49 protein-coding genes and 1 tRNA gene (1 of these 50 running past the window's edge) are annotated in these 57671 nt (G+C 66.0%); 29 read left to right on the top strand and 21 right to left on the bottom strand.

The window, feature by feature from the left end:
* The 3 genes in view from GGC64_RS34230 to GGC64_RS34220 are tightly spaced (each overlapping or abutting the next) and all read right to left on the bottom strand, a layout consistent with a single transcriptional unit that may run on beyond the window.
* Positions 1–996: the 5' portion of an acyl-CoA carboxylase subunit beta gene (locus GGC64_RS34230; RefSeq protein WP_192727075.1), read on the bottom strand. It extends 600 nt beyond the left edge of the window; the window shows 996 of its 1596 coding nt (coding positions 1–996); it begins with the start codon at positions 994–996; its stop codon lies beyond the left edge, outside the window.
* Positions 993–2159, bottom strand: coding sequence for an acyl-CoA dehydrogenase family protein (locus tag GGC64_RS34225; protein WP_192727074.1), 1167 nt, complete (start codon positions 2157–2159; stop codon positions 993–995). Before GGC64_RS34225 ends, GGC64_RS34230 begins: the two co-directional genes overlap by 4 nt.
* Entirely contained in the window at positions 2156–3841 is a 1686-nt protein-coding gene (locus tag GGC64_RS34220; protein WP_192727128.1) for an acyclic terpene utilization AtuA family protein, read from the bottom strand. The genes GGC64_RS34225 and GGC64_RS34220 overlap by 4 nt, the downstream gene beginning before the upstream one ends.
* A gap of 208 nt (positions 3842–4049) precedes the next feature.
* Here GGC64_RS34220 and rpmF point away from each other — a divergent pair, with 208 nt between their 5' ends.
* The 7 genes from rpmF (at position 4050) to GGC64_RS34185 (ending at position 10664) form a co-directional block, all read left to right on the top strand.
* Entirely contained in the window at positions 4050–4223 is a 174-nt protein-coding gene (gene rpmF / locus GGC64_RS34215; protein ID WP_192727073.1) for a 50S ribosomal protein L32, read from the top strand.
* A 61-nt stretch (positions 4224–4284) separates the two neighbouring features.
* Positions 4285–4971 (top strand): response regulator transcription factor, encoded by a 687-nt coding sequence (locus tag GGC64_RS34210; protein WP_192727072.1) that lies wholly within the window; start codon positions 4285–4287, stop codon positions 4969–4971.
* Positions 4971–6446, top strand: coding sequence for a HAMP domain-containing sensor histidine kinase (locus GGC64_RS34205; RefSeq protein WP_192727071.1), 1476 nt, complete (start codon positions 4971–4973; stop codon positions 6444–6446). The genes GGC64_RS34210 and GGC64_RS34205 overlap by 1 nt, the downstream gene beginning before the upstream one ends.
* Positions 6447–6590: 144 nt before the next feature.
* Positions 6591–7937, top strand: coding sequence for a S1C family serine protease (locus GGC64_RS34200; RefSeq protein WP_192727070.1), 1347 nt, complete (start codon positions 6591–6593; stop codon positions 7935–7937).
* A 32-nt stretch (positions 7938–7969) separates the two neighbouring features.
* The gene (locus tag GGC64_RS34195; protein ID WP_192727127.1) at positions 7970–8512 is read left to right on the top strand and encodes a molybdenum cofactor biosynthesis protein B; all 543 of its coding nucleotides are present in this window, start codon (positions 7970–7972) and stop codon (positions 8510–8512) included.
* A 709-nt stretch (positions 8513–9221) separates the two neighbouring features.
* Complete coding sequence (locus GGC64_RS34190; RefSeq protein ID WP_192727069.1) at positions 9222–9860, top strand: MspA family porin; 639 nt, start codon at positions 9222–9224, stop codon at positions 9858–9860.
* Positions 9861–10025: 165 nt separating this feature from the next.
* On the top strand, positions 10026–10664 hold the full coding sequence (locus GGC64_RS34185) for an MspA family porin (protein ID WP_192727069.1): 639 nt from the start codon (positions 10026–10028) through the stop codon (positions 10662–10664).
* Here GGC64_RS34185 and mscL read toward each other — a convergent pair whose 3' ends face one another.
* Positions 10665–11123, bottom strand: a complete 459-nt coding sequence (gene mscL, locus GGC64_RS34180; protein ID WP_192727068.1) for a large-conductance mechanosensitive channel protein MscL — start codon at positions 11121–11123, stop codon at positions 10665–10667.
* Between the two features lie 135 nt (positions 11124–11258).
* On the opposite strand from mscL, the gene GGC64_RS34175 reads away from it, so the two are divergent.
* Positions 11259–11468, top strand: coding sequence for a hypothetical protein (locus GGC64_RS34175; protein WP_192727067.1), 210 nt, complete (start codon positions 11259–11261; stop codon positions 11466–11468).
* Between the two features lie 5 nt (positions 11469–11473).
* On the opposite strand, the gene GGC64_RS34170 is transcribed toward GGC64_RS34175, so the two are convergent.
* The 3 genes from GGC64_RS34170 to GGC64_RS34160 all read right to left on the bottom strand — a co-directional run bounded on the left by GGC64_RS34170 (position 11474) and on the right by GGC64_RS34160 (position 13213).
* Positions 11474–12127, bottom strand: coding sequence for an SAF domain-containing protein (locus GGC64_RS34170; protein ID WP_192727066.1), 654 nt, complete (start codon positions 12125–12127; stop codon positions 11474–11476).
* Between the two features lie 73 nt (positions 12128–12200).
* Positions 12201–12548: an FmdB family zinc ribbon protein gene (locus tag GGC64_RS34165; protein ID WP_192727065.1), complete on the bottom strand. Its 348-nt coding sequence runs from the start codon at positions 12546–12548 to the stop codon at positions 12201–12203.
* Positions 12549–12607: 59 nt separating this feature from the next.
* The gene (locus GGC64_RS34160) at positions 12608–13213 is read right to left on the bottom strand and encodes a 5-formyltetrahydrofolate cyclo-ligase (RefSeq protein ID WP_192727064.1); all 606 of its coding nucleotides are present in this window, start codon (positions 13211–13213) and stop codon (positions 12608–12610) included.
* Between the two features lie 96 nt (positions 13214–13309).
* Here GGC64_RS34160 and GGC64_RS34155 point away from each other — a divergent pair, with 96 nt between their 5' ends.
* The 11 genes from GGC64_RS34155 (at position 13310) to GGC64_RS34105 (ending at position 34871) form a co-directional block, all read left to right on the top strand.
* Positions 13310–14221 carry a UTP--glucose-1-phosphate uridylyltransferase gene (locus tag GGC64_RS34155; protein WP_192727063.1) on the top strand — a complete coding sequence of 304 codons (912 nt, stop codon included), beginning with the start codon at positions 13310–13312 and terminating at the stop codon, positions 14219–14221.
* Between the two features lie 41 nt (positions 14222–14262).
* The gene (gene glp / locus GGC64_RS34150; RefSeq protein ID WP_192727062.1) at positions 14263–15528 is read left to right on the top strand and encodes a gephyrin-like molybdotransferase Glp; all 1266 of its coding nucleotides are present in this window, start codon (positions 14263–14265) and stop codon (positions 15526–15528) included.
* A gap of 19 nt (positions 15529–15547) precedes the next feature.
* A complete protein-coding gene (locus GGC64_RS34145) occupies positions 15548–16201 on the top strand; it encodes a GNAT family N-acetyltransferase (RefSeq protein ID WP_192727061.1) in 654 nt (217 codons plus the stop codon).
* Between the two features lie 156 nt (positions 16202–16357).
* Positions 16358–17395, top strand: a complete 1038-nt coding sequence (gene glpR / locus GGC64_RS34140; protein WP_192727060.1) for a gephyrin-like molybdotransferase receptor GlpR — start codon at positions 16358–16360, stop codon at positions 17393–17395.
* Between the two features lie 54 nt (positions 17396–17449).
* Positions 17450–17522 (top strand) — tRNA-Ala (locus GGC64_RS34135).
* Positions 17523–18482: 960 nt separating this feature from the next.
* Positions 18483–24764, top strand: a complete 6282-nt coding sequence (gene pks2, locus GGC64_RS34130; protein ID WP_192727059.1) for a type I polyketide synthase — start codon at positions 18483–18485, stop codon at positions 24762–24764.
* 47 nt (positions 24765–24811) lie between these two features.
* The gene (locus GGC64_RS34125; protein WP_192727058.1) at positions 24812–26257 is read left to right on the top strand and encodes a condensation domain-containing protein; all 1446 of its coding nucleotides are present in this window, start codon (positions 24812–24814) and stop codon (positions 26255–26257) included.
* Between the two features lie 31 nt (positions 26258–26288).
* Complete coding sequence (locus GGC64_RS34120; protein WP_192727057.1) at positions 26289–29408, top strand: RND family transporter; 3120 nt, start codon at positions 26289–26291, stop codon at positions 29406–29408.
* A complete protein-coding gene (locus tag GGC64_RS34115; RefSeq protein ID WP_192727056.1) occupies positions 29405–30676 on the top strand; it encodes a glycosyltransferase in 1272 nt (423 codons plus the stop codon). The genes GGC64_RS34120 and GGC64_RS34115 overlap by 4 nt, the downstream gene beginning before the upstream one ends.
* A 9-nt stretch (positions 30677–30685) precedes the next feature.
* Positions 30686–31420, top strand: a complete 735-nt coding sequence (locus GGC64_RS34110; protein WP_192727055.1) for a GAP family protein — start codon at positions 30686–30688, stop codon at positions 31418–31420.
* A 127-nt stretch (positions 31421–31547) separates the two neighbouring features.
* Positions 31548–34871, top strand: a complete 3324-nt coding sequence (locus GGC64_RS34105) for a PQQ-dependent sugar dehydrogenase (protein ID WP_192727054.1) — start codon at positions 31548–31550, stop codon at positions 34869–34871.
* Here GGC64_RS34105 and GGC64_RS34100 read toward each other — a convergent pair.
* Together GGC64_RS34100 and GGC64_RS34095 are read right to left on the bottom strand one after the other, a co-directional pair.
* Positions 34855–36099, bottom strand: coding sequence for a glycosyltransferase (locus GGC64_RS34100; protein WP_192727053.1), 1245 nt, complete (start codon positions 36097–36099; stop codon positions 34855–34857). The genes GGC64_RS34105 and GGC64_RS34100 overlap by 17 nt on opposite strands.
* Positions 36100–36118: 19 nt before the next feature.
* Entirely contained in the window at positions 36119–37858 is a 1740-nt protein-coding gene (locus GGC64_RS34095; RefSeq protein WP_192727052.1) for an AMP-binding protein, read from the bottom strand.
* A 160-nt stretch (positions 37859–38018) separates the two neighbouring features.
* Here GGC64_RS34095 and GGC64_RS34090 point away from each other — a divergent pair, with 160 nt between their 5' ends.
* The 3 genes from GGC64_RS34090 to GGC64_RS34080 are packed head-to-tail and all read left to right on the top strand — an operon-like array spanning position 38019 to position 40386.
* A complete protein-coding gene (locus GGC64_RS34090; RefSeq protein WP_192727051.1) occupies positions 38019–38528 on the top strand; it encodes a hypothetical protein in 510 nt (169 codons plus the stop codon).
* 41 nt (positions 38529–38569) lie between these two features.
* Complete coding sequence (locus GGC64_RS34085) at positions 38570–39568, top strand: GNAT family N-acetyltransferase (protein ID WP_192727050.1); 999 nt, start codon at positions 38570–38572, stop codon at positions 39566–39568.
* Positions 39568–40386 carry a shikimate 5-dehydrogenase gene (locus GGC64_RS34080; RefSeq protein ID WP_192727049.1) on the top strand — a complete coding sequence of 273 codons (819 nt, stop codon included), beginning with the start codon at positions 39568–39570 and terminating at the stop codon, positions 40384–40386. The genes GGC64_RS34085 and GGC64_RS34080 overlap by 1 nt, the downstream gene beginning before the upstream one ends.
* Here the strand turns inward: GGC64_RS34080 and GGC64_RS34075 are convergent, their stop codons facing one another.
* The 5 genes from GGC64_RS34075 to GGC64_RS34055 all read right to left on the bottom strand — a co-directional run bounded on the left by GGC64_RS34075 (position 40387) and on the right by GGC64_RS34055 (position 43347).
* Positions 40387–41292: a hypothetical protein gene (locus tag GGC64_RS34075; protein ID WP_192727048.1), complete on the bottom strand. Its 906-nt coding sequence runs from the start codon at positions 41290–41292 to the stop codon at positions 40387–40389.
* Positions 41293–41300: 8 nt separating this feature from the next.
* Positions 41301–41672 carry a hypothetical protein gene (locus tag GGC64_RS34070; RefSeq protein WP_192727047.1) on the bottom strand — a complete coding sequence of 124 codons (372 nt, stop codon included), beginning with the start codon at positions 41670–41672 and terminating at the stop codon, positions 41301–41303.
* Positions 41669–42367, bottom strand: a complete 699-nt coding sequence (locus tag GGC64_RS34065; protein WP_192727046.1) for an LpqN/LpqT family lipoprotein — start codon at positions 42365–42367, stop codon at positions 41669–41671. The genes GGC64_RS34070 and GGC64_RS34065 overlap by 4 nt, the downstream gene beginning before the upstream one ends.
* 241 nt (positions 42368–42608) lie before the next feature.
* Positions 42609–42920 carry a hypothetical protein gene (locus GGC64_RS34060; protein ID WP_192727045.1) on the bottom strand — a complete coding sequence of 104 codons (312 nt, stop codon included), beginning with the start codon at positions 42918–42920 and terminating at the stop codon, positions 42609–42611.
* 115 nt (positions 42921–43035) lie between these two features.
* Positions 43036–43347 (bottom strand): hypothetical protein, encoded by a 312-nt coding sequence (locus GGC64_RS34055; RefSeq protein ID WP_192727044.1) that lies wholly within the window; start codon positions 43345–43347, stop codon positions 43036–43038.
* 100 nt (positions 43348–43447) lie between these two features.
* Between GGC64_RS34055 and GGC64_RS34050 the strand changes: the two genes are divergently transcribed.
* Positions 43448–44101 (top strand): DUF5642 family protein, encoded by a 654-nt coding sequence (locus GGC64_RS34050; RefSeq protein ID WP_192727043.1) that lies wholly within the window; start codon positions 43448–43450, stop codon positions 44099–44101.
* 28 nt (positions 44102–44129) lie between these two features.
* Entirely contained in the window at positions 44130–44798 is a 669-nt protein-coding gene (locus tag GGC64_RS34045; protein WP_192727042.1) for a DUF5642 family protein, read from the top strand.
* Here GGC64_RS34045 and GGC64_RS34040 read toward each other — a convergent pair.
* Positions 44795–45391, bottom strand: a complete 597-nt coding sequence (locus GGC64_RS34040; protein WP_192727041.1) for an alpha-ketoglutarate-dependent dioxygenase AlkB — start codon at positions 45389–45391, stop codon at positions 44795–44797. The two genes, GGC64_RS34045 and GGC64_RS34040, sit on opposite strands and share 4 nt — an antisense overlap.
* Positions 45392–45423: 32 nt before the next feature.
* The gene (gene soxR, locus GGC64_RS34035) at positions 45424–45858 is read right to left on the bottom strand and encodes a redox-sensitive transcriptional activator SoxR (RefSeq protein ID WP_192727040.1); all 435 of its coding nucleotides are present in this window, start codon (positions 45856–45858) and stop codon (positions 45424–45426) included.
* Between soxR and arcA the strand changes: the two genes are divergently transcribed.
* A complete protein-coding gene (arcA, locus tag GGC64_RS34030) occupies positions 45857–47089 on the top strand; it encodes an arginine deiminase (RefSeq protein WP_192727039.1) in 1233 nt (410 codons plus the stop codon). The genes soxR and arcA overlap by 2 nt on opposite strands.
* On the opposite strand, the gene GGC64_RS34025 is transcribed toward arcA, so the two are convergent.
* Complete coding sequence (locus GGC64_RS34025) at positions 47086–47913, bottom strand: hypothetical protein (protein ID WP_192727038.1); 828 nt, start codon at positions 47911–47913, stop codon at positions 47086–47088. The two genes, arcA and GGC64_RS34025, sit on opposite strands and share 4 nt — an antisense overlap.
* 281 nt (positions 47914–48194) lie before the next feature.
* Positions 48195–49745: a phospholipid carrier-dependent glycosyltransferase gene (locus GGC64_RS34020; protein ID WP_192727037.1), complete on the bottom strand. Its 1551-nt coding sequence runs from the start codon at positions 49743–49745 to the stop codon at positions 48195–48197.
* A 24-nt stretch (positions 49746–49769) separates the two neighbouring features.
* Between GGC64_RS34020 and rsmI the strand changes: the two genes are divergently transcribed.
* On the top strand, positions 49770–50606 hold the full coding sequence (gene rsmI, locus GGC64_RS34015) for a 16S rRNA (cytidine(1402)-2'-O)-methyltransferase (RefSeq protein WP_192727036.1): 837 nt from the start codon (positions 49770–49772) through the stop codon (positions 50604–50606).
* Between the two features lie 15 nt (positions 50607–50621).
* The gene (locus GGC64_RS34010) at positions 50622–51059 is read left to right on the top strand and encodes a hypothetical protein (protein WP_370582489.1); all 438 of its coding nucleotides are present in this window, start codon (positions 50622–50624) and stop codon (positions 51057–51059) included.
* Here GGC64_RS34010 and GGC64_RS34005 read toward each other — a convergent pair.
* Genes GGC64_RS34005 through GGC64_RS33995 form a run of 3 tightly spaced genes read right to left on the bottom strand, consistent with a single transcriptional unit; the run spans position 51011 to position 54350 of the window.
* Positions 51011–52255, bottom strand: a complete 1245-nt coding sequence (locus tag GGC64_RS34005) for an aminodeoxychorismate synthase component I (RefSeq protein ID WP_192727035.1) — start codon at positions 52253–52255, stop codon at positions 51011–51013. The genes GGC64_RS34010 and GGC64_RS34005 overlap by 49 nt on opposite strands.
* Positions 52256–52275: 20 nt before the next feature.
* The gene (gene sigJ / locus GGC64_RS34000; protein WP_192727034.1) at positions 52276–53172 is read right to left on the bottom strand and encodes an RNA polymerase sigma factor SigJ; all 897 of its coding nucleotides are present in this window, start codon (positions 53170–53172) and stop codon (positions 52276–52278) included.
* Entirely contained in the window at positions 53169–54350 is a 1182-nt protein-coding gene (locus tag GGC64_RS33995; RefSeq protein ID WP_192727033.1) for an NAD(P)/FAD-dependent oxidoreductase, read from the bottom strand. The genes sigJ and GGC64_RS33995 overlap by 4 nt, the downstream gene beginning before the upstream one ends.
* 128 nt (positions 54351–54478) lie before the next feature.
* Between GGC64_RS33995 and GGC64_RS33990 the strand changes: the two genes are divergently transcribed.
* Together GGC64_RS33990 and GGC64_RS33985 are read left to right on the top strand one after the other, a co-directional pair.
* Positions 54479–55792, top strand: coding sequence for an NtaA/DmoA family FMN-dependent monooxygenase (locus tag GGC64_RS33990; RefSeq protein WP_192727032.1), 1314 nt, complete (start codon positions 54479–54481; stop codon positions 55790–55792).
* A gap of 139 nt (positions 55793–55931) precedes the next feature.
* Positions 55932–57557, top strand: coding sequence for an ABC transporter substrate-binding protein (locus GGC64_RS33985; protein ID WP_192727031.1), 1626 nt, complete (start codon positions 55932–55934; stop codon positions 57555–57557).
* The last annotated feature ends 114 nt before the right edge of the window (positions 57558–57671 follow it).

Here is a 57671-nt window from a genome sequence, read left to right as displayed (position 1 = left end):
CGGATAGCCGTAGAGCGTCGCCCACCCCGTCACCAGCGACGACCCGTACAGCGGCTTGAACTCGTCGAATCCCGAGCCGTCCACCACGCGGGCGATGACGTCGCGAGGATCGAACGGGATGCGCAGATCGGAGGGAACGATGCCGAGCAGTTCCTCGGCGTCGAACAGCGGCTCGGTCACCGGGCCGGGAGCGGGGCCCTGCTTACGCCAGTTGAGCCGGGCGACGATGCGCCGCCCGATGCGGATGGCATCGAGTTCGTCGACCGCGAAATAGTCGGCCAGACCCGAAGTCCTGGCGTGCATTTCGGCCCCGCCAAGCGATTCGTCATCAGACTCCTCGCCGGTCGCCATCTTCACCAGCGGGGGTCCGGCGAGGAACACCTTCGAGCGTTCCTTGATCATCACGACGTGGTCGGACATGCCGGGGATGTAGGCGCCACCCGCTGTCGAGTTGCCGAACACCAGCGCGATGGTCGGGATACCCGCAGCGGACAGCCGCGTCAGATCGCGGAACATCTGACCGCCCGGGATGAAGATCTCCTTCTGTGTTGGCAGGTCGGCGCCGCCGGATTCGACCAGTGACACCACCGGTAACCGGTTCTGCATTGCAATCTGGTTGGCCCGCAGGATCTTCTTCAACGTCCAGGGGTTGCTGGTGCCGCCCTTGACGGTCGGGTCGTTGGCGACGACCAGGCATTCAACGCCCTCGATCGCGCCGATGCCGACCACGATGCTGGCGCCGACGTTGAAGGCGGTACCCCACGCGGCCAGCGGACTCAGTTCCAGGAACGGCGAATCGGGGTCGAGCAGCATCTCGATGCGTTCGCGCGCGGTCATCTTGCCGCGCTCGTGATGACGCTGGACGTACTTCTCGCCGCCGCCGGCCAGTGCCTTGGTGTGCTCGGCGTCGATGTCGGCGAGCTTGGTGGTCATCGCCGCCGCGGCCTCGGCATGGGCCGGTGACGCGGCGTCGATCGTCGAACGGAGAGCGGTCATGACTGGAATCCCAACGTCTTGGCCGCAAGTGCGGTGAGGATTTCGGTGGTGCCGCCGCCGATGCCGAGGATCCGCATATCGCGGTACTGGCGTTCGACCTCGGACTCGGTCATGTAGCCCATGCCGCCGAACAGCTGCACAGCCTGGTTCGCGACCCATTCGCCCGCCTCGACGGCGGTGTTCTTCGCGAAGCACACGTGCGGGATCAGGTTTTCCGTCTCGCCGGCCAACTGCCGCTCGACCAAGTGGTGCGTGTAGACCCGCGCGACGTCGATGCGCCTTGCCATCTCGGCCAGCGTGTTCTGCACTTGCTGACGCGAGATCAGCGGCCTGCCGAAAGTCTCCCTGTTGCGACACCACTCCACGGTGAGGTCAAGACAGCGCTGTGCACTCGAATACGCTTGTGCGGCAAGGCCGACACGCTCGGATACGAACGCCGCCGCGATCTGTGCGAATCCGGAGTTCTCGCTGCCGATCAGGTTGGCGGCGGGCACTCGGACATCGGTATAGGTCAGCTCGGCCGTATCCGACGACCGCCAACCCATTTTGTCGAGCTTGCGGCTGACCTCGAAGCCTGGTGTGCCCGCCTCGACGACGATCAGCGAAACACCCGCGGCGCCAGGGCCGCCGGTGCGCGCCGCCGTCACGACATAATCTGCGCGCACGCCGGAGGTGATGTAGGTCTTGGCGCCGTTGACGATGTAGTCCCCATTTCCGGAGCCGTCGCGAACCGCCCGCGTGGTCAGGTGTCCGACGTCGGAGCCGCCGCCGGGTTCGGTGATGGCAAGGCTGCCGATCTTCTCTCCGCGTAGCGTCGGCCGCACATACGTGTCGATCAGCCGCTGATCTCCGGAGGCAATCATGTGTGGCACCGCGATGCCGCAAGTGAACAGCGAAGCGAACACCCCGCCGGGCGAACCGGCGTAGTGCATTTCCTCGCAGATGATCACCGCATCGGCGCCGTCGCCGCCACCACCGCCAACCGCTTCGGGCAGGCCGGCGCCGAGCAACCCCGCCTCGCCTGCCTTGCGGTGTAGGTCGCGCGGCAGTAGCCCACTGCGCTCCCATTCGTCGACGTGTGGCAGCACCTCACGTTCGGCGAAGGCGCGCACCGTTTTTCGCAACTGCTCGCGTTCGGGGGTGTGCCAGATGTCTGTGCTCACGCCAAGAACTCCTCGGGGATGTCGATGTGCCGGCTGCGCAGCCACTCGCCGAGCCCCTTGGCCTGGGGGTCGAACCGCGCCTGATACGCGACACCCTTGCCGAGGATGCCGTCGATGACGAAGTTAACGGCCCACATGTTCGGCAGCAGATGACGAGTGACGGCTAAATCGGCTGTCTCGGGCAGCAATTCGCGGAGCTTGTCGACGGTCAGCGTGTGTGCCAGCCACCGCCAGTGATCCTCGGCGCGGACCCACAGCCCGACGTTGGCGGAACCGCCCTTGTCGCCGCTGCGCGCGCCTGCGATCACGCCGAGCGGCACCCGCCGCGTCTCGCCGAATGGCAATGGCTCGGGTAGGGCGAACGGCGGGACCGGTGCGAGCGCAAGCGTCTGGGCCGCCGTTGCGATGTCGACGCGGGAACCGTCGGCGTGTACGGCGACATGCGGCACCTTGGCGGCCTCCACATAGCCGGGCGTGAACACGCCGTACACCTGACCGTCGCCCGGCGGTGATGTGCTGGTGAACCCTGGATAACTGGCGAGCGCGAGTTCGACTGCTGCCGAGGAGAATTGGCGTCCGACGGTAGCCGGATCGGGATCGCGGACAACACAGCGCAGCAGCGCGCTGGCGGCTTCCTCGGTGTCCGCGTCGGTGTGGTCGGTGCGGGCCAGTGTCCACTCCATCTCGGCGGGCTTGACCGTCAGGCTGGTTTCCAGTTGCCTGCGTACGAGTTCGGCCTTGGCCTCGATGTCCAAACCCGTGAGCACCAGCGCCATTTCGTTGCGGAATCCGCCGATGCTGTTGAGCGACACTTTCAGGGTCGGCGGCGGCGGTTCACCCTTGACTCCGCTGATCCGCACCCGGTCGGGTCCGTCGTCGGACAGCTCGATGGTGTCGACGCGCAGCGTCACGTCGGGATTGGCGTATCGCGCACCGCCGATCTCGTACAGCAGCTGCGCGGTGACCGTGCCGACCGTGACGGCCCCGCCCGTGCCGGGATGCTTGGTGATCACCGACGAGCCGTCGGCACTGATCTCGGCGAGCGGGAAGCCGGGATGCGTCAGGTCGGCCAGTTCGGTGAAGAAGGCGTAGTTGCCGCCGGTGGCCTGCGCACCGCATTCGATGACGTGGCCCGCGGCCACCGCACCCGCCAGCGCGTCGTAGTTCGTCCGCTCCCAGCCGAAGTGCGCCGCGGCCGGCCCGACGATCACCGATGCGTCGGTCACGCGACCGGTCACCACCACGTCGGCGCCGCCGCGCAGGCACTCGGCGATGCCCCACGCACCGAGGTAGGCGTTGGCCGCCAAGACCGAACCGAAACCCAACTCCTCAGACCGCCCCACGAGGTCGTCGCCCTCGACATGCGCGACGTTCACTGTCAGGCCGAGCCGGTCGGCCAGCGTCCGCACCGCGCCTGCCAGACCCGCCGGGTTCAGCCCGCCAGCGTTGGCGACGATTCGCACGCCCTTGTCGAGGGCCGGGCCGAGGCAGTCCTCGAGTTGCCTCAGGAACGTCTTGGCGTAACCGCGCTCGGGGGAGCGGGCGCGGTCGCGGGCCAGGATCAGCATGGTCAGCTCGGCCAGGTAGTCGCCGGTCAGATAGTCCAGTTCACCGCCTGTGAGCATCTCCCGCATGGCCGCCAGCCGGTCGCCGTAGAAGCCCGAGCAGTTGCCGATGCGCACCGGACCAGGAGCAGAAGCCACGCAGTCTTCCTTTCGCCGCCGAGCACGCCCAACCAACCGGTAGGTTAGCGGTTACCGGCGGTATCGCGTCAAGGTCGTCCCTTGTTTTGGAGCCTATGCAGGCCACGGGCTATCCTGAAGGGCAATTGCGATGCCGGACCACGCGTGGCGCGCATTTCAGGACCCCTTATAAAAGGAGAGCTCGATCATGGCTGTGCCCAAGCGCAGGATGTCGCGCGCGAACACCCGTAGCCGGCGCGCGCAGTGGAAAGCCACCCGTACCGACCTGGTGAACGTGACCGTCGCGGGTCAGCAGCACAAGGTGCCGCGGCGCCTGCTGAAGGCCGCCCGTCTCGGCCTCATCGATCTCGACCGCCGCTGACCCGGCCGCGCTGGGGCGCGTCTCTCAGCACAGTCTCAGGTGATCGATAGACACTGTGGCTGTGCGCATACTTGTCGTTGACGACGATCGCGCTGTGCGCGAATCCCTGCGCCGGTCGCTATCGTTCAACGGATATTCGGTCGAGCTGGCGCAGGACGGCCGCGAAGCTCTCGACGCGATCGCGAACGACCGGCCCGATGCCCTCGTACTCGACGTGATGATGCCGAGGCTGGACGGCCTCGAGGTATGCCGTCAGCTTCGCTCCACCGGCGACGACCTGCCGATCCTCGTGCTGACGGCCCGCGACTCGGTATCCGAGCGGGTCGCCGGGCTGGACGCCGGCGCCGACGACTACCTGCCCAAGCCGTTCGCACTCGAAGAACTGCTGGCGCGGATGCGCGCGCTGCTGCGGAGAAGGACGCCCGACGACGGCGCCGAATCGCCTGCGCTGACGTTCTCCGACCTGTCGCTGGACCCGGTGACCCGCGAGGTCACCCGCGGCGACCGGCCGATCAGCCTGACCCGCACCGAGTTCGCGCTCCTGGAAATGCTGATCGCCAATCCTCGGCGGGTGCTCACCCGCAGTCGCATCCTCGAGGAAGTGTGGGGGTTCGACTTCCCGACGTCCGGCAATGCTCTCGAGGTGTACGTCGGATATCTACGCCGCAAGACCGAAGCCGAAGGAGAGCCGCGACTGATCCACACCGTGCGCGGGGTGGGTTATGTGTTGCGTGAAACACCGCCCTGATGTCAGCCCAGAAGTCCGGGTTCGGGCCGCGGAGAACGTCGCGGCCGCCGCTTGCCGCTGCCAGCTCCCTGTCGTTGCGTTGGCGCGTGATGCTGCTCGCCATGTCGATGGTGGCCATGGTCGTGGTGCTGATGGCCGTCGCCGTCTACGCGGTGGTATCGCGGGCGCTCTACGACGACATCGACAACCAGTTGCACAGCCGCGCGCGGCTGTTGATCGAAAGTGGTTCGCTGGCGGCCGATCCCGGTAAGGCGATCGAAGGCACCGCCTACTCGGACGTCAACGCGATGCTGGTCAACCCCGGCCGGTCCATCTACACGGCCAACCAGGAGGGCCAGACGCTGCCGCTGGGCGAGCCGGAAAAGGATGTGGTGCAAGGCGAATTGCTGATGTCGCTGCGCACCGTCAACCACCAGCGGGTGCTGGCGCTGCACCTGACCAACGGCAGCTCGTTGCTGATCTCCAAGAGCCTTGCCCCGACCAGCGAAGTGCTCAAACGCCTCGGCACGGTACTACTGATCGTCGGCGGTCTCGGTGTCGCGGTCGCCGCAATGGCCGGTGGTGCCGTGGCCCGCGCCGGGCTGCGACCGGTGGCGCGGCTGACCGAAGCCGCCGAACGGGTGGCCCGCACCGACGACCTGAGACCCATTCCGGTATTCGGCAGCGACGAACTCGCCCGTCTCACAGAGGCTTTCAACATGATGCTGCGGGCACTGGCCGAGTCGCGCGAACGCCAGGCCCGGCTGGTCACCGACGCGGGCCACGAGCTGCGCACGCCGTTGACGTCGCTGCGCACCAACGTCGAGCTGCTGATGGCGGCGATGGCACCCGGGGCCCCACCGCTGCCCGAAGACGAGATGGCCGAACTGCGCGCCGACGTGATCGCCCAGATCGAGGAATTGTCCACGCTGGTCGGCGATCTGGTGGATCTGACCCGCGACGAGGCAGGCGGCGTCATTCACGAACCCGTCGACATGGCCGACGTGGTGGACCGATCACTTGAGCGAGTTCGTCGGCGCCGCAACGATATTGAGTTCGACGCTTCAGTGATCGGGTGGCAGGTGTACGGCGACGGCGGTGTGCTGGAGCGCGCCGTGCTCAACCTGCTCGACAACGCCGCGAAATGGAGTCCGCCGGGCGGACGCGTGGGCATCCGGCTGACGCAGATCGACCCCGCGCACGCCGAGCTGGTGGTGTTCGACTTCGGTCCCGGTATCCCGCCGCAGGAGAGGGCGCTGGTGTTCGAGCGGTTCTATCGTTCGACGTCGGCCCGGGCGATGCCCGGCTCCGGCCTCGGTCTGGCCATCGTGAAACAGGTCATGGTCAAACATGGTGGGACGCTGCGGGTCGAGGACACCGTCCCAGGCGGGCAACCACCCGGTACCTCTATCCATGTGGTGCTGCCCGGCCGGCCGCTTCCTGCGACACACCCCACCGATGTGGACCAGCCGGTGGTCGGCGCCGACAATGCTTGATCGGGGAACGCGCGGCGGGGAGGAAAGTCTGGGGATGTCCCGAAAGTTCTCTAAGTGGATTCTCAGCCCGAATGGGCACGCTGAGCCTGCAGCCGTCGTTGTTCAAGAAGTCGGGACCTACTCCAGGAAGGCCATCGCAGCGACATGACGAACCACCCGAGGTACTCGCCGCCTCCGCCGCCCGGCCACCGGCCCGGCGGCCATGCGCAGCATGGGACGCCCGGCTATCCTGGCGCGCCGCGGCCATATCAGCAGCAGCAGCCGCAGCAGCCGTATGACTGGCGCTACGCGACGCAGCAGCAGTTCCGTGCGCCCTACGATCCGTACCGCGGCGCTCCGCAGCAGCCGCCCGGTCTGCACGCTCCCCAAAAGCGTTCCCGCGCAGGCGCTTTGACGGCCGGCGCGGTCGCCGTCGCGATTGTCTCGGCGGGTATCGGCGGTGGCGTCGCCCTGCTCGCCCAGCCGGATCGCCCGTCGGCAGGCTCGAGCGCCACCGGACTGGCGCCAAGCGTGCCCGCCGCCAGCCTGCCCGCGGGTTCGGTCGAGCAGGTGGCCGCCAAGGTGGTGCCCAGCGTCGTCAAGCTGGAGGTCGACCTCGGCAAGCAGTCGGAGGAGGGCTCCGGCATCATCCTGTCCTCCGACGGGCTGATCCTGACCAACAACCACGTCGTGTCCGCCGCCAAGGACAACCCGGGCGGCCCCCCCGCGCCGGCCCCTGCCGGCGGCGCCCAGACGAAAGTGACCTTCGCGGACGGCCGCACGATGGGCTTCACGGTCGTCGGGACCGACCCCAGCAGCGATATCGCCGTTGTTCGCGCGCAGGGCGCATCGGGGCTGACCCCGATCACCCTTGGCTCGTCGAGCAATCTGCGGGTCGGCCAGGACGTGGTGGCCGTCGGCTCGCCGCTCGGGCTGGAAGGCACCGTCACCACCGGCATCATCAGCGCGCTGAACCGCCCGGTGGCCGCCGGCGGCGACGCCGGGAACCAGAACACCGTGCTCGACGCGATTCAAACCGACGCGGCGATCAACCCCGGCAACTCGGGTGGCGCGCTGGTCAACATGAATGGCGAACTGGTCGGCGTGAATTCGGCCATCGCGACGTTGGGCGGCGATGCGGGTCCGCAGGCGCAGAGCGGCTCGATCGGGCTGGGCTTCGCCATCCCGGTCGATCAGGCCAAACGGATCGCCGATGAGCTCATCCAGAGCGGCACGGCGTCACACGCCTCGCTCGGCGTCCAGGTGGGCAACGACGCGGGCGTTGACGGCGCGAAGATCGTCGAGGTCACCAACGGTGGCGCGGCTGCGGCGGCGGGCCTGCCAAGCGGCGTCGTCGTCACCAAGGTCGACGACCGGGTGATCGGCAGCGCCGACGCTCTGGTGGCCGCGGTGCGATCAAAGGCGCCAGGTGACAAGGTGACGCTCACATACCTGGATCCATCGGGTAAGTCGCAGACCGTGCAGGTCACGCTCGGCAAGGCACAGCAGTGACCATCACCGTGGGTCCTGGAGGCCCGCGCACTCTGAGAGTGGCCGCGCCCGTGTCACTTCCGACATATACGGTTGCACTCATGGAACAGCCAGGGGAGTTGGTGGGCCGGGCGCTCGTCGTCGTCGTCGATGACCGCACCGCTCATGGCGAAGAAGACCACGAGGGCCCGTTGGTGAGCGAGCTGCTCGGCGAGGCCGGCTTCGTGGTGGACGGCGTGGTCGTCGTTTCCTCCGATGAGGTGGAGATCCGCAACGCCCTCAACACGGCGGTGATCGGCGGAGTTGACCTGGTGGTCTCCGTGGGAGGCACTGGAGTCACGCCGCGCGACGTGACCCCCGAAGCCACCCGCGACATCCTCGACCGTGAACTGCTCGGGATCTCCGAGGCGCTGCGCGCGTCCGGTCTGTCGGCAGGAATAGTCGACGCGGGCGTCTCCCGCGGCCTCGCCGGGATATCCGGCAGCACCCTCGTAGTTAATCTCGCGGGCTCGCGCGCCGCGGTCAGGGACGGCATGGCCACATTGAGCCCGCTGGCCGTTCAGATCATCGGCCAGCTATCCAGCTTGGAGATCTAACGAGATTGGCCTCGCTGCGCAACAGTTGCCGCGACGCAGTTACCGCGTCGTGGTCAGCGGTGCGCTGCGCTTCGCGAATTACGCCGTCGTACCGCCGGTTACGCCTACGTGAACGGCTATCTTTGTCCGAATGTGATCTTCGTCACACCGTAGGCGCGCTGTGACGGACCCGCCAAAGCGCGCCCGCGATGCAGTTAACAAGATATTCGGGGATCCATTGCGCGAGTTACCCGTTGACGAGCGAGACAGTTTTTCGCCGGACGACGCCGCCGAGCATGAGCAGTGGTTGCGGGACAATATCCCCCCTCACCATGATTGACCTGTGATTTCGCGTTAAGCGCGGAAAACGGCAGGTGGCCGCATGGCGTCACCGTCTGACACCGATGTGCGACGCGAGACCGGCCCGGTTGTCTCTTCGTTGCGACACAATCGGTCCGAACGACGGTGTTTGATCGCGCCTGCGGCGCGCCAGCAAACTCCCATCACAGGGTGGCGGAATCGACGCGAATGTCCCCCACGCGTTGCCGGGGGGATGCCTCCCCGTTATGTTCCTCGTGTCAACGATGAGCGAAACGTAAGAGCAGCATGTGAGCTCTCTCATTTGCGTCACATGCCACTCAAGCGTCGTGTGTGGTTTAGCGGTAGGAGCCGCGCACGGACAACAACACGGTGGACTAGCCGGTCCGCCGTCTACATAGCTAGGGAGAACATGAAGGCATTCAGTCGGGTGCTGGTCGCGATTGTGGCGGCGTTGGCCGCTTTGTTCGTGAGCACGGGCACCTCTCATGCAGGTCTGGACAACGAGCTGAGCCTGGTTGATGGCCAGGATCGGACGCTGACGATCCAGCAGTGGGACACCTTCCTCAATGGTGTGTTCCCCTTGGACCGCAACCGGCTGACTCGTGAGTGGTTCCACTCCGGTAGTGCCGTCTATAACGTGGCCGGCCCGGGTGCTGATGAGTTCGAGGGCACCTTGGAGCTGGGTTACCAGATTGGTTTCCCGTGGTCGCTGGGTGTGGGGATCAACTTCTCCTACACCACGCCCAACATCCTGTTGGATGATGCGAACCTCTATGGCGGTCCGTTCACGGCGTTTGGTTCGGTGATTACCCCGAACCTGTTCCCGGGTGTGTCGATCTCTGCTGACCTGGGCAATGGCCCCGGTATTCAGGAAGTGGCGACGTTCTCGGTGGATGTGTCGGGTCCGCACGGCAAGGTGGCGGTCTCCAACGCTCATGGCACCGTGACCGGTGCTGCTGGTGGTGTGTTGCTGCGTCCGTTCGCTCGGCTGATCTCCAAGGCCGGTGACAGCGTCACCACCTACGGCGAACCCTGGAACATGAACTAACTCCCAGCTCAGGGCTCTACGAAGCAGCCCCCGGCGATTCGCCGGGGGCTGTTTTGCCGTTATCACCACAGTAACGAGAGAAGTCAGCTACAACATCTGTAACGGTTGCATCACGTATTGCGATCCACCCGTTGTAGGTCCAGGCCTTTCAGAGATGGGGAACAAATGAAGGCATTCAGTCGGGTGCTGGTCGCGATTGTGGCGGCGTTGGCCGCTTTGTTCGTGAGCACGGGCACCTCTCATGCAGGTCTGGACAACGAGCTGAGCCTGGTTGATGGCCAGGATCGGACGCTGACGATCCAGCAGTGGGACACCTTCCTCAATGGTGTGTTCCCCTTGGACCGCAACCGGCTGACTCGTGAGTGGTTCCACTCCGGTAGTGCCGTCTATAACGTGGCCGGCCCGGGTGCTGATGAGTTCGAGGGCACCTTGGAGCTGGGTTACCAGATTGGTTTCCCGTGGTCGCTGGGTGTGGGGATCAACTTCTCCTACACCACGCCCAACATCCTGTTGGATGATGCGAACCTCTATGGCGGTCCGTTCACGGCGTTTGGTTCGGTGATTACCCCGAACCTGTTCCCGGGTGTGTCGATCTCTGCTGACCTGGGCAATGGCCCCGGTATTCAGGAAGTGGCGACGTTCTCGGTGGATGTGTCGGGTCCGCACGGCAAGGTGGCGGTCTCCAACGCTCATGGCACCGTGACCGGTGCTGCTGGTGGTGTGTTGCTGCGTCCGTTCGCTCGGCTGATCTCCAAGGCCGGTGACAGCGTCACCACCTACGGCGAACCCTGGAACATGAACTAACTAGGACCTGTCGCCACTCGTCGTCTCTGCGGTGTCAGGGCTCGGGCCTGTGCCCGGGCCACTGACATGCGGACCGACTTGGCCGTTGGTCTCTGCGAGGATGTTGCGGATCTCCGTCAGGATCGCGAGCTCGGTGTCCTGCGCCTGCTCGACCTCGCCCTTCTTGCGCAGCCTGTTGTACGGGGTGACGACCAAGAAGTAGACCACCGCGGCGACAAGGACGAAGTTGATCGCCGCCGACAACAGGATGTTCAGATCGATGGCCTGGCCGCCGCCGATGCCGATCCGCAGGATGCCGTAGTTGGCGTCGCCGCCGGCGCCGATGCGGTTGATCAACGGAGTGATGATGCTGTCGGTGAACTTGGTGACCAACGCCGTGAACGCGGTACCGATCACCACCGCGACGGCCAGATCGACGATGTTGCCTCTGGACAGAAACTCCTTGAAGCCCTTCAACATGCGCTCGAACCCCTCCTGCAGTCGGATGCCTACCTGACAAGCGTTGACGTTAGTCGGGTTGGAAGTGCGGCGGACGCGGTCTGGTGCTAGCTTCGCCGGGGAATCGGGCTGTGCACCAAGGCAAAAGGAGTGGAGATGCGTTGGGTGTGGTCGGCTGCGGCTGGCATGGTCTTCGGGCTGTCGGTGCTCGCGATCGGCACCGCAAACGCCGAACCGACACCGTCACCTGCACCAGCACCCGCGACCTCCAGCTCTGACGAGTTGGCCGACATGGTGATGGACGTGATCCAGCACGGTGGCCCCGCGGCCCCGACCACCACGCCGGTGCCTGCACCGCCGCGCTGACCGCCTCAGTGGAAGGTGAGCGTCACCGTCTGAAGCAGTGCCGCCGCTGCCAACTCGTTGGCAGCGGCGGCTCCGACGGCCACGAGCACGACCCTGTCGCTGCCGTTGCCTGCGCCCTTCGGCTTTTCGGACGTCAGGACGACAACGGCATTCGTCGCCACCAGTTGCGGTCGGGCGTCCGCACCGGATTCGGAGCTCGCCGCGAACACGTCCACCACATCCCCAGGACGGACCAGATCCAGCACCGCGCTGTCGGCAAGGGGCAGCGGCACGATGCGGGCGTCGGGACCGGCCACCGATTCGGCAAGCCGCGGACCGAGCACCCGCACGTCGGTGAGCACCTCGCCGCGGCGGGCCGGGCCGGCGAGGGTGGCACCGACAACGGCGTCGACGTCTGACTGCGCACCGTCGGGAACCGTTGCGGCCGTTCGCTTTTCGAGCCGGACATCGGCTGCGGTCAGTTCCACACCCGAGGCGAGGTCACGCGTCGCGACGACAATGTCGGTGCGATCACCGTGTGGGTCGGAGCGCAGCGCGACAACGGCGGCCAGGATGACGAGCGCGGCCGCGGCTGCGCGGCGGGCGGCCAGCGTGCGTGACCAATCCGGCCGCGCGGCCAATAGCCGGCTCAGGACAGACGGATTAAGCGAGTCCCCCATGCGGCCACGTTAAGGCGCGGCGGCACAACGAGGGTGCGGGCTGTGCCCGCGGCTGTGGATAACTCGGCTCGCGTCAGGTCGATGCGGCAGCAGCGGGTGCCGAGGTGGTCGAGTTGGTGCTCGAACCGTTGGATGACGATTTCTCCGACGACTTCTCCGACGACGAGGACGACGAGCCGCCGGTGGACTCCGAGCCGGACCCGTTGGACGAACTCGACGAGCCGTTCGCGGAGCTCTTGGCCGAATCGCGGCTGTCGGTGCGGTAGAAACCGCTGCCCTTGAAGACCACTCCCACATTGCCGAACAGCTTGCGCAGCCGACCGTTGCACTTGGCGCAGGTGGTCAGCGCGTCATCGCTGAAGGCCTGCACTGCGTCGAACCGATCGCCGCACTCCGTGCACGCATAGGAATAGGTAGGCACAAAAACCTCCGAGATGGTCAAAACTGCTTAGCACTCTACCGGCTCAAGTGCTAGAACCGCTATGTGGGCTCGGTCATTCCCTGGTCGAGTTCGGTCAAGCCGCCGGTCGGCGTCAGCGCGTGCGTCATCCGCACATCGTGCGGCTCGGCGGGCAACCGCGCGACGAGCTCGTCGTCGCGCACGACGGCGACCAGTCGCGCGGCGGGCGCGGCCAGCGGTAGGGAGCGGTCGTAGAACCCGGCGCCGCGCCCCAACCGCACCCCGGTCCGATCGACGGCGAGAGCGGGCACCAGCACCACCGACGCCGAGGCGATCGCATCGGCGGGCAACCACGGCTCGGCGGGCTCCAGTAAGCCGAACCGCGCGGCCACCAGTCGGCCCGGCCGATACTCGCCCCAAAGCAGCGGCACCGGCAGACCCGCCGCGTCGTGGTGGGCGACCGGCAGCAGCACCCGAACGCCGCGGCGCAGCAATGAGTCGATCAGCTCGGCAGAACCGGGCTCGGAGCCGACGGGCACGTAGGCGCATACGGTTTCATCCGGGCCGATCAGAGTGGCCAGATGTCGCGACAGCGCATGGGCTTCGGCGTCGTGTAGTTGCGGCGCGAGTGCGCGGCGAGCGGCGAGGATCTCGGCCCGCAGCTCGGTCTTCGTCGGGTACGCCACGGCGTCAACGATGACAGCCTCTTCGCGGCAGTCGCAAAACGAACGCAATACATGCCTTCGCGGCTTAACCGAGCTAAGGACGTTAGGGTGTGAACGATGACAAGAGCTCAGGTTCCGATTCCGCGCACCGCGGTCGTTCCTGCCGCGGGCCTTGGGACCCGGTTCTTGCCCGCGACCAAGACGGTCCCGAAGGAATTGCTGCCCGTCGTCGACACGCCCGGCATCGAACTGGTGGCGGCCGAGGCGGCCGAGGCGGGTGCCGAGCGGTTGATCATCGTCACCTCCGAAGGCAAGGACGGCGTCGTCGCCCACTTCGTCGAGGACCTGGTTCTCGAGGGCACGCTGGAGGCGCGCGGCAAGACCTCGATGCTGGAGAAGGTGCGGCGCGCACCGGCGCTGATCAAGGTCGAGTCGGTGGTACAGCGCGAACCGCTCGGCCTCGGACACGCCGTCGGATGCGTCGAAGTCAGCCTGGCGCCCGACGAAGACGCGGTCGCGGTGCTGTTGCCCGACGATCTCGTGTTGCCCACCGGTGTGCTGGAAACCATGTCGAAGGTGCGCGCCAAACGTGGCGGCACGGTGCTGTGCGCGATCGAGGTCGGTCCCGACGAGATCAGCGCCTACGGCGTGTTCGACGTCGAAAAGGTGCCAGATACCAACAACCCCAACGTGTTACGCGTCAAGGGCATGGTGGAAAAGCCGAAGGCTGAGGACGCGCCGTCGCCGTACGCCGCAGCAGGCCGCTATGTGCTCGACCGTGCGATCTTCGACGCGCTCAAGCGGGTTCAGCGTGGGGCAGGCGGCGAGATCCAATTGACCGATGCCATCGCGCTGCTGATCAAAGAGGGGCATCCGGTGCACGTCGTCGTGCATCGCGGGTCTCGACACGACCTCGGAAATCCTGGCGGCTATCTCAAGGCTGCGGTTGACTTTGCGTTGCAACGCGACGACTACGGCCCCGAGTTGCGACGGTGGCTGGTGGAGCGATTAGGGCTGATCGACTGCTGATACGCCACGACGGCTCCTGAACGGCAGAAAGGCGTGCAGTAGTGCGTTCGGTGGAGGAGCAGCAGGCCCGGGTAGCGGCCGCTGCGGTGGCGCCACGACCCGTCCGGGTGGCGATCGCCGAAGCCCAAGGGTTGATGTGCGCCGAGGAGGTCGTCACCGAACGGCCGCTGCCTGGATTCGATCAGGCTGCCATCGACGGGTATGCCGTACGAAGCGTGGATGTGCTCGGCGTCGGGGGCGGCGAGGATGACGGCGAGGGGGACGACGGGAACCGCGAAGTGAGCCTTCCGGTAATGGGTTCGATCGAAGCCGGTGCCCGCGCCCCGAGCCGGCTGCAGCCGCGCCAGGCCGCCCGAGTGCAGACCGGTGCGCCGATGCCGACGCTCGCAGATGCAGTACTGCCGTTGCGGTGGACCGACGGCGGCGAGTCGCGAGTGACGGTGCTTCGTGGCGTGCGGTCAGGGGCCTACGTCCGTCGCACCGGCGATGACGTCCAGCCCGGCGACGTCGCCGTGCGGGCAGGCACGATCATCGGCGCGGCGCAGGTGGGCCTGCTGGCGGCGGTCGGCCGCGAGCGCGTGCTGGTTCACCCGCGGCCCAGGCTGTCGGTGATGTGCGTAGGCGGTGAGCTCGTCGACATCTCGCGGACGCCGGGCAACGGACAGGTCTATGACGTCAACTCCTACGCGCTGGCCGCGGCAGGCCGCGACGCCGGCGCCGAGGTGACCCGTGTCGGAATCGTCGACACCGACCCGAATGAACTTCGGGAAGTCGTTGAGGGCCAAGTCAATCGCGCTGAGGTGGTGGTGATCGCCGGAGCGGTCGGCGGCGCGGCCGCCGAGAGTGTGCGCTCGGTGCTCTCACAACTCGGCGACATGGAAGTCACGCGCATCGCGATGCATCCCGGCTCGGTTCAGGGCTTCGGTCAGCTGGGCCCGGAGGGAGTGCCGGTGTTCCTGCTGCCCGCCAACCCGGTGAGCGCGTTGGTTGTCTTCGAGGTGATGGTGCGACCCCTGATCCGGCTGACGCTGGGCAAGCGGCAGCCGATGCGCAGGGTCGTGCAGGCCCGCACGCTGTCGCCGATCAGTTCGGTGGCAGGCCGCAAGGGTTATCTGCGTGGCCAGCTGATGCGCGACCAGGACACGGGTGAGTACTTGGTGCAGGCTCTCGGCGGGGGGCCTGGCGCGTCGTCGCATCTGCTCGCGACGCTTGCTGAAGCAAACTGTTTGGTGGTGGTTCCGACCGAGGCAGAACAGATCCGCACCGGCGAGATCGTCGACGTCGCGTTCCTGGCTCAGCGCGGCTGAACGGTAGCGGCTTGCCGTCATGAACCTGTGGCGTTCGACTTCATTGCACCCCGGATGGCCGACGCCGGTGGGCCCGTTGCGGGTCGCCGGTGGTTTGGTGCGACTGCGGCCCGTGCGTCTGCGCGATGCGTCCTCCTGGAGCCGGATCAGGCTGGCCGACCGCGCCCACTTGGAGCCGTGGGAACCGGTGACCGATGTGAATTGGGAAGTGCGGCATTCGGTTTCGTCGTGGCCGGCGGTCTGTTCGGGATTGCGGTCGGAGGCCCGTAAGGGTCGGATGCTGCCGTACGTCATCGAGGTAAACGGCGAGTTCACCGGTCAACTGACCATCGGCAACGTCACGCACGGTGCGCTGCGCTCGGCATGGATCGGCTACTGGGTGGCCAGCTCGGCCACCGGCGGCGGGATCGCGACAGCGGCGCTCGCGCTGGGCCTCGACCACTGTTTCGGACCGGTCATGCTGCATCGGGTCGAGGCAACGGTGCGGCCGGAGAACGCCGCGAGCCGGGCCGTACTGGCAAAGGTCGGTTTCCGCGAGGAGGGACTGCTGCGGCGCTACCTCGAGGTCGACGGTGCCTGGCGCGATCACCTGCTGGTGGCGATCACCACCGAGGAGCTGCGTGGTTCGGCCGCCTCCGCATTGGTGCGCGAGGGCCACGCGCACTGGGCCTGAGCGCATGCCAGCGAAGTCGAGCCATCGTTACCAATGTGACGTTTGTGGCAGATGGTGCTTGTAAGTCGGGAATTACAGGTGTGTAATTGACCTCGGCGCGCCGCCGATGGATGCGCTGGTCACGGACCTAGCCTGTAGGGGAAAGGAGCAGGCGCCATGCCAAGCATCCCCCAATCTCTCCTCTGGATCTCCCTCGTAGTGCTGTGGCTCTTCGTGTTGGTGCCGATGTTGATCAGCAAGCGCGATGCCGTTCGTCGTACCAGCGACGTGGCATTGGCGACGCGGGTGCTCAACACCGGCAGCGGCGCGCGGTTACTGCGCCGCGGCAGGCCGGCGGCCGGACACAACAGCGATCCGCACTGGCAACCGTCGGACAGCGATCTCGACGACGAACCCGAGGACGACCTCGAGGACGAGGCGACGCACGAGTCGACGGAGCGGGCGGTGGTGCGCGCCGCCGCCGTCGAGTCTGAAATCGACTGTGAGCCGGACTACCTCGATGTCGATGTTGTCGACGAGGATGCGGGTGCATTGCCGGTCGGCGCGTCGGCGCACGACGCCGTCGAAGAGCAGCCCGAGGGTCAGACCGACGAGCTGCCATTGGATTTCGGTGAGGGAGCTGAGGAACCCGAGGATCTCGAGGCCGACGAGCCTGCGGCCGAATACGAGTCCGACGGCACCGAGGACGAATACGAGTACGTCGACGATTCGTCGGGTCTAGAGGCGCCGTCGGAAACCGATCTGCAGATCGCCGACTCGATCAGCGCCGCGCGCATGCGGCGGTCGGAGGCACGGGCTGCCACGATCGACGCCCGCAAGTACAAGTTCCGCAAGCGGATGCTGACGATGCTGACCGTGTTGACGGTCGTCGCAGGCATCGCGGCAGTGACCCTGAGCCCCGCCGCCTGGTGGGCCTGCGGGTCCATGAGCGCGATAACCCTGCTCTACCTGGCCTACCTGCGTCGGCAGACCCGCATCGAGGCCCGGCTGCGGCGGCGCCGCGCCCAGCGGATCGCGCGATCGAGACTGGGCGTGGAGAACACCGACGATCACGAGTTCGACGTGGTCCCGTCGCGGCTGCGGCGGCCCGGTTCGGTGGTGCTGGAGATCGACGACGAGGACCCGATCTTCGAGCATCTCGACTACGCCCCGTTCGCGCGCGAGTTCGACCTGCCGCGCGCCGCCGGCCAGTAGCCAATCGATTTTCTGCGGCGGCGCCGAGGCTGGTAGCCTGTGCTACCGGTACCAGGGGCTATGGCGCAGTTGGTAGCGCGACTCGTTCGCATCGAGTAGGTCAGGGGTTCGATTCCCCTTAGCTCCACATATATCGAGAGTCCATGCGCGCACGTTCCTTGCGCGTGCGCTGCGGGTTGTGGCCGCTGACGTGAATCTGCGCCCAAGCGCTCTCGTCGCAATTCGAAGGACAGCACGCTGTCTCGCCGCCGGGTCGAGCGAGTAGATCCCGGGCGGCATGACGTGACACAACGCTTCAGCTACCTAGTCATCATGCGTTTTCGGCGCTATCAAGATCGCCACTTATGCGGTTGCTGGCCGCATGCCTCGGTGTCATCCGAATCGACGACGCCGCGGCACACGGTGTTACCGCAACAGCAAAGTTCTCCGTTTGCGGATTTCTTTGCGGAATCTTGACTACGTGCGTTTTCTTTCATCCGCCACGTGACGAAATGCAAGACACGGAAAGGTCATTCGTTCAGCGGTAACGAAAGTTCAGGGCGCTGTACGCAATTCGGGCGCGATGATCTGCGAACCCTGGTGCCGTTTGCCCGATTTGCTCGTCGGCGTGTGCTGGCGATGCCTATCACACACGGCACACGTGTGCAAGTGGCGACACATGCACTGCGAATTTGGGAGTAATCTCCCATCTTTGGGAAAACCCTGTTAGGTTGACCGCCATGCCTGAGAACGACCACGCATTGGCAAACGAGAAGGCCTGACGATCCGTTGGGCGCCCTAGTGGCTGCGAACTCCGCAGATCGTTTTGCCAGGCCGACTGCATCCCTATCGCTTGGCCGTGCCCGCCGCGGCGTGGTGGCAGTGGACAAAGGTTCGCTGCACGCGCGCGCGGTGTGCACGTGCGGGTGGCAAGGACGACAACATCTGTTGTCTGCCATCGCAATACACGAGGCGCACCTGCACAGCGCACAAAACCGGTGCAGTCCGGCAGTTCCGCTGTTCGTTTCGGACCACAGTCTGCAGGCATTCTCGCTAACCGCCGTTTCCTACTGATTCCTGCCAACTTCACGCTGACGAGAGGCGATTCGTGGATAGAGCACCCGTTACTCCCATTGCTGTCATCGGAATGGCCTGCCGACTTCCCGGGGGGATCGACTCCCCGAAGGAGTTGTGGGATGCGTTGTTACGCGGCGACGACATGGTCACCGAAATTCCGTCTGACCGGTGGGATCTCGACGAGTACTACGACCCCGAACCGGGTGTTCCTGGCCGCTCGCCGTGCAAGTGGGGTGCCTTTCTGGACGACGTCGCGGGCTTTGACGCCGACTTCTTCGGCATCAGCGAGCGAGAAGCGACCGCAATGGACCCGCAGCATCGGATCTTGCTCGAAACCTCTTGGGAGGCCATGGAGCACGCCGGTTTCACGCCGGAGACCATCGCCGGCTCACTGACCGGCGTTTTCATGGGTCTTACGGTCAACGACTATCAACTGCTGGCCGCCGACACCGACGCTATGGAGGGGCCCTACGGTGTCACCGGCGCCAATTTCAGTGTCGCGTCGGGACGCATCTCCTACGCCCTCGGTGTGCACGGACCCGCGATCACCTTCGACACCGCGTGCTCATCCGGGCTGCTCGCCATTCACATGGCGTGCCGCAGCCTCAACGACGGTGAGAGCGATCTCGCGCTCGCAGGCGGCGCCAACGCCGTCCTGGACCCGCGCAGGTTCGCAGGCGGTTCAGCAGCTGGAATGTTGTCACCGACCGGGAAGTGTCACGCATTCGACGCGGCCGCAGACGGATTCGTCTCCGGCGACGGTTGCGCTGTGGTCATGTTGAAGCGACTGCCGGATGCCCAACGCGACGGTGACAGGATCCTTGCCGTACTGCGCGGGACGGCCGCCAATCAGGACGGCCGCACCGAGACGATCACCACACCGTCGGCAACCGCGCAGACCGAGGTGTACAAGAAGGCGCTGGCGACTGCGGGCGTCGAGCCGAGCACCATCGGCATGATCGAGGCCCATGGACCCGGCACCCCTGTCGGGGATCCCATCGAATACACAAGCCTTTCCAACGTTTACGGCATCGACGGACCATGCGCGCTTGGTTCGGTCAAGACGAATCTGGGGCACACGCAGTCTGCCGCCGGAGCGGTAGGGCTTGTCAAAACCGTCCTCTCGCTGCAACACGGCGTGGTCCCGCAGAATCTGCATTTCAACCGGCTGCCGGACGAACTTGCCGAGATCGACACCAAACTGTTTGTGCCACAGGAGAACACGCCGTGGCCGACGAACGGCGATCATCCGCGGCGGGCCGCAGTCTCGTCGTATGGGATGTCAGGGACGAACGTGCACGCCATCATCGAACAAGCTGCCGAACAACCCGCCGCGGCGACGGATTCGGACACCGAATCCGTGCTGGGCGACAAGCTGATCTTCCCACTGTCGTCCACCTCGCCCGAGGAACTGCGCCGCACGTCCGGTCGGCTGGCCGACTGGCTCAAGTCGGTAGGCAGCGGCGTGGCACTGTCGGATCTCGGTTACACCCTTGCCCGCAGGCGTGCCCACCGCCCGGTGCGGACTGCCGTGATGGCCGGCAGCCTTGGCGAACTGACCGACGCCTTGCTCGAGGTCGCCGACGGCGACGCACCGTACCAGCCTGCGGTCGGACATGACGACCGCGGACCGGTGTGGGTGTTCTCCGGACAGGGTTCGCAGTGGGCCGCGATGGGCGCCGAGTTGCTTTCCACCGAACCGGAATTCGCTGCCGCGGTCGCCAAGATCGAGCCGCTGATCGCGAGGGAGGCCGGATTCTCGGTCACCGAGGCGATTTCGGCGCCGGGCACGGTGACCGGGATCGACCTCGTCCAGCCTGCGATCTTCACCATGCAGGTGGCGGTGGCGGCCACGATGAAGGCCTACGGCGTGCAGCCCGGTGCCGTGATCGGCCATTCCATGGGCGAGGCGGCCGCGGCGGTGGTGGCAGGAGCACTGTCGCTCGAAGACGGTGTGCGCGTGATCTGCCGACGGTCCCGGCTGATGTCGACGATCGCCGGCTCCGGCGCAATGGCATCGGTCGAACTGCCTGCCGCGCAGGTGATATCGGAGCTCATGGCGCGCGGCATCAGCGATGTCGTGGTCGCGGTGGTGGCATCGCCTGAGTCGACGGTGATCGGCGGCGAAACACAGGCCGTGCGCGAGCTGGTTGCGGCGTGGGAGGAGCGCGACGTGATGGCGCGTGAGGTGGCCGTCGACGTCGCATCACACTCGCCGCAGGTCGATCCGATCCTCGACGAACTGACCGACGTGCTGGCCGAACTCAACCCGCTGACACCGGAAATCCCGTACTACTCCGCGACCTCGTTCGACCCGCGTGAGCATCCGGTATGCGACGCCTACTACTGGGTCGACAACCTGCGCCACACGGTTCGCTTCGCGGCGGCCGTGCAGGCCGCACTCGAGGACGGTTACCGGGTGTTCGCCGAGTTGTCCCCGCATCCTCTGCTGACCCACGCCGTTGGGCAGACCGCGCGAGGACTCGGTATGCCGGTGGCCGCGCTCGCTGCGATGCGCAGAGAGCAGGAGATGCCCAACGGCATGCTGGATTTCGTTGCCGATCTGCACAATGCCGGTGCCGCAGTCGATTTCGCCATGCTGTACCCCGGTGGCCAACTGGTGGATGCACCGCTGCCGACGTGGACCCACCGTTCGCTGTTGTTATCGCGGAGCGGCCAGGATTCTCGGGCGCAGGGCGCTTGCACCGTCTCGGCGCATCCGTTGCTGGGAGCCCATGTGCACTTGAACGAGGAGCCGGAACGCCACGTCTGGCAGGCAGAGGTCGGCACCGAGGCACAGCCGTGGCTGGGTGATCATCAGATTCACCACACTGCAGCGCTTCCCGGCGCCGCCTACTGCGAGATGGCGTTGGCGGCAGCGGCCACGGCCCTCGGCGAGGCAGCCGAAGTCCGTGACATCACGTTCGACCAGATGCTCCTGCTCGACGAAGAGACCCCTGTCGGCGCGGTCGCGACCGTGGAGGCGCCCGGTGTCGTCACGTTCGTCGTGGACACCGTCGAGGACGGGGAGCACGCGCGACGAGCGTCGGCGGTCCTGCATGCCGTCGCGGACGACAACGTCGCGCCCGCGCTCGACTTGGTCGCCCTGCTGGCGTCCCACCCGTGCCGGGTGGACGGAGATCAGGTCCGTCATTGGATGGTCAAGCGCGGCATCAAGTACGGCCCCGCGTTCTCGGGTTTGTCCGCGGCATATACCGCGGAGGGGATCGGTGCGACAGTGCTCGCGGAGGTAGCACTGCCCGCATCGATCCGTTCGCAGCAGAGCGGTTACGGCATCCACCCGGCGCTGCTGGACGCGTGCTTCCAGTCGGTGGCGGCGCATGCCAGCGTCGCCGAGGTCGCCAACGGCGGCATGTTGTTGCCGTTGGGTGTGCGTAGCCTGCGGGCCTACGGGCCCACTCGCAATGCCCGGTACTGCTATTCGCGCGTGACCGAGGCCGGCGCGACCGGTGTCGAGGCCGACCTCGACGTGCTCGACGAGAACGGGCAGGTATTGCTGAGCGTGCGCGGCCTGAAGATGGGCACCGGCGTTTCGCAAGCCAGCGAACGCGACCGCGTGTTGGGTGAGCGACTGCTGACCATCGAGTGGGAGCCACACGAACTGCCCGAAGCGGCAGACGCCCACCCGGGTGCGTGGCTGCTGGTCTCGACATCAGCGACTGCGGAAGCGGTCGCAGGAAAGCTCGCCGACGCGTTGAAAGCCGCTGGCGCCCAATGCACCTCGATGGCCTGGTCACAGCGGGCCGACCACAAACGCAACACCGAACAGCTTCGCGAGCACCTCGCCACCGACGGGTTCGACGGCGTGGTGGTCCTCACGGGCCCGCGCAACGGCAGCCTCGACGACGAACTCGCGGTCCGTGGCGGCGAGTACGTGCGCCATGTGGTGCGGATCGTCCGCGAACTACCCGAGGTGCCTGGCGAGCCACGGCTGTACCTGGTCACCAGTGATGCGCAGACGGTGCGCAACGGTGAGCGGGCCAACCTCGAGCAGGCGGGCCTGCGCGGCTTGATGCGGGTGATCGGCACCGAGCATCCTCAGCTTCGGGCCAGTCAGATCGACATCGACGACCACACCGACGGCGAGCACCTCGCCCGTCAACTGCTGGCGCGGTCCGAGGAAGACGAGACCGCGTGGCGAAACGGCCAGTGGTACACGGCGCGACTGAGCGCCACTCCGCTGCGCGCCGAGGAGCGACAGACGGCCGACGTCGAATACGAGCGCAACGGTGTGCGTCTGCAGATCCGCACGCCGGGTGACCTGGACTCGATGGAACTCGTTGCGTTCGAGCGTGTTTCGCCAGGACCGGGTCAGATCGAGGTGGCGGTGACGGCATCCAGCCTGAACTTCGCCGACGTGCTGATCGCATTCGGGAAGTACCCGACGTTCGAAGGCAGGCTGCCCGCACTTGGCACCGACTTCGCCGGTGTGGTCACCGCGGTCGGCAAGGACGTCAAGGACCACAAGGTCGGCGACCACGTCGGCGGGCTGTCCGGCAACGGGTGCTGGAGCACCTTTGTCACCTGCGACGCCAACCTCGCCGTCAAGTTGCCCGCGGGGCTGACCGATGCGCAGGCCGCCGCGACCACCACGGCGCACGCCACGGCCTGGTACGGGCTGCATGACCTGGCCAGGATCAGGCGCGGCGATCGGGTGCTGATTCATTCCGCGACGGGCGGTGTCGGCCAGGCCGCGATCGCGATCGCACGCGCCGTCGGCGCCGAGATTTTCGCCACCGCGGGCAGCGAAAAGCGTCGACAGTTGTTGCGCGACATGGGGATCAAGCACGTGTACGACTCGCGAACCATCGAGTTCGCCGACGCGATACGCAAGGACACCGACGGCTACGGCGTCGACATCGTGCTCAACTCCGTGACCGGCGCAGCCCAGCGCGCCGGGGTGGAACTGCTGGCGCTCGGCGGACGGTTCATCGAGATCGGCAAGCGCGACATCTACGGCGACACCAAAATGGGGCTCTTCCCGTTCCGTCGCAACCTCGCGTTCTACGGCGTCGACCTGGCCCTGATGTCGATCAGCCATCCTCAGCAGGTACGCAGCCTGCTGAAGAAGGTGTATCGGCTGACGGCCGAGGGATCGCTGCCGATGCCGGAAAGCACGCACTACCCGCTTGCCGCCGCCGCCACCGCGATCCGGGCGATGGGCGGGGCGCAGCACACCGGCAAGCTGATCCTCGACATCCCGCGGGTCGGGCACACCAACGTCGCCGTCCCGCCCGAGCAGGCGCGCATCTTCCGCAGCGACGGTGCCTACCTCATCACCGGCGGCCTCGGGGGCTTGGGCCTGTTCCTCGCCGAGAAGATGGCCTCCGCAGGCTGCGGCCGGATCGTGCTGACCTCGCGGTCGCAGCCAAATGACAAGGCGCTGGAGACAATCAACCTGATCCGGGCGATGGGCGCAGACATCGTCGTCGAGTGCGGCGACATCACCGCGCCCGGCACGGCGAACCGGTTGGTGGCTGCCGCGACCGCGACGGGACTGCCGTTGCGCGGGGTGCTGCACGCCGCAGCGGTGGTCGAGGACGCCACGCTGGAGAACATCTCCGACGAGCTCATTCAGCGCGACTGGGCCCCAAAGGTGTACGGGGCCTGGAACCTGCACCGTGCCACGGCCACACAGCCGCTCGACTGGTTCTGTTCGTTCTCGTCGGCCGCGGCTCTGGTTGGCTCACCCGGCCAGGGCGCATACGCGGCGGCCAACAGCTGGCTCGATGCGTTCACCAAATGGCGTCGGGCACAAGGGCTGCCGGGCACGGCGATAGCATGGGGCGCTTGGGCCGAAGTCGGCCGCGCCACCGCGGTGGCCGAAGCGGCCGAGATCGCGATCACTCCGGACGAGGGCGCATACGCGTTCCAGGCATTGCTGCGGCATGACCGCGCCTACACCGGATACGCGCCACTGACCGGGACACCGTGGTTCACCGCGCTCGCGCAACGAAGCCGGTTCGCCGAGCGGTTCCAGTCGACCGGTCACGGCTCGGCGGAGACGAGCAAGGTGCTCGACGAGTTGAGCACGTTGCCCAAGGACGAGTGGCCAACGCGGCTGCGGCGGTTGATCTCCGAACAGGTCAGCGTGATCTTGCGTCGCACCATCGATCCGGACCGGCCCCTTTCCGAATACGGTCTGGACTCGCTGGGCAACCTCGAGCTTCGCACCCACATCAAGGCCGAGACCGGGGTCCGCATCACGTCGGCGGACATCACCACGATCCAGGGCCTGGCCGGGCTGTTGTGCGAAAAACTGGAGTCACCGCAGGGTGCGTCGTCTTCCTGACATCGAAATGTCCGCTGAAATCCAGGCATACGAGTAAGGAGAATCGGGTGTACATCGGAGGAGGATCGGCGGGGGTCGGCCTGATCACCGGCAGAGTCGAGGACTGGGACCCGGGCTCGGGTTCGATCGTGTCATGGCATGCCTCACCGGCTTCGCGTGAGAAGGCGAGGCAAGCACCAGTCAGCCCGGTACCGATCGGTTATATGCAAGCCGGTCATCTGCGCGGCTTTGTCGAGTACGAGGAGAAGGGATTCGAGTACTCGCGGGTGGTGATGGGTTCATGGGATGTGCCGGGCCGCTGCGACATTCGGACCATGAGCTACGTCATCAACGCCCACCTTCGTCGCCACGAGACGTATCGCAGCTGGTTCGAGTACCTCGGTCACAACAACATCGTCCGGCATACGATCGCCAATCCGCGCGACATCGAGTTCGTGCCGACGAAGCACGGTGTGCTGTCGCCAGATGATTGGCACAAGTTGCTGATGTCGACCCCGGATCCGCTGCACTGGGATTGCTTCAGCTTCGGCATCATTCAGTACGAGGAGCATTTCGCCTTCTACGTGATCGTCGACCATCTGCACACCGATCCGGCGTTGATCACCGGCCTGTATGCGGAGATCGTCGCCATGTACCGGGCGCTGGCCGCCGGTGGCGCCCCGCTTCCGCTGCCACCGACCGGCAGTCACGACGAATTCTGCGTCCGGGAACGGAATTACACCGCCGAGCTGACGGTGGACTCGCCTCAGGTCAAGAAATGGATCGAGTTCGCCGAGAAGAACGGCGGCACGCTCCCGGACTTCCCGTTGCCGCTCGGCGATCAGTCCATTCCCTGTGGCGGCGACCTCGTCATCGAGCAGTTCATGAACCCGGAACAGACGGAGCAGTTCGAAGCGCGGTGCGCCGACGCCGGTATCCGGTTCAGCGGCGGCCTGTTCGGCTGTGCGGCGCTGGCCCACTACGAGCTGACCGGTGCCGACACGTATTACGGGCTGACGCCGATCGACAAGCGCAGAACGCCTGCGGAATACATGACGATGGGCTGGTTCACCGGCATCGTGCCGATCACCGTGCCCATCGATCCGTCCTCGTTCGAGGAGACGGCGCGGGCAACGCAGGCATCGTTCGACGAGAACGCCGAACTTGCCAACGTGCCATTCGATCACGTGCTGGAGCTGGCGCCATGGCTGCGCCGGTACGGCCCGGAGTACACGATGATGAACTACATGGACGCCGGGCTGCCCCCGCTGTCCGCAGTCGTCGCAACGGCCTTGAAGGGAGCGAATGCGACGGCCTATATCGATGGCAGGACACCGGCTTTCCTGTACTCGTCGTTCATCCGGCTGTTCGACGAGCTGTCGTTGATGGTGACTTTCCCCAACAACCCGATCGCGCGGGAGTCGGTGCTTCGCTATGTCGAGGTGCTGAAGTCCGTGTTCGTCCGGGTGGCAGAGGGCTACGACATGGTGGAACCGCTCCGCAATGTCGTTTGAGGACAGGCATGAAGGTTGAGGCGCATCGAGGATGGCCGCGAATGATGTAACCCGAAGCGGCGGCGTGTTCGGAAAACTGGGCAATGTGGTCGTGCGATGGCCGCTGCTCGTCGTCGTCTTCTGGGTCGCACTCGCGGCTGTTCCGTTGCTGACGCTGCCACCCTTGGCGGAGATCGTCGGCCGCCACAAGGCAACACCTCTGCCCTACGACGCGCCGACCATGGTGACGACGCGGGAAATGGCCGCGGCGTTCCACGAAACCGGTTCGGACAACGTCCTTTTGGTGGTGCTCACCAACGAGGACGGCCTAGGACCCGCCGACGAACAGGCCTACGGCAGGTTGGTCGACAAGCTGCGCGAAGACACCGCCGACGTCAAGTCGGTGCAGGACTTCCTCAGTGCGCCTCCGCTGCGGGAGATCTTGCAGAGCAAGGACAACAAGGCGTGGAATGTGCCGGTCAACCTGGTCGGTGACCTGGGTTCGCCGCAGTCGAGAACCGCCTACGAGCACGTCAGCGACGTCGTGGCGGAGACGGTCGCCGGAACCACGTTGACCGCCAACGTGACCGGGCCGGCGGCGACAGTGGCCGACATCGCCGAGGTGGGCGAGCGGGATCTGCACTGGATCGAGATCGGGACCGGCGCGCTGGTGCTGCTGATCCTGCTGATCGTCTATCGAAACGTCGTGACAATGCTGTTGCCGTTGGTCACGATCGTCATCTCGCTGGCCACCGCACAGGGGGTGTTGGCGGGTCTCGCCGAACTGGGCCTGCGCGTCGCCCCCGAAGCCATGGTGCTGATGACGGCGGTGATGGTCGGCGCAGGAACCGATTACGCCGTCTTTCTGATCAGCCGCTATCAGGACTACATCCGGCAAGGCCTGGACTCCGAGGAAGCCGTGAAGCGGGCGCTGGTATCGATCGGCAAGGTGATCACCGCGTCGGCGGCCACCGTGGCCGTCACCTTCGTCGCGATGATATTCGCGAAGATGCCGATCTTCTCGACTGTCGGCCCGTCGATCGCGATCTCGATAGCCGTGGCGTGTACGGCAGCGGTGACACTGCTGCCCGCCATCATCTCGGTGATGGGACCACGCGGTTGGATCAAGCCGCGACGCGATCTCACCAGTAAATTCTGGCGGCGCTCCGGAATACGAATCGTTCGACGGCCAAGGGCGCATCTGGCGGCCAGCTTGGTTCTGTTGATCATCCTCGCCGCGTTGTCCACGCAGGTCCGCTACAACTACGACGATCGCAAAACACTGCCGACCGCTGTCGAAAGCGCAGTCGGCTACAACGCGATGGTCCGCCATTTTCCGCTGGATTCCCTTGTGCCGCAGTTCATTTTTGTGCAGTCGCAGCACGATCTGCGGGGACCGCGGGCCCTTGCCGATCTGGAACAGATGGCTCAGCGGGTCAGCCAGGTGCCAGGCGTCGGGTTGGTGCGCGGCATCACCCGGCCTACCGGAGAGCCGTTGGAGCAGACCAAGGCGACCTATCAGGCCGGCGAAGTGGGAAGCAAGCTGAACGAGGGCTCCCAGCAGATCGCCAACCACGACGGGGACCTCAAGTTGTTGACCAACGGAGCCGACACCCTCGCCGACAGCCTCGGCGAAGTCAGAGGCCAGGTCACCTCGGCCATCGCCACCGTGACCGTCCTGGTCGACGCGCTGTCGTCGGTGCAGGGCGAAACCGGCGGTGCGGCATCGCTTGGCGACATCGACAAGACGGCACGACTCATCGACGGGATGCGGGCGCTCGGTGGCGCCATCAGCCAGAACGTCACGAAATTCGTCGCGAGTTTCGAATGGGCCGACCCCGTTCTCACCGCACTCGACGGATCTCCGATCTGCAGCATCGATCCCGCGTGCCGGTCGTCGCGTGACGAGCTGCGGCGTCTGGTAACCGCCCGCGGGGACGGCAGTTTCGACAAGATCGCCGATCTCGGCAGACAGCTGGAACAGACGCAGGACGTGCAGAGCATCGAATCGACCGTGACGCGGCTCCGCAGCGCGCTGACCACCGCCGCAGGGGCCGTGCATTCGATGGGTCTGGACCAGCCTGGCGGGCTGCAGAGCAAGCTCGCCGAATTGCAACAGGGCGCTGACGCTCTGGCCGACGGCAGCCGCAAGCTTGCCGAAGGTGTACAGCTCCTCGTCGACCAGACCCGGCAGATGGGCGCAGGCCTCGCCGATGCGTCGGCGTTCCTGCTGGCCATGAAGAGCGATGCGGCCGCACCGTCGATGGCGGGGTTCTACATCCCGCCTCAGGTGTTGACCCGCGACGAGTTCAAGAAGGCGGCAACCGCGTTCGTGTCACCGGACGGGCACGCCGTGCGGTATCTGGTTCAAACCAAGCTGGATCCGTTCAGCACCGCCGCGATGGATCAGGTGAACGCGATCCTCGACGCCGCCCGCGGGGCGCAACCGAACACGGCGCTGGCCGATGCGAAGATCTCGATGGGCGGTGTGTCAGCCGGATTGCGGGACACCCGTGACTACTACCACAACGACTTTCAGTTCTTCGTCTTCGCGACGATCCTCATCGTGCTTTTGATCATGATCGTCCTGCTTCGGGCGATCGTCGCCCCGGTCTATCTGATCGGGTCGGTCGTCATCTCCTATCTGTCCGCACTTGGCCTTGGCGTGCTGGTGTTTCAGGTGGGGCTGGGCCAGGAATTGCATTGGAGCGTCCCAGGACTCACGTTCATCCTGTTGGTCGCGGTCGGTGCCGATTACAACCTGCTGTTGATCTCCCGGATCCGCGATGAGTCGCCGCACGGCATCCGGATCGGGGTGATTCGCACGGTCACGTCGACGGGCGGTGTCATCACCTCCGCCGGGCTCATCTTCGCCGCCTCGATGCTCGGCCTGATGGTCGCCAGCATCACCACGATGATCCAGGTCGGTTTCGTCATCGGCGTCGGCATCCTGCTCGACACGTTCCTGGTGCGCACCATCACCGTGCCCGCCATGGCCGCGATCGTCGGGCGGGCCAATTGGTGGCCGTACCGCTGGTGGCCGGCGCGGCGGGCATCGAGAACGTCGGCACAGCGCCACCGTCACCGCCGCCGCCGCGGCACCCCTTCTGCCGCAGTCAGTCCCGACGACGAGATCACCGACGTGATTCCGACAGATGTGAGGTTCACATGAAATTCGTGCTGGCTGTTCACGGCACCCGCGGTGACGTCGAGCCTTGTGCCACCGTGGGTGTCGAACTGCAACGTCGCGGGCACGAGGTGGCGATGGCCGTCCCGCCCAACCTCATCGATTTCGTCGAGTCCGTCGGCCTTGCGGCGACGCCGTATGGACCGGACTCCGGGCCGCAGATCGACGCGGCCTCCGATTTCCTGCACCGGCTGTCCAAGTTCCAGAACCCGGTGAACATGGTGCGCAAGGGCATCGAGTTGTTCGTCGAGGGCTGGGCCGAGATGAGCACGACGCTGACGGCGCTGGCGCGGGGTGCGGACCTGGTGTTGACGGGCCAGACCTATCACGGTGTGGCCGTCAATGTGGCTGAGTACCACGGCATTCCGGTCGCCGGTCTGCACCACTTCCCAGTGCAGGTCAACGGGCAGCTGGGATTTCCTTCGGTGCCCGCACCCGCGCAGGTGATCCGCTCGACGATGCGGATGGCGTGGTGGACCTACGGCCGCATCACCAAGGACGCCGAGGACGCGCAACGCCGCGCCTTGGGCCTGCCGCCCGCCGAGGAGCCTGCCTTGCGGCGAATGATGGATGCACGCTCGCTCGAGATCCAGGGCTACGACCACGCCTGCTTTCCCGGGCTCGCCGCGGAGTGGAGTGACCGGCGTCCGTTTGTCGGCCCGCTGACATTGGAACTGACAAGCGGCGCCGAGGATGAGGTCGCGTCCTGGATCGCCGCTGGGACGCCGCCGATCTACTTCGGGTTCGGTAGCACGCCGGTCAAGTCCTCCCGGGAAACCGTCGCGATGATCAGCGAGGCCTGCGCGCAACTCGGCGAGCGCGCGCTGATCTATTCGGGTTCAGCCGAAACTGTGTCGCACGCCGAACACGTCAAGTTGGTTGGCCCGCTGAACTTCTCGACGATCTTGCCGCAGTGCCGCGCGGCCGTTCATCACGGCGGCGCGGGCACCACCGCGGCGGGGCTACGCGCGGGGCTGCCGACGTTGATTCTGTGGGACGTGGCCGACCAGCCGCTGTGGGCGGCCGCGATCAAGCGATTGAAAGTCGGTACTGCAAGACGACTTACGAAGACCAGCCGCGAATCGCTGGTCGCGGATATCGGCTCGATCCTCGCGCCGCGGTGCACCGCGCGAGCCCGTGCGCTGGCCACCCGGATGACGACACCCGGCGCCGCGGCCGTCAAGGCCGCCGACCTGCTCGAGACGGCGGCCAGCACGGCGAAGCCGCCGCTGAAAACGGCTGTGGGAAGGTAGGGATTCGTCGTGTGGGGCACTGTCCTGATCGTGGCACTTGTCGCAGCGTGTGATCCGGTGCGGCTCAGCATCGCGTTGCTGTTGATCTCGCGGCCACGGCCCATGCTGAATCTGCTCGGGTACTGGCTGGGCGGCATGGTCGCGGGAATCACCGCCGCGGTGGGACTGCTGTTAGTGCTGCGCGCTGTCGCACCGGTGCTCACCCAGCATGCGGCCGCCGCCGCGGAAAGCCCGATCGTCCGCCACATCCAAATCGGCGGTGGGATCACGGCGTTGGCGATCGCGGCCGTGATCGCCGTGGGGCTGGCGGCGCGGCAACGGAGCCGGGTCGAGGTGACCGTCGGCGCCGCGTCGACCACAATGGGCCAGCCCGATACTGTGACCGCACTGTCTCGGCTGTCGAACCTGGGCCGAAACACGCTGGAGGACAGATTCTTCTGGGTGGCCTTCCTCGCGGGTGTGGTGTCCGCCATCCCGCCCGTCGAGTACCTGGTGGTCATCGCCGTCATCCTGAGCTCGGGAGCCGCCGCAGGCACGCAGGTGAGTGCTGCGTTGATATTCACCGTTGTGTCGTTGGCGGTCATCGAGATTCCACTTGTCAGCTGTTTGGCAACCCCCGTGAAAACGCACGCCACGATGTTGCGGTTGCACGACTGGACGGCGGCTCGTCGCCGAGTGATCCTCGCTATCGGCGTCGCAATGGTCGGCACCTTCCTGGTTTTCACCGGTATCGGGAACGGCTGAGCAGTCCGCCATTTCGAGCAAACCCACGATATTAAAACTGACGGCACAGTAAATTGAGTATGGACTGCGTTGCCGGTAATGAAAGCCGGTCGCGGCAGCGATGACAACCGAACCTTGGGGGGTTCCAATGACGTCGACAAAGCGGAGCTCGGATCATCTGCGGCAAACTGCATTGCAGACTCCGGCTGCCAAATTCATCGGACGCGTCGGCGCGCTGGCAGTGGCACTCGGGGTCGGTGGTGCGTTGGCGACCAGCCCGGGTGTCGCGCTGGCCGACGATACGTCGTCGACCTCGTCGTCTTCCTCGGACTCGACCTCGACAGCGGGGTCGTCGGGGACGAACTCGACGACGTCGTCAACGACCGACCAGACCACGGGGTCTGCGTCCGAGGCCAATTCACCGACACACGATGACGGCCCGGTCGTGCACATCTCAGGTGGTGTCGACAAGTCCGATGACGGCGGGGGGACCTCCGGCGGCGAGGAGTTGCCGTCGACCGATCCGCAGAAACCCGAATCTGACGAGCCCGCCACCACCGAAGAAACCAATGCCGAGGCGCCGCACCGGAAGAAGGGCGACCGACCGTCAGCGAGTGCAGCGACGGCCGAAACCGACATCGAACACCGCGCCGTTCCCACCACGGACGCGACGAGCCACGAATCGACTGCACCCGAAGAATCCCCGGCTGACAAACCAACGGAGCAGCCAACGCCCGCAACGATATCGGTACCAGAAGCGGCCACCCAGACCGCTGTCACCACATTCAGCGCGGCGGCAGTCCAGCAACCTGTTGGCGGACAGCAGAGTCGGATCACGTCACTGCCTGGCGCAATCATCGGCCTGGCATCCGATTTGATCCATTCCGCGCTCGCGGCGATCGTCGGGCCAGACCCCGGTGCGCCAGGGGATTCGCCGCTGTTGTGGGGTCTACTGGGGTGGGTGCGCCGGCAGTTGAGCGCGCAGTTCAGCGATCAGACGCCCACCGTCGACGCCGCACAGACCGCGCTGGCGTTGGATGCCGCAGACACGGGCCTACCCGACGACTTGGAACGCACGATCATCGCATCGGGGCTGAACGAGCCGACCGACATGAGGTTCCTGCCTGACGGCTCGATCCTGATCACCGAAAAGAGCGGAGCCATCCGGGTATTCAAGAACGGACAGCTACAGGATCAGCCGCTGATCACAATACCTACCAAAACAGGCGGGGAGCGCGGCGTCACCGCGGTCGAGGTGGACCCGAACTTCACCACCAATCACTACATCTATGTCGCCTACACGGGCATCGACGACCACGAGAAATTGTCTCGCCTGACCGTGACGGGATACACGGGTGGACCGGGCATCGACTCATTGAGTGTCGACGCAAACTCCGAGAAGATCCTGCTGGCGTCCGACCAGGTGGCCGGCAACATCCACCAGGGCGGTGGACTGGCCTTCGGGCCCGACGGCAAGTTCTACTGGTCTCTGGGCGACAACTCGAATTCCTCTAATTCGCAAAACCTTTCGACCATTCAGGGCAAGATCCTGCGTTTCACCATCAATCCCGACGGCACCATCAGCACGCCTGCCGACAATCCGTTCGTCAACACGCAGGGTGCAAACCCGCTTATCTACGCGCTCGGTTTCCGCAACCCGTTCCGCTTCGTTTTCACGCCAAACGGCACCCTTCTCGAGGGCGACGTCGGCGGAACGGCTTGGGAAGAACTCAATGTCATCACGCGAGGCGCGAACTACGGCTGGCCCCTTGCCGAGGGCTTCTGCAACAACTGCGGCTACGCCAACCCGATCTACGCCTATCCGCATACTCCCTTGCCGGAGAAGGCGGGAGCGATCACGGCGGTGATGTTCTACACCGGTACGAAACTCGGTGCGGAGTACGACAATACGGTCTTCATCGCCGATTACACCCGCGGCTTCATCAGGGCACTGACATTCGACTCCAACTTCACCAGCCTGATTCACGAGCACACCTTCGACGACGCCGCAGGCACGCCGATCAAGTTGATGCAAGGGCCCGACGGCAACATCTATCAACTCAACATCTACCCCGGCGAGCTCTCGATCATCGCGCCCTCAGGCGGCAATCGGGCGCCGACCGCCGTGGTGACGGCGACTCCGGCGTATGGCAAGCCCGCGCCGTTGACCGTCGACTTCTCGTCGCAGGGTTCCAGCGACCCGGAGGGGTCACAGCTCAGCTACTCATGGAACTTCGGTGACAACACCACCTCCAGCGACGCCAACCCGACTCACACCTACGCCGCCAACGGCACCTATGTGGCGACGCTGACCGTCAGCGACGGCGAGAAGACGGCGCAGGCCTCTCAGCAGATCTTCGTCGGCAACACCGCGCCGTCGGTCCAGATAACGTCTCCGGTGGACGAGTCGAAATACAATGCAGGCAACACCATTTCGTTCAGCGGCATCGCAACAGACGACGAGGACGGGACACTGCCCGACAGCGCATATCGCTGGACTGTCGTGTTCCATCACGCTGACCACATCCACCCGTTCGCCGACAACATCGTCGGTAAGAGCGGAAGCATCGAAATTCCAACGGATTCCAGTCAAGTGGACACCACCTGGTATGAGATCTCGTTGACCGTCACCGACAGTAAAGGCCTCGCCAGCACGCAATCGGTGGAGGTCAGGCCGAATTTGGTGAACGTCTCCTACAGCGCCAACAACCCCAACGTGGTCTTCACGATCGACGGCATCCCGTATCAGGGCTCGTATTCCGAGCAGGGAGTGGTCGGGGTCAAGCACGTGCTCGGCGCGTTGTCACCGCAAGCAGACGGTGCGGACCAATTGGTGTTCAGCCGGTGGTCCGACGGTGGCGCGCAACAGCACACGATCACCACGCCTGGCTCAGACACCAGCTATTCGGTCACGTTCGACACCTATGTTCCTCATGCGACCTTCGCTGGGGGCGCGATACTCAAGCAATTGCAGCAGAACCTGAGCGAGACGTTCGCACACCTCGGCACCGCGTTGCGGACGTCTGCGGGGGCCGTCGTCGATATCGTGACCGGACTCCCGGCGGCAGCGCTGGACGCCGTGGCACATCCGACACACATCCCGTCGATCATCAGCGGCCTTTTCAACGACGCACGCAATGCAGGCGCTCCGGTGGCCCACGCCATCACCGATATCGTGACCACCACCGCCAACCGCGCCGCGGCCGTGGCCAGTGCGGTGGCCGCCAACGTCGGCCCGCTCAGCCACGCGATCGTTGACGCGCCTGCGGGCATCGGAGCAGCGCTCAAGGACAGTGCCAGCCTGCTGCTCACGTTCCTGATGAGGACGGATGCCGAGGGCTTCATCGGCGCGCTGCGATATGCGCAGCAGACCGTTCAGGGCGAACTGCAGCACCACGTCAGCGACATCGTCGGCTCGGTCGCCGATCTTCAGCACGACATCGTCGACGCGCTGGCTACCCCGCAGCCTTAGCCGGTCTCAACCGCGCTTCCTCGAGGAGGTCGGCCGCCGCGCGCACGCTGGCGTCGCATGACGTCATTCGAGCGGCGACCTCTTTGGCCCGATGGGCGTATGACGGTGCCAGGATGCGGCGCAGATCGGCCGCCAACGTTCTCGATGAGGCCCGTGAAAAGCTGCGCCCCACACCGACGTTCAACTGCTTTACCTGTGCCGCCCAGATCGGTTGATCCGACGTGATCCACAGGATCAACGTGGGCACGCCGGCTCGCATCCCTGCCGCGGTCGTTCCCGCGCCGCCATGATGCACGACAGCACGGCAGCGTGGAAAGACCGCCGCATGGTTGACCTGTCGCACCACCTTCACGTGGTCAGATGTGGGCGGGCCGTCGAAGTCGGCCCATCCGGAGCAGATCAACGCGCGCTCGCCGAGTTCGGCGCACACCGCGCTGATCATCGCGACGGTGTCGGCGGCGGAACGGACCGGCATGCTGCCGAAGCCGAAGTAGATCGGTGCTGTGCCCGCGGCTATCCATGTCGCGACCTCATCGTCGGCCGGCGTCGGCAACTGCAAACTCAGCGCGCCGACGAATGGCCACCGGCCGCCCCATTCCGCCGCCAGGCCGGGGAAGCACAGTTCGTCGTACGCCTGGATCTCCAGCGCTTGACGCTCGGTGAGTCGGCGCGACAACGAGCTTGCGGTCTGCGGCAGACCGAGTTCGCGGCGTTGTGAATCGTCGGCGTCCTTGGTCATCCGCCAATACAGCCACCACACCGCGGAAATCGCCGACCTCGTCACCGGTGCGGGCACCATCGGCACCAGGTGGCCGTTGGCCCGCGACGGGAAATAATGCAGCGCGGCCAACGGGACGTCGTAGTACTCGGCGACATTGGCGGCGACGCCCTGGTAGATCGTGCCGGTCAGCACCACGTCGGCACCGTCGGCCAGCGATGTCAAAGTCGCGCTCATCTCTGCCCAACCCCGGCTGACGTACTCCTTGAACGCCCGCACGAAGTTGAGCGGCTGCATCTTCCAATAGTTGTGTACGAAATCGTCGTCGATCAGCTCTTGGGAGTTGGGGCCATAGGGGGCAGCCGTCAGCCCGGCGGACTCGACAAAGCCAACCAGGTTGGGCGGCACCGCGATACGGACGTCGTGGCCGCGGCGTTGCAGCTCGACCCCGACCGCGGCACACGGCTCGACGTCGCCGCGACTGCCGTGCATCGCCAGTGCGAACCTCATCGGCCGAGAACCCGGCGTGCTATGCGTCGAGACGGGCGAACCGGCCGTGCCGGTACTGCTCGACACACGCATGCCGCCTGACCTTGCCGCTCGTCGTCGTCGGAATCGAACCGGGCGGCACCAGAACCAGATCGGCGACACTGAGGCCGTGCGAAGTCGAAATCGCCGAGGTCACTTCGCGCTTGACCATTCCGAGTGCTTCCACCGCGTCATCGTAGGAGTCGCCGCGGTTCTTCAACTCGATGATGGCCACCAGTTGCTCCGAGCGATCGCCCGGCACCGAGATCGCCGCGCAGCGGCCCCGCGTGATCTCGTGGATGGTCGCTTCGATGTCGTCGGGGGAGTGGTTGCGCCCGTACACGATCAGCAGGTCTTTGATGCGGCCGATGATGAACAGCTCGCCGTTCGACATGAAGCCGAGGTCGCCCGTCCGCAACCACGGCCCATCGGGCGTGCCAGGCAACGGCGCGACGATCTGCCCGCCGAAGGTGCGTTCGGTCTCGTCAGGCCGGTTCCAGTATCCGACGGCCACATTGTCGCCCTGCGTCCAGATCTCGCCGACTGACCCGTCGGGGCACTCGTGACAGGTCTCCGGGTCGACGATCCGCAGGACCGGGAATTGCTTTGTGCCGTAGCCGATCAGCGGCGTGCCACCGGTGATGTCGCAGCGCGTCGCCTCGCCTGCCGACAACTTCTCGGTCTGGAAATGGACGACTTCGGGCGGCTGTGCCGGCGTGCGGGTGGCCAGATAGACGGCCGCCTCCGCCATCCCGTAGGACGGCCGGATCATGCTGCTGCGCAGGTTGAAACGGGCGAACCGCTCAGTGAACCGGCGCACGGTCGCCGGCTGCACGCGCTCGCTGCCGGAAAGGATGCACAGCACCTTTCCGAGATCCAGACCGGCCAGGTCCTCGTCGGACGTGCGTCGCACGGCGAGCTCGAATGCGAAGTTGGGTGCTGCCGAAAAAACACGAGAATGCTTGGCCAGCAATTGAACCCACCGGGCCGGGTGCTGCAGGAAGCCGGCAGGGCTGAAGAGCACGGCCGGTCGTCCGGCCAGCATCGGTATCAGGATGCCGACGAACAAACCCATGTCGTGATAGAAGGGCAGCCACGATACGAAGGTGGTGTCGGGCGGGGCCACCCCGCCGAACTCCTCGAAGTACGCAGATGCGATCTGTTCGAAATTCACCCGGACGTTCTCGTGGGTGACCATCACACCCGCAGGCATGCGCGTGGACCCGGAGGTGTACTGCAGGTACGCCACGTTCGGGTTGCCGTTGCCGTTGACCCGCCGGCCCGGTGCGCTCGCGGCGTCGAGCTTGTCGACCTCGATGACCGTAGGCGCGGGTGTGCCGGGTTGCGGGGTGAGGTAGTCGGCGAGCATGCCGGCCACCGAGGACGTCGTCAGCACAACGCTGGGCGAGGAGTCGGCCAGCACCGAGGTGACCCGGAGATCGGTGGCGCCGCCCATCGGAAGTGACAGCGGCACCGCGATGCGCCCGGCCTCCATCGCGCCGAGGAACGCGACGATGTAGTCGAGCCCCTGCGGCGCGAGGATCACCGCCCGGTCGCCGGTCGCCCCGCAAAACCTCAGTTGGTGCGCGACGTTGAGTGTGCGGCGATACAACTGTGCCCACGTCAGGCTCTCAGCAACGCCGTCCCAGTCCTGCTCGTAGTCGATGAACGTGAACGCGACGTCATTCGGCTGCAGGCTGGCACGCTCACGCACCAGTGCGGAAACGGAGAAATCTCTCATGGCGATTGCATGACCTTCCTGTTCGGTGCGCCCGGCTTCAGCTACGCAAGGTTAGCCATATATTTGACGCTGAGGTCAGAAACTGCGGATTCCAGTCTGTCGTCCGAAGTTGTGCCAAACTAATTAATTGTTGTCAACGTCAAATCCGAGGAGGCCCCCGATGACCTGGACCTTTTTCCGCACGGGCATGCCTCTCGCTTTCGCCAGCGCATTGGCGGGCATCGCGGTCGGGGCGGCCGGTCTGGCGACAGCACCGCTGGCCTTGGCGGATTGCCCCGATGAACAGGTCGTTGACGCCAATTCAGGCCAATGCGCGCCCAAGGACAACGAGAACTCCGAAGCGCCGTTGAAAGCGGCCTGGGAGGACGCGTTCGGGCCACTGCCCTCGCCGGAGGATTTCGCGCTGGCCCGCGTCGACGATCCGACCGTCGCGCTGCCAGGTGTCGGACTGCCCGGCGTCGGCCTGAATCTGCTCAGCGTCGCGCCGTCATTCGGCGCAGGTGCGGCCGCCGCGTCGGCGGTTCCGTCGATTGCGCCGCCGGTCGGCCTGCCTGCGCCGAGCATCCCCGAAGTCGGGTTGCCCGCACTGCCTGCGCCACCGCCGCTGCCAGGCCCGCCGTGTGTCGGATTCGGCACGCCGATTCCCTTTGTGGGCTTTTCCACCTGCTAGCTTCCTTGCTCGTCGCGACGCGCACGCCGTAGCCTCGTGGCGTGTCCGGCCTGACAGATGTCCGCGCCGACGAACTCGCCGCGCTGGAGGTCTTCGCAGGCTGTCCCGCCGAGTCTCTGGTGCCCTTGGCCGCGCAACTGCGACCGCTGACCGCGGCGCCCGGCCAGGTGCTCATGCAGCAGGGCGAGCTTGCGGTGTCGTTCTTGATCATCGGATCCGGACGCGCCGAGGTGACGCACACCGGAGTCGACGGCCACGACACCGTCGCGGAGTTGACGCCGGGGATGATCGCGGGCGAGATCGCGTTGCTTCGAAACGGGCCGCGCACCGCGACGGTGATCGCGAAGGGGACACTGACCGGCTGGGTCGGCGGCAGGGACGCGTTCGCGACGATTCTCGAACTGCCCGGCATGCTCGAGAAGCTGCTGCGCGTCGGGCGCCAGCGCCTTGCCGCGTTCCTCACGCCGATCCCGGTCAAGATGCGCGACGGCACCCAATTGCATCTGCGCCCGGTGTTGCCCGGCGACAACGAACGCACGACGCAAGGGCCGGTCGAGTTCTCCAGCGAGACGCTGTATCGCCGCTTCCAGACTCCACGCAACCCCACCGCGTCGTTGATGCGGTACCTGTTCGAGGTCGACTACCTGCACCACTTCGTCTGGGTGATGACAGACGGTTTCGACGGGCCCGTCGTCGCCGACGCACGCTTCGTGCGCGACGAGGTCGACCCGACGGCCGCGGAAGTCGCTTTCATCGTCGGCGACGACTACCAGGGCAGAGGCATCGGCACATTTCTGATGGGCGCACTCGCCGTCGCAGCCGATTACCATGGCATCCAACGCTTTACGGCGCGGGTGCTGAGCGACAATTATCCGATGCGCGCGATCCTTGATCACTTCGGCGCCGACTGGCACCGTGACGACCTCGGCGTCGTCACCACCGTCATCGATGTGCCCCATCCGCCCAACCCGCCGTTCACGCCGGAACTGACCAAACAGATTCGCGAGATGACCGGCCAGGTCGTCCGGGTGGTCGGCTGATGCGCCCACCACTTTCCAAGGACACCCGGTTGTGCATCTCGCTGGCGGCCCGACCCAGCAATATCGGCACCAGGTTTCACAACTATCTCTACGACCAACTCGGTCTCGACTTCATCTACAAGGCGTTCACCACCACCGACATCGACGCTGCGATCGGCGGGGTGCGGGCGCTCGGCATCCGCGGATGTTCGGTGTCGATGCCGTTCAAGGAAGCCGTGATCCCCCTCGTCGACAACGTCGAGTCGTCCGCGCGGGCCATCCACTCCGTCAACACCATCGTGAACGACGACGGGCGTCTGACCGCCTCGAACACCGATTACCTTGCCGTGCAACGCCTTATCGACGATTATCAGCTGGACTTGAGTGACACCGTGCTGATCCGGGGCAGCGGCGGCATGGCGAGCGCGGTCGGCGCGGCTTTCCGCGACAGCGGCTTTCACTCCGGAGTGGTCGTTGCGCGCAATCCCGACGCCGGGCGCGCGCTGGCAGGCAGGCTCGATTACGACTACGCATCCGAGGTCGGCACGCGTACGGCGCCCATCATCGTCAACGTCACTCCGATCGGCATGGCGGGCGGCCCCGAGGAAAGCGAGGCGGCGTTCGACGACGCGACAATTGCCAAGGCGCGCACCGTTTTCGACGTAGTGGCCCTTCCGTCGGAGACGCCGCTGATCAAGGCTGCGCGCTCGGCAGGCGTCGCGGTGATCACCGGCGCGGAGGTGATCGCGCTGCAGGCCGCCGAGCAGTTCGAGCGCTACACCGGCGTGCGGCCCACCGCCGAACAGGTGGCCCAGGCCTCGGCGATCTCGCGGGCCTGACTACGGCGCGTTGACCACGACGATCTGGCGACGGACCTTCTCGACGCCCTGGGTCCACTTCGAATACATCAACGTAGCGCTGAGAAACCACCCCAGCGACGAGTGCACCGCCTCACCCGTCGGCGGCGCATCGTCGGGCAACGGCACCGCGAACGGCACCGTGACCGGCGACCCGTTGCGCAACGGGATTCCCTTGCCGAGCTTGATCGTTGGCCCCGACTTCGTGCCGCCTTCGACCGCGGGTGTGCGGACCAACGGATGGGAGATTCGGTGCCACACCCAATAGATCGAAAGCTCGCCGTCGGACATGTCGGTGTGCGGGGTGAGCGTGACGCTGCCGTTGATCGTCTGGCCTGCCCGAAAGATCGGTGACGGCACCACGATATCGATGTCGGTCCTGCCGTCGCCGCTTGTCCGCTGCAGCGAGGTCTCGGTCACCTGGACGTCGTCGGTGCCTATCACGACGGCGAAGACACCTTCGGTATCGATGTCGCGGCCGCCGCGCTCAATCCTTAGTCGGGCCGACCACCGCGCGAGCGCGTCTGAGGACCCCGGCGCCCAGGACGGAACCGTGAATGACGAAGACCCGCCGGTGAATTCGCTGGTACCGATCGGCAGTTCGACCTTCGTGACGCCAACCCAGTCCTCGGTGCTCTTCTCGCTGCCTGCGTCGGTGCCGACCTGGTCCATCATCAGCAGCGAGTCGTTCATCGCGCCGGCCGCCGCGTCGGCGCGTCCGGCCCAGCGGTATCGGTAGAAGTTGGTGTAACCCCACTCCAGGGTCGCCGAGGACACCTTGTCGACCGGCTTGTCGGTCGTGATGGTGGCCTGCACCGTGTTCCTCGGCCGCACCACCTGCGGGGTCACCGACACCTGCACGCCTGCGGATCGATTGAACAGGCCCACCGGTGCGTCTACTTCTTCTGAGAGGCGGCGTACTCCTCGGGGCGGTTCTTCTTCATCCAGGCACGAAATGGCCAGAACAACGCCCACAGCACCGCGTAGCAGGGGTAGTAGACCGCCGCCATGGCGAGGATCCCGCCCACCCACGCGGGGTAGATGAGGATCAGGCAGAACTGGAGGAACTGCTTGATCACCACGGGGTAGCCCTCGGCCTGCGACCACACGAACCGCGGGCTCATGGCCTTCAGCAGTTGCTTGCCGGTCGACTCTTCGGCCTCGGCTTCGGCCTGCGCCGCGCTGACGTCGCGGCCGCGTTCGTCGCTGGTGAGCCCGCGCGCAGGGGGCGGCGGTTCGTTGGGATCGAGCGGGGGAACGGCGGTCATGGCGTGATCGTCGTCTGCTCGTCGATGGTGTTCGTCGCGTCCATCAACGCGCCCATCTGGTCCTCGGTGCCATCTGCGTTGAGCTGAAGCACGTACAGGCCGTCCTGGCCGGGGATCACCACGGTCTTCTGAGCGATGGCGCGCTTGACGCCGTCCTTGGTGTAGGTGCCGCCGATCTGCGTCGCGTCGAATCCGCTCAGTGTGCTCGAGCTGCCGTCCTGCGAGCCGTCATAGCCGGGCAGGTTCTTGATCTCACCCGGCGCGTACTCCAGGATCTTCGCCGGGTCGACGTTGCCCGCCAGCTTCGACACCAGCGCGATGATGGTCGGCGGGTCCTGGGCGAACGTCGGGTCGGTGGACACAATCGCGCCGTAGGCCCACTGCGGCGTTCGGCTTCCGGCGTCTTCCCACCCTGGCGGGAACGGCAAGTCGATCGTGGGCGCGCCCGCATCGCCCCGATGTACGGGCGTCTCGACGATGCCGTTCTCCTTGATGTAGTCGACGATCGTCTTGTTCGGGCCCGCGGCCTGTGCGGAGGTCGACGGTGCGGCCTTGCTGGTCGTGGTCGACGTCGAAGACGAGGTCTGCTTCGAAGTGGACGGCGCCGACTTGGTGTCCGATCCGCAGCCGGACAGGCCGATTCCGAGTGCGATCGCCGCGACGGCGACAGCGCCGGCCCGGATTGAGCGTGACATTGGGTCTCCTGTCGATTTGGAAATCTCCGGCGTAGCCTACGGTCGGCAAACATCGGGCGCAGGGTAAATCGACACGTCGAGTAGCGTTTCGCGGTCATATCGCGCCGTTGCCGGCGGTTCGGGGCGCGCTGCGGATGGCGGAGACGAGTTCGCTCAGCGACGTCTGACGCGCGCGTAAGAGCCGACGGCGGGCGGCCAAGGCCCGCTGTCGGCCGCTAAACACGTTGCGCGCCAGGCGCAGTCAGCACCTGGCTGTCAAATACACGGTTTGGTAGACGATTTGGTTCACCAACTCCGTGCCGTTTTGCACCGGTCGAATCACCGGCCCGACCGGACGCACCGAGTCGACCGTGCAGCGATCGAGCGGCGCGGCGCCGACCTTTTTCACCACGACATTGAAGCCGTTGTGCTCCAATTCGTTGACGGCGTCCTGTGCCGACCCGATGCCGGACGGCGCGGCGTCGGCGCCTGCCGGAAACCCTACTGCCAGCGCGAAAAAAGCTCCTACAGCAACCGTTGCAAAAGTCAACTCATTTAATTGTGGTGCCCTCACGTCTGCTCCTCAAGACCGACGGCATCCCCTCTAGTCGCCGCGGGTCTGATTGATGAAACTCGCAGTAGCGCAATTTGATTCCGCTACTACAAGTGACGTGATGGTGTCGGCTCGGTTACACGTCGCAGTTCAGCGTCACGTTGATCGATCTGCTGACGACGACCGTGACGAGCCGACGATGCTTGCCCTCGTCCACCCAGAACGTCCTGGTCTGCGTCTGCGGATTGCGCACGCTGGTGACAGTGCACTGGTTGGTCGGCGCGTTGCCGACCCGGTCGATGATGACGTTGTAGCCCTCGTCTTCGAGCAGCCCGATCGTTTGGTAGGCGTTGCCTTGTTGAGTGGGTTCTGCCGTCGCGAATCCTGCGGGCGCGAGCATGGCACCGGCCACCGCTATCGTTGCTGCCACACTCCAGCCTGTGCGCATGACAGTCTCCATTCTGTTGTTTGCCTGGTATATGTTCATCGCTTTGCGGACACAGGACGTTGCAAGCCTTTTCTAAGCAATCTCTGTGGTATCAACGGGCGTGCGGCTGTTTGCCTTGTTCGCAGCGCTGTCACTGGGGGTGGCGGGGTGTGCGCAGACGCCGCCTGCTGCGCCGCCGACGGCGACGACGGCCTTGCGGGCATCGGTGAACCCGGCCCGAATCGACCGGGTGCGAACCGCGTTGCCGAGCGGCTACGAGGTGGCCGCACTATCCGGGCGGGCGGCGCCCGTGGCGTTTTGGGGTCTTGGTCCCGACTGGACGGCAGAGCCGCCGCAGTGCGGGGCACTCGCGGACCCTGCCGGTCGCGAGGCGACGACGCGGGGCTGGTCAGCGTCGGGCACGGGCGGCATCGTCTATGCGGTGGTGGCCGACTCGGCGGCGACGCTCGACCCGTCGCTGATCGAGGACTGCGGCCACTGGACGGTGTCGGCGGGGCATACCGCCGGAACCGTCGGCGTTGTTGCGGCGCCCGCGATCGACGGTGCGACGACCGTCGGGCTCTCCGCCTCGACCACCACCACCGTCGAGGGCGGCACCGAAACCCATTCGCGCGCGGACACCTTCATCGCCTATCTGGGCGACTACGTCGCTCTTGTCACGGTCGTCGCCGACCCTGGCTCGCCGAATCCTCAACTCGGACTTCAATTCGCATCGAATCTGCTAGTCAAAACGGTGTCGGCGTTACGCGGCTGAGCGCGACCCTGCGGGTACATTGGCGGCGATGTCGAACCGGAAGGCGATGGTTGTCCTCGCGTGCGCGGGCCTGCTGGCCGCGTGCTCGGCCGGCCACTCCGCAGAGCAGGACGTGTCGCATGCCGACATCGCACACGTCGCCAACGTCAAGTCCAGTTTCGGGGCGGACTTCAAGGTGACCAATGTCGGGCCGACGGGCATCGACCCGCGACTACTCGGCCCGCAGGCGCTGCCACAGGGCATGACGTTCGACCCCGCCGACTGCGCCAAGGCCGTCAGTCAGCAGGTGCTGCCCGCGGGCGTGAAGGGGAACATGGCAGCGACGACCGCCGAGGGGAAGGGCAACCGGTTCATCGCGATCGCGATCGAGACGTCGGAGGCCGTCCCGCGCAACGATCCCGCGCAGAATTGCCAGAAGGTCGGCTTCAGTGGGCCGGGTGTGCGCGGTCTGGTCGAGGTGGTCGAGGCGCCGCAGATCGACGGGGTGCACACGCTGGGCATCCACCGGGTGCTGCAGACGACCGCCGACGGCAAGCCGCGCACCGGCGAGCTCTACAACTACATCGCGACTTTCGGCACGTTCCTTGTCATCGTGACGGCCAACCCGCTGGTGCTGCCCGACAAGCCGGTGGTTCCGGTGGATACGCAGCGTGCGCGTGACCTGCTGACCGCGGCGGTCGCGGACGTCAAGGGTTAGCGGACGTCGTGCGGGCGGAACTGGATACTGATCCGCGGGCCGACGGGCCGCGTGGTCTTCGGAATCGCGTGCTCCCAGGTGCGCTGGCACGACCCGCCCATCACCAGTAGGTCGCCGTGCCGGTGCGCGAGGCGCAACGACTTGCCGCCGCCCTTCGGGCGCAGCGCGAAAACCCTTGTGGCGCCCAGACTCACGATCGCGATCATGGTGTCTTCCGCGCTGCTGCGGCCGATCCTGTCGCCGTGCCATGCGACGCTGTCGTTGCCGTCGCGGTACAGGCACAGGCCGGCCGTGGTGAACGGCTCGCCGAGTTCGCCGCCGTAGGTGTCGTTCAGCCGTCGACGCATCTGCTTCAGCCGCGGGTGAGGGGCGGGCTCCTCGATGAGATTGTGAAAGCTGACGAGCCGCGGCACGTCGAGCACGCGGTCGTACATCTGTCTGCGCTCGGCACGCCACGGGATGGAACCGCGGAGTTCGTCGAACAGTCCGTCGGCGTCGGAGAGCCAGCCCGAGCGCACCTCGACCCACGCGCCACTGCCCAGGTGACGGCGTTCGGCGTGCTCGAACAGCGAGCTTTGGAGAGCCAGCTCCATGACCTCGAGTCTATCGCACAGGCGTTCGATTTCTAAAGGCGCACGGCGCCGGGGCCCTGGTCGGCAAGCATGTCGCCGGGGTTGGACAGGGCACACGTCTTCAGGCTCAGGCAGCCGCAGCCGATGCACCCGGCGAGGTTGTCGCGCAGCCGCTCCAGGTGCAGGATCCGGTCGTCGAGGTCTTGGCGCCAGCCTGCCGACAGTCTGGCCCAGTCCTTGCTGGTGGGGACGCGATCGGAGGGCAGCGACTGCAGTGCCTCGCGAATGCGTGCCAGCGGGATGCCGAGGCGCTGGGACATCCGGATGAATGCGACGCGGCGCAGCGTCTCGCGGGCGTACCGACGCTGGTTGCCGCTGGTGCGCTTGCTGGCGATCAGGCCTTCGCGTTCGTAGAAGTGCAGTGCCGAGACGGCGACGCCGCTGCGCTGCGACATCTCGCCGGGAGTGAGTTCGTGAATCAGCTCCATGAGCTCAACCATAGTTAAGGTGCTAGATGTGAAGTTGGGCTGCGACTCCGAGGTCGGCACACTGCGGGCTGTCATTCTGCACAGGCCGGGGGCGGAGTTGCAGCGGCTTACGCCACGCAACAACGACGCACTGCTGTTCGACGGGCTGCCCTGGGTGTCCAAGGCGCAGGAGGAGCACGACGCGTTCACCGAGGTGCTGGAGTCGCGAGCCGTCGAGGTGCTGTTGCTCGCGGATCTGCTGACCGAGGCGCTCGCGCACAGCGGGGCGGCGCGGATGCACGGTATTTCGGCTGCTGTCGACTCACGACGGCTGGGATTGCCTCTGGCGCAAGAGCTTTCGACTTATCTGCGGACGCTGGAGGCCGGACCGCTGGCGCGGGTGCTGATGGCGGGAATGACGTTCAACGAGTTGCCGCTTTCCGGGGGCGATCTGTCGCTGGTGCGGCGCATGCACCATGGCGGCGACTTCGTCATCGACCCGCTGCCGAATCTGTTGTTCACGCGCGACTCGTCGTTCTGGATCGGGCCACGGGTGGCGATCCCGTCGCTGGCGTTGCCCGCGCGGGTGCGCGAGACGTCGCTGACCGACCTGATCTACGCGCACCACCCGCGGTTCCTGGGGGTGCGACGGGCATATGAGTCGCGATCGGCACCGGTCGAGGGCGGTGACGTGCTGCTGCTGGCGCCGGGTGTGGTCGCGGTCGGGGTGGGGGAGCGCACGACGCCTGCGGGCGCGGAAGCGTTGGCGCGCAGCCTGTTCGACGATGGTCTGGCGCACACGGTGCTGGCGGTGCCGATCGAGCAGGAGCGCGCGCAGATGCATCTGGACACGGTGTGCACGATGGTCGACGTCGATGCCGTGGTGATGTATCCGAACATCGTGGACTCGTTGTCGGCGTTCACAATTCACCGCGACGGTTCGGGCGGGGTGAAGATCGACGACGCGGCGCCGTTCGTGGAGGCGGCCGCTGCGGCGATGCAGATCGACAAGCTGCGGGTCATCGCGACCGGCCTGGACCCGGTGACGGCGGAGCGTGAGCAGTGGGACGACGGCAACAACACGCTGGCGCTGGCGCCCGGTGTGGTCGTCGCATACGAGCGCAACACGGAAACCAACGCGCGGCTTACCGATGCGGGCATCGAGGTGCTGCCGATAGCGGCATCCGAGCTGGGCACGGGGCGCGGTGGCCCGCGCTGCATGTCATGCCCGGCGGCCCGCGACCCGCTCTAGCGCCAACCGCGTAACCGCAATGCTCTGCGCACACGACTAATGGTGACCGCCTGAGGTTGTCGCGGCGGCACGCGGATGTGATACCAGCCGAGCCGTTGCAACATGTCGTGGCACGCGACGTCTTGCGCAGCGTTGCGACCGCTTCGACTTTCTTCGCAATCGACGCCGACCTTCGGCTGTTCCCAACCCATGCCGATGGTGGCCTCCCATAGGTCATCGCTCAAGCTGATCGCGGTGCTCGGTCTGGGCAGGCCGGCGTCAATCAGTAGCAGGCGCAAGGCGGTTTCCCGTGGCGATCGCGCGCCGCCATCCATCAACGCAATCGCCGCCCTGGCCGCTGGCATCCCTCGCGCGCCTCGATAGCGTTCTTCGAGAATCGCTATGTCGGGCCGGGTTACACCGGTCAACCCCGCGAGCGCATCGAGGTGAGCGACCGCTGCGTCGCGGGCAAGGTGGCGACCGAGATCAAGGGCGGTACGCGCGGGGGTCGTCACCAACAGCTCGCCGATAGTAGATATTTCGTCGTCGCCGATGCGTTCCTCCCGAACCACAACGCCAGGCTGCCGGCGGCCGTGTTCGGCGATTATCTCGACCTGCGCACTGTCTTCAATCCATGAGACCCCGTGCAAGGCCGCCGCCGCACGCCCGGCGATGATGCCTTTGCGTTTCGTCCACAGCCACGCCGCGACGGCGTTGCTGTAGAGGTCCCTGCGCGCGTCCTTGAGCTGGTAGACGTCGGGGAGGAGCGCGGTGTAGTTCCACCGCAGCGCGCTTCGGGTGAGTGCACCGCTTGCGATGGCCTCCGTACCGAGAATGGGCAACATAGGTGTGATGCTCTCGGCGGGCACCGACAGTTCAGCGTGTTAGGCGCGATTTCGACACGGTGGCTGTGGAATTCTGCGCAATGGCCGTCGGGCACGACCGTGGTGTAGAAAATGCGGCTAGCACCGCAACCGGACTATCGCCGGGGTCGCCGTGCGACTCTCTGCGGGCACCGACAGTTCAGCGTGTTAGGCGCGATTTCGACACGGTGGCTGTGGATTTCTGCGCAATGGCCGTCGGGCACGACCGTGGTGTAGAAAATGCGGCTAACACCGCGGAGCGGTCATCTCCAGGACGGAAGCCAGATCTGCATATTCCACGTCGCCTGCGAGATGGGCAGGCCCGTCAGGATCGGATACATCCACGCGAAGTTCGTAATCACAAGCGCGATATAGCAACACACGACGATCAGGCCCAGCGTTCGTCGCTCCGCATTCTGATTCGGCTTGTGCAGGATGTCGCCGAGAATCATCGCGATCATCAACACCAGGAACGGCGCCATCGTCGCCGCGTAGAAAAAGTACATCTGCCGGTCGATGTCGGCGAACCACGGCAGGAACCCCGCGCCGTAGCCGACGAGCAGCACACCGTAGCGCCAGTCCCGCTTGACGAACGCCCGCCACAGCGCCCACCCCAGCACCGGCACCGCGATGAACCACATCGCCGGCGTGCCGACGAGCATCACGGCCTTCACACACGACTGCGCGCCACACCCCGGCACGTTCTGGTTGTCGATCGCATAGAGCACCGGCCGCAACGACATCGGCCACGTCCACGGCTTCGACTCCCACGGATGGTGATTGCCTGCCGCGTTGGTCAGTCCCGAGTGGAAGTGATAGGCGGCGTACGTGTAATGCCATAGCGAGCGCACCGCGTCAGGAAGCGGCAGCACGCTGTCGGGCCCGATCGTATTGCCTACCTCATGCCGGTTCACCGCCGTCTCCGACGCGAACCACGGCGCATACGACGCCAGGTACACCCCGAACGGGATCAGCACCAGCGCGTACAACGACGGGCCGAGGTCGCGGCGCAGCGCCCCGACCCACGGCCGCGGCACCCGATACTGCCTGCGCGCGTTGATGTCGAACGCCAGCGTCATCAGGCCGAAGAACACGATGAAGTACAGCCCTGACCACTTTGTCGCACAAGCCAATCCGAGCAGCACGCCGGCGCCGAACCGCCACCACCGCACCCCGAGCCGCGGGCCCCACGGCGTCTCGCCGATGCGGCCTTCCAAGAGCGCGACATGCATCCGCTCGCGCACCTGGTCGCGGTCCACGATCAGGCATCCGAACGCCGCCACCACGAAAACCACCAGGAACCCGTCCAGCAGCGCGGTGCGCGATGCGACAAAGCTGACGCCGTCGCAGATCAACAACAGCCCGGCCATCCCGCCGACCAACGTCGACCGGCTGATCCGTCGCCCGATCCGCACCACCAGCAGCACGAGGACGACACCGCACACGGCTCCGCTGAACCGCCAGCCCAGCCCGTTGTAGCCGAACAGCGCCTCACCGATCGCGATCAACTGCTTGCCGACCGGCGGGTGCACCACCAGGCCGTAGCCGGGGTTGTCCTCAACGCCGTGGTTGTGCAGCACCTGCCACGCCTGCGGCGCGTAATGCTTCTCGTCGAAGATCGGCGTGCCCGCATCGGTCGGCGAGCCCAGGTTCAGGAAACGCGTTATCGCCGCCAGCGCCGTGATGACCGCCGTCATCGCCCAGCCCTGCAGCCGATCGACCGGCCCGAAGTCAGCGACGGGCACCAGGGGCGCGGGGCTGATGACGGGAACCGCGCGCCCCTTGGCAACGAGTTCGTCAGCCGGGGCGGTCACGACAGCGATCGTAGGCTGTCTCCCATGTCGACCGGCCGACTGCTCATCGGCGCCACGCCGCTGGGGCAGCCATCTGATGCATCCGCGCGGCTGGTCAAGGCCCTGGCGAGCGCCGATGTGATCGCCGCCGAGGACACCCGGCGCATCCGCACGCTGGCCACCGCGCTCGAGGTCAGGCCTCGCGGCAGGGTGCTGAGCCTCTACGACGCGAACGAGGCGTCGCGCGTCCCGGCTCTGGTGGACGACATCCAGGCCGGGGCGACGGTCCTGCTGGTCAGCGACGCCGGCATGCCGCTGATCAGCGATCCGGGCTACCGCCTTGTCGCCGCGTGCATCGAGGCAGGCGCTCGCGTCAGCTGCCTGCCTGGTCCCTCCGCGGTGACGACGGCGCTGGCGGTGTCCGGGCTGCCGGCGGAGAGGTTCTGCTTCGAGGGGTTCGCGCCGCGGAAGCACGCCGCGCGCGTGACGTGGTTCAAGACGCTGGCCGCCGAACCCCGAACCTGCGTGTTCTTCGAGTCGCCGCGCCGGCTGCCCGACACGCTGACGGACGCCGTCGAAGCGCTCGGCGCTGAGCGCGCGGCGGTGGTGTGCCGCGAGCTGACCAAGACGCACGAGGAGGTCGTTCGCGGCACGCTCGGCGAGCTCGCAGAGTGGGCGGCCGACGGGGTGCTCGGCGAGATCACCGTCGTATTGGCCGGGGCCACACCGAAGGCCGACCTCGAGACGCTCGTTGCTGAAGCCAACGCGCTCGTCGACGACGGAACGCGGGTGAAGGACGCGTGCGCGCAGGTGGTGGCGGCGAATCCCGGCGCGCCGTCACGGCGTGAGCTCTACGATGCGGTGTTGCGATCACGCCGCTGAAAGGGGTGGGCCACCGTGAGTACCGCGGTGTTTGTCGTCTTGCTGGTCGTCGGAATTCTGGCAGTGCAGGTGCTGATCTGGATTCCGATCATCGTGTGGTTTCGACGCCGCAGCCGCCGCGTTGCCGCCGAGTTGGCGGTCGAGTTGGAAAGCGAGCAGGTTGTCCGCCCGCCCGAGAAGGGCAACTACCGAGGGGCGACGGCGCCGGGTTACCCGATGGTCAAGAACAACGGTTTGATCGCACTCACCCGGCGACGGCTGGCCTTCCGCACGCTCACCGGCAAGGCGATCGACATTCCCGTCGACGCGATCACCGGGGTGCGTCAGGCCTCCGCATTCAACGGTTCGGTCGTCGGCGGCCGCACCCACCTGATCGTTCAGACAGCGGCCGGTGAGATCGGCTTCTATGTCTCGGACAACGCGGGCTGGACGGCCGCGCTGTCGGCCGCGTAGATGATCGGTGCCGCCTTGTGCAGGCACTCGTCCCACTCGCGGTCGGGATCGGAGTCGGCCGTGATGCCGCCGCCGACGCCAAGAATAGCGTTGCCTGCCGCGTCGAACTCCACCGTTCGGATCGCCACGTTCAGCTCACATCCCGCCACGGGTGATGCCAAACCGACTGTGCCGCAATACATTCCGCGGCGGTGCGGCTCCCAGCCACGCAGCAGCTGACGGGCCCGCAGCTTCGGCGTGCCGGTCACCGAGGCCGGCGGGAACGCCGCATCCAACACCGAACCCATCGGCACGCCCACCCCGACTCGCGCCTCCACCGTCGAGACCAGATGCCACACGCCCGGCGCGGGCTCGACGGCCAACAACTCGGGCACGGTGACCGTTCCCGTCATCGCGACGCGGCCGAGGTCGTTGCGGACCAGATCGACGATCATGATGTTCTCCGCGACATCTTTGACCGACGCGCGGAGCGCGGCCGGATCGGCATGCCGCGGCAGCGTGCCCTTGATCGGGCTCGACGTCACCGTCTCACCTCGGCGCCGCAAAAACAGCTCCGGAGACAACGACGCCACTGCGCCCCATTCGCCTGCCACGTACACCGCCCGCGCAGGCGAGGTCCGCTCGACGGCATCGACGAAGAAATCGATTGGTGCGCCTTCGATGCGGCCCGCGAATTGCGTGCATACACACGCTTGGTAGATCTCGCCCGCCGCAATCGCTTCCAGACAGTCCAGCACGCCGCGGCGGTGCACATCCCGGTCGGCCTCACCCCACGTGATGCGAAAGTCGCTGCGCGGCACGGGTGCACTCAGCGCAGCGGTAACCCACTCCGGAAGTGCTGTGCCGGAAAGGCTTTCATACCACCACTGCCCGTCGCGGTCCTGGCGTAGCACGCAGTCGGACCAGCCGCCTGCCGCTTCGGGGATTCGCGGGCCACGTCCGTCGATGCCCGCGTCGGGATAGGACAGATAGCCGAACCAGCCGCCGCCGATCACACCGTCGGATTCGCCTGCGGGCACGGCGAAGACGTCATCGACGGGGACCGCGTTCAGCGACGGCGCGATCACCGCCGCCGAGCCGAACCAGTCGCCGATCAATGCGGCGGGCGGCGCCAGGTCACACCGCGCAGCGCCCGCGGCGATCGCGCGCAGCACACGCGGCGCTTCGCCCAAGTCGCCGAGTCGCTCGATCCGCACAGACCAAGCGTGACAGAGCGCTAGCGGCTGATCACCCGCGGGACCGCGATGCCTGCCAGCTTGTCCGGGTTGCGCATCGCGTAGAAGTGCGTGATCTTGCCGTCGACGACCTCGACCAGGAACACGCCCTCGAGGTGGTCGCCGCTGTAGACGACCACCGCAGGCGCGCTGTTGTACACCGCCGTCTCGACCCGCACGTCGGGCAACTTCTGCCCGAGCCGGAACAGGCCGATGATCGCCTTGGCCACCTTGTCGGCGCCGACGACCGGGCGGCGGGCCGCGCTGGCCTTGCCGTTGCTGTCGGCGGTCCAGACCGCATCAGGGGCCAGCATCGACATCAGCCCTTCGAGGTCGCCGGTGGACGCCGCGGTCAGGAACTGTGCTGTCAGCTCGGTGGTTCGCGCCGAGTCGACGGGATCGAAGCGCTTACGTCTGGCGTGCACATGCTCGCGGGCGCGGTGCGCGACCTGGCGCACCGTCGTCACGGATTTCCCTACCGCTCCGGCGATTTCGTCGTAGTCGAAGCCGAAGACCTCGCGCAGTACGAACACCGCACGCTCGTCGGGCGTCAGCGTTTCGAGCAGCACCAGCATGGCCATCGACACCGACTCGGCGAGCACGACGTCGGCTGAGGCGTCGCGCTCGTCGAGCAGCAGCGGTTCGGGCAGCCACGGGCCGATGTAGTCCTCGCGTCGACGGGCGCCTGCGCGCAACGCATTCAGCGCCTGACGCGTCACCAACTGCGCCAGATACGACTTCGTATCCCGCACCGTCGCGAGGTCCACTTCGGCCCACCGCAGATAACTGTCCTGCAGCACGTCATCGGATTCCGTTGCAGAGCCCAGGATTTCGTAGACGATCGTGAACAGCAGCGGCCGCAGATGGGTGAACCGCTCGGCGTGCTCGGAGGTGGTCACGATTCCGTGACCACCTGGCGCAGCGGAGCCGAAGGACGCCTGCCGCCCTTCATCACGAAGGTGGAGCCTGGCTTGCGCGCCTCGTGGCGGATGCCCCACAGCGTGCCCTTGCAGATGGCCTCCTTGACCGAGGCGCCGAGCCGGCCGCCGATGTAGTACTTCACCGGGGTGTCGTCTTTGCGGGCCAGTTGCACGGTGGCGGCGTGCCGCCCCAGGCTTACGCAGGACCCGACGAACGCCTGGTCGATCGGCGCAGGCTCGGTGCCTGCAATCCGGCTGAGCACGGTGTCGGCCGCCCGCGCCCCCAGCGGGACCGCGGCCTGGCAGCTCATTCGCAGCGGCTGGCCCGAAGGGGCCGCGCAGTCGCCTGCCGCCACAATGCGCGGGTCGTCGATGCTGGTCAGTGTCTCGTCGGTGAGTAGGCGGCCCATCCCATCAGTCTGCAGTCCACTGGCCGCGGCCAGTTCGGGCACCCCGAAGCCCGCCGTCCAGATGGTCAGCGCGCTCGGCCGCACCGCGCCGTCGGCGAAGACGACCGCATCCCGTCGCACCTCGGCGACCACGTCGACGTCGAGCACCGTGACGCCGAGCTTGCGCAGCCGCTTGCGCACCGAGCGCCGAGCTTGCGCCGCAAGCGACGGAACCAACTGGCCGCCGCACACCAGAGTGACGTTGCGCCCCTCTTCGGCGAGCTCGGCTGCCGTCTCGGTGCCGGTCAGCCCGGCGCCGACGACGGTGATCGGGGCGTCGGGGTGCAGCTCGTCGAGCGCGCCGCGCAGCCGTAGCGCCAGCTCCAATTCAGCGATGGGATAGGCGAATTCGGCGGCGCCAGGAACCGATGCGGGTACACCGCCGGTGCTGCCGACGGCATAGATGACGTAGTCGTAGTCCAGCGCCCGGCCCGACGCGAGCGCCACGGTGCGGGATGCCGTGTCGATTCTGATCGCACTGTCGACCACAAGACCGACGCCCTCGCCGAGCAGCGTGTCGTAATCGACCGTCGCGTCGTAATTGCCTGCCACGTGCTGGTGCAGGCGAATCCGCTCGACGAACTTCGGCCTCGAATTGACCAGGGTGATATCGACGTCGTCACGCTGTCGCAAGTGATTGGCCGCGGTGGCCCCTGCGTACCCACCACCGATGACGACGACCTTGTTGCGTGTGTTGTTTTCAGTCATGCCCTCAAGACACCGCCGATCGCCGAGATGTGACGACGCGTGACGCAGATCACTCACCCGCGGCGGCGTAATGCGCGCGGAATCGTCCGCCCCGGTGCGCCGAAACATCTGCACGTCACATTGGTCGCATGTTTCATCTGGGTTGGTTCATGGGCAGTGGATTCTCGGTACAGACATGGGCGCTTGATCCGTGGGCGGGCAATACCGGCCACGACTGGATGAAGGGCGATCTCTTCGTCGATCTGGCCGCATCGCTTGAGCGCGCGCGCTTCGACTACCTGCTGGTCGAGGACACCAGCATGGTCGAGGACGCTTATGGCCGGTCGATGGAGACGACGCTCAAGTACGGCATGCTGGCCCCCAAGTGCGACCCCGTCCCGCTGATCCCGCTGCTGACCCAGCGCACCAAACACATCGGCATCGCGGTCACGCTGTCGACGAGCTTCTACCACCCGTTCATGGCGGCACGGACCATGACCACCCTCGATCACCTGACCGACGGGCGAGTCGGACTGAACGTGGTGACGGGCAGTTCGGCGCGCGCGGCGCAGCAGTACGGCTACGACGAGCTCATGTTGCACAGCGAACGCTACGAAATGGCCAAGGAATGGATGGAAGCCGTTGGCGCACTGTGGGACTCGTGGGAAGAAGGGGCCGTCCTGGTCGATGAGGACACGCCGCGGTATGCCGATCACACGAAGGTGCACACCGTCGACTTCGAGGGCAAGTACTTCCGCACGCGCGGCCCGCTCAACACGATTCCAGGGCCGCAGCGCCGTCCGGTGATCGTGCAGGCAGGCGCTTCGCCCGCGGGGCGTGACCTTGCCGCCAAGTACGCGGAGTCGATGCTCGCCCACGGCACCAGCATCGAGGGCATGAAGGCATTCAGGCAGGACATGCACCGCCGGATGAAGGAGTACGGCCGCGACCCGAGCACGCTGAAGATCCTGTTCCTGATCGACCCGATCCTCGGCGACACCGATCGCGTCGCGCAGGCCCGCGAGGAGGACATGAAGGCCGCCCGCTGGAGCGACCACGCCATCGAAAAGGCTTTGTGGGGTTTGAGTTACACGTCGGGCGGCGAATTCGACTTCTCGACCTTCGATCTGGACAAGGAGGTGCCCGACGTGTGGGGCAACGGCGAAACGAGCACGCTGCGGACGTTCATCGAAGGCGCACGGGGCAAGACGCTTCGCGAGGCGATAGCCACCGTCGACACCCACGCCGGTCTCGCGTTCGTCGGCTCGCCCGACACGGTGGCGGCGAAGATGGGCGAGGCGATGGAGGAGGTCGGCGGCGACGGCTTCCTGCTCTCGCCGGTCGTCACCCGGCGCAATATCGCCGAGATCGCCGACGGCCTCGCGCCTGCGCTGCGAAAACGCGGCCTGATCAGGGACGGCTACCAGCACAGCACGTTTCGGGAGAACCTGCTCGAGTTCTAGTCGCCGCCGCAATCCCGGCGTAATGCGCGGGGTACTGACGTGAAGCGGTTGCGTCACACGCCGCCTATTTACTGCTCGCAAATGGCGCGCCAGCGAATGCCGTGCTCTCAGGTCGAGCCTTGACCCCTAGGAGGCATTCGTGTTCGACACGACACACCCGCGCAACATTCCGTCCGGTCCGCAGTGGGACCGCCGCGCCTTCTTGAAGGCCGGCGGCATCACCGTCGGCGGCATCAGCCTGGCCGCCCTGATCGCCGCATGCGGTGGCGCGCCAAGCGGTTCCGGGAACGGCGGGACACTCGTCCTGCGCATGCCGTTCCTGGCCGACATGCAGGTTCCCGACCCCGACATCATGTACGAGGGCGAGGGCGTGCAGGTGATGGAATCGGCCTACGAGGGACTCGTGCGCTACAAGTCCGGCACGTCGGAGATCATCGGAAGCCTTGCGAAGTCGTGGACGGTGTCGCCGGACCAACTGACGTATACGTTCACGCTGCAACCCAACGTGAAATTCCACGACGGAACGATCGCCGACGCCCAATCGTGGGTCAAGAGTTTCGACCGTCGCGGGAAGATCAACCAGGGCCCCGCGTACATGGTCGCCGGTGTCGTCAAGACCGAGGCGCCGGATCCGACGACGTTCGTCGTCACGCTCAAGGAGCCCAACAACGCGTTTCTGCATTACCTCGCCTGTCCGTGGCAGCCGTTCGCGGTCAGCCCCACCGCCGTTGCGAAAAACGCCGTCGGCGACGACATGGCCCAGGAATGGCTGAAGACCCACGACGCGGGCACCGGACCGTACATGTTCAAGGAGTTCGTCACCGGCAGCCATTACACGCTCGAGGCATTCGATGATTACTGGGGCGAGAAGCCGGTGTTCAAGAGCATCCGCATCGACATCACGCCGAGTGTGGCCACCCAGAAGCTGCAGTTGGACTCCGGCGCATTCGACATGGTGACAAAGGGTTTCGCGATTCCCGACGTGCTGGCCTATCAGAAGAACACGCAGTTCGCCGTCGTGAACTCGTTCGGCGGTGTCGGAGAGGCGATCTGGCTCAACCCCACCTCCGGCATCTTCGCGAACAAGGCACTGCGCAAGGCCGTGCTCACTGCCCTGGACCGCAAGTCAATAGTCGACACCGCGTGGGGAGGGTTGACTACGGTGCAAAACGCGATGTGGCCCGACCGCACTCAGAACCCGGCACTGGCTCCGTTCCCGTCTCAGGTCGACGCCGCAGCGCTGAAAGCGATTGTGCCGACACTTCCTTCGAAGAAGATCGACCTCGCCTGGAGTGCCGATGGTGGCGCGCCCCGGGGGCAGATGGCCGAGCTGATCCAGAGTCAGCTGGCGGCATTCGGGCTCGACGTCACGGTGCGCACCATGCCGGTGGCCGAGGAGTTCGACCTGCCGAACCAGGCGCCCGAGAAGCGGCCGGACATGCTGGTGTCGTTCCTCGGCGGTGATGCGTTGCACTTGGACACGACGTTCCGGATTCTGTTGCGCACCGGCGCGAAACCGCTGAATTTCTACCAGTATTCGAATCCCGAGCTCGACAAGCTGATGGACGATGCGGTCAAGCAGCCGGACTGGGCGCAGGCCGAGCAGATCTATGCCAAGTGCAGCCAGATGATCCTCGACGAGGCGATCTGGATCCCGTTGTGCATACCGCCGAACTCGACGATCGCGCACAGTTACGTCAGTGGGGTAGAGGACAACTCGTTCTATCCGCCGATCTTCTGGCCGCAATCACTCAAGCGGGCTTAGCCTGTGCGGCAAGGCTTTTAGCGACATTTTAGCGACAATCTCTCATGGTTTTCTTCGGAAATGCTTCCGTGAATCCTTAGAGTTCGAACATATGTTCGAGTCATGGATGGGGGT

Origin of the sequence: Mycobacterium sp. OAS707, assembly GCF_014873705.1 — a bacterium.
Lineage (GTDB): Bacteria > Actinomycetota > Actinomycetes > Mycobacteriales > Mycobacteriaceae > Mycobacterium.
Note: the sequence above shows the minus strand (reverse complement) of the source record. Positions and strands in the feature narration are given on the sequence as shown.

Excerpts from the sequence above, each read along its gene's own strand:
- rpmF (WP_192727073.1), top strand. The coding sequence starts at position 4,050 with ATGGCTGTGCCCAAGCGCAGGATGTCGCGCGCGAACACCCGTAGCCGG.
- GGC64_RS34205 (WP_192727071.1), top strand. The coding sequence starts at position 4,971 with ATGTCAGCCCAGAAGTCCGGGTTCGGGCCGCGGAGAACGTCGCGGCCG.
- GGC64_RS34200 (WP_192727070.1), top strand. The coding sequence starts at position 6,591 with ATGACGAACCACCCGAGGTACTCGCCGCCTCCGCCGCCCGGCCACCGG.
- GGC64_RS34190 (WP_192727069.1), top strand. The coding sequence starts at position 9,222 with ATGAAGGCATTCAGTCGGGTGCTGGTCGCGATTGTGGCGGCGTTGGCC.
- GGC64_RS34185 (WP_192727069.1), top strand. The coding sequence starts at position 10,026 with ATGAAGGCATTCAGTCGGGTGCTGGTCGCGATTGTGGCGGCGTTGGCC.
- mscL (WP_192727068.1), bottom strand. The coding sequence starts at position 11,123 with ATGTTGAAGGGCTTCAAGGAGTTTCTGTCCAGAGGCAACATCGTCGAT.
- GGC64_RS34175 (WP_192727067.1), top strand. The coding sequence starts at position 11,259 with ATGCGTTGGGTGTGGTCGGCTGCGGCTGGCATGGTCTTCGGGCTGTCG.
- GGC64_RS34170 (WP_192727066.1), bottom strand. The coding sequence starts at position 12,127 with ATGGGGGACTCGCTTAATCCGTCTGTCCTGAGCCGGCTATTGGCCGCG.
- GGC64_RS34155 (WP_192727063.1), top strand. The coding sequence starts at position 13,310 with ATGACAAGAGCTCAGGTTCCGATTCCGCGCACCGCGGTCGTTCCTGCC.
- GGC64_RS34145 (WP_192727061.1), top strand. The coding sequence starts at position 15,548 with ATGAACCTGTGGCGTTCGACTTCATTGCACCCCGGATGGCCGACGCCG.
- glpR (WP_192727060.1), top strand. The coding sequence starts at position 16,358 with ATGCCAAGCATCCCCCAATCTCTCCTCTGGATCTCCCTCGTAGTGCTG.
- GGC64_RS34120 (WP_192727057.1), top strand. The coding sequence starts at position 26,289 with ATGGCCGCGAATGATGTAACCCGAAGCGGCGGCGTGTTCGGAAAACTG.
- GGC64_RS34115 (WP_192727056.1), top strand. The coding sequence starts at position 29,405 with ATGAAATTCGTGCTGGCTGTTCACGGCACCCGCGGTGACGTCGAGCCT.
- GGC64_RS34105 (WP_192727054.1), top strand. The coding sequence starts at position 31,548 with ATGACGTCGACAAAGCGGAGCTCGGATCATCTGCGGCAAACTGCATTG.
- GGC64_RS34100 (WP_192727053.1), bottom strand. The coding sequence starts at position 36,099 with ATGAGGTTCGCACTGGCGATGCACGGCAGTCGCGGCGACGTCGAGCCG.
- GGC64_RS34095 (WP_192727052.1), bottom strand. The coding sequence starts at position 37,858 with ATGAGAGATTTCTCCGTTTCCGCACTGGTGCGTGAGCGTGCCAGCCTG.
- GGC64_RS34090 (WP_192727051.1), top strand. The coding sequence starts at position 38,019 with ATGACCTGGACCTTTTTCCGCACGGGCATGCCTCTCGCTTTCGCCAGC.
- GGC64_RS34080 (WP_192727049.1), top strand. The coding sequence starts at position 39,568 with ATGCGCCCACCACTTTCCAAGGACACCCGGTTGTGCATCTCGCTGGCG.
- GGC64_RS34070 (WP_192727047.1), bottom strand. The coding sequence starts at position 41,672 with ATGACCGCCGTTCCCCCGCTCGATCCCAACGAACCGCCGCCCCCTGCG.
- GGC64_RS34065 (WP_192727046.1), bottom strand. The coding sequence starts at position 42,367 with ATGTCACGCTCAATCCGGGCCGGCGCTGTCGCCGTCGCGGCGATCGCA.
- GGC64_RS34055 (WP_192727044.1), bottom strand. The coding sequence starts at position 43,347 with ATGCGCACAGGCTGGAGTGTGGCAGCAACGATAGCGGTGGCCGGTGCC.
- GGC64_RS34045 (WP_192727042.1), top strand. The coding sequence starts at position 44,130 with ATGTCGAACCGGAAGGCGATGGTTGTCCTCGCGTGCGCGGGCCTGCTG.
- GGC64_RS34040 (WP_192727041.1), bottom strand. The coding sequence starts at position 45,391 with ATGGAGCTGGCTCTCCAAAGCTCGCTGTTCGAGCACGCCGAACGCCGT.
- arcA (WP_192727039.1), top strand. The coding sequence starts at position 45,857 with ATGAGCTCAACCATAGTTAAGGTGCTAGATGTGAAGTTGGGCTGCGAC.
- soxR (WP_192727040.1), bottom strand. The coding sequence starts at position 45,858 with ATGGAGCTGATTCACGAACTCACTCCCGGCGAGATGTCGCAGCGCAGC.
- GGC64_RS34025 (WP_192727038.1), bottom strand. The coding sequence starts at position 47,913 with ATGTTGCCCATTCTCGGTACGGAGGCCATCGCAAGCGGTGCACTCACC.
- rsmI (WP_192727036.1), top strand. The coding sequence starts at position 49,770 with ATGTCGACCGGCCGACTGCTCATCGGCGCCACGCCGCTGGGGCAGCCA.
- GGC64_RS33995 (WP_192727033.1), bottom strand. The coding sequence starts at position 54,350 with ATGACTGAAAACAACACACGCAACAAGGTCGTCGTCATCGGTGGTGGG.
- GGC64_RS33990 (WP_192727032.1), top strand. The coding sequence starts at position 54,479 with ATGTTTCATCTGGGTTGGTTCATGGGCAGTGGATTCTCGGTACAGACA.